Source organism: Halolactibacillus sp. JCM 19043 (genome assembly GCF_001310395.1).
In the GTDB taxonomy this organism is placed as follows: domain Bacteria; phylum Bacillota; class Bacilli; order Bacillales; family Amphibacillaceae; genus Halolactibacillus; species Halolactibacillus miurensis.
The window spans coordinates 1-57,078 of record NZ_BAXD01000020.1; the positions used below are offsets into that span (position 1 = coordinate 1).

The 57,078-nt window shown below is 39.3% G+C and carries 51 protein-coding genes, 2 tRNA genes, 7 pseudogenes and 1 riboswitch; of the genes and pseudogenes, 49 read left to right on the forward strand and 11 right to left on the reverse strand.

Annotated elements, in window-relative coordinates; translation table 11 throughout:
• Nucleotides 1-46: 46 nt before the first annotated feature.
• The 7 genes from JCM19043_RS10095 (at nucleotide 47) to tsaD (ending at nucleotide 3,977) form a co-directional block, all read left to right on the forward strand.
• Nucleotides 47-123, forward strand: a tRNA-Met gene (locus tag JCM19043_RS10095).
• Between the two features lie 5 nt (nucleotides 124-128).
• Nucleotides 129-205 (forward strand) — tRNA-Asp (locus JCM19043_RS10100).
• Between the two features lie 155 nt (nucleotides 206-360).
• Nucleotides 361-1,356, forward strand: a complete 996-nt coding sequence (thiL, locus tag JCM19043_RS10105) for a thiamine-phosphate kinase (protein WP_062322224.1) — start codon at nucleotides 361-363, stop codon at nucleotides 1,354-1,356.
• Nucleotides 1,357-1,365: 9 nt separating this feature from the next.
• Nucleotides 1,366-1,827, forward strand: a complete 462-nt coding sequence (gene tsaE, locus JCM19043_RS10110; RefSeq protein ID WP_062322226.1) for a tRNA (adenosine(37)-N6)-threonylcarbamoyltransferase complex ATPase subunit type 1 TsaE — start codon at nucleotides 1,366-1,368, stop codon at nucleotides 1,825-1,827.
• Nucleotides 1,824-2,516 (forward strand): tRNA (adenosine(37)-N6)-threonylcarbamoyltransferase complex dimerization subunit type 1 TsaB, encoded by a 693-nt coding sequence (gene tsaB, locus JCM19043_RS10115; protein ID WP_062322228.1) that lies wholly within the window; start codon nucleotides 1,824-1,826, stop codon nucleotides 2,514-2,516. Before tsaE ends, tsaB begins: the two co-directional genes overlap by 4 nt.
• Nucleotides 2,506-2,949 carry a ribosomal protein S18-alanine N-acetyltransferase gene (gene rimI, locus JCM19043_RS10120; protein ID WP_231631493.1) on the forward strand — a complete coding sequence of 148 codons (444 nt, stop codon included), beginning with the start codon at nucleotides 2,506-2,508 and terminating at the stop codon, nucleotides 2,947-2,949. Before tsaB ends, rimI begins: the two co-directional genes overlap by 11 nt.
• Nucleotides 2,946-3,977, forward strand: coding sequence for a tRNA (adenosine(37)-N6)-threonylcarbamoyltransferase complex transferase subunit TsaD (tsaD, locus tag JCM19043_RS10125; protein ID WP_062322229.1), 1,032 nt, complete (start codon nucleotides 2,946-2,948; stop codon nucleotides 3,975-3,977). The genes rimI and tsaD overlap by 4 nt, the downstream gene beginning before the upstream one ends.
• A 306-nt stretch (nucleotides 3,978-4,283) precedes the next feature.
• On the opposite strand, the gene JCM19043_RS10130 is transcribed toward tsaD, so the two are convergent.
• On the reverse strand, nucleotides 4,284-6,215 hold the full coding sequence (locus JCM19043_RS10130; protein ID WP_062322231.1) for an ABC-F family ATP-binding cassette domain-containing protein: 1,932 nt from the start codon (nucleotides 6,213-6,215) through the stop codon (nucleotides 4,284-4,286).
• 232 nt (nucleotides 6,216-6,447) lie between these two features.
• On the opposite strand from JCM19043_RS10130, the gene JCM19043_RS10135 reads away from it, so the two are divergent.
• A complete protein-coding gene (locus tag JCM19043_RS10135; RefSeq protein WP_062322233.1) occupies nucleotides 6,448-7,080 on the forward strand; it encodes a redox-sensing transcriptional repressor Rex in 633 nt (210 codons plus the stop codon).
• A 125-nt stretch (nucleotides 7,081-7,205) separates the two neighbouring features.
• Here the strand turns inward: JCM19043_RS10135 and JCM19043_RS10140 are convergent, their stop codons facing one another.
• Both JCM19043_RS10140 and JCM19043_RS10145 read right to left on the reverse strand, forming a co-directional pair.
• On the reverse strand, nucleotides 7,206-7,415 hold the full coding sequence (locus JCM19043_RS10140; RefSeq protein WP_062322235.1) for a DUF4305 domain-containing protein: 210 nt from the start codon (nucleotides 7,413-7,415) through the stop codon (nucleotides 7,206-7,208).
• 4 nt (nucleotides 7,416-7,419) lie between these two features.
• Nucleotides 7,420-8,139, reverse strand: a complete 720-nt coding sequence (locus JCM19043_RS10145; protein WP_062322237.1) for a CPBP family intramembrane glutamic endopeptidase — start codon at nucleotides 8,137-8,139, stop codon at nucleotides 7,420-7,422.
• 229 nt (nucleotides 8,140-8,368) lie between these two features.
• On the opposite strand from JCM19043_RS10145, the gene groES reads away from it, so the two are divergent.
• Both groES and groL read left to right on the forward strand, forming a co-directional pair.
• Nucleotides 8,369-8,653, forward strand: coding sequence for a co-chaperone GroES (gene groES / locus JCM19043_RS10150; protein ID WP_062322238.1), 285 nt, complete (start codon nucleotides 8,369-8,371; stop codon nucleotides 8,651-8,653).
• 63 nt (nucleotides 8,654-8,716) lie between these two features.
• Nucleotides 8,717-10,338: pseudogene (gene groL, locus JCM19043_RS10155) on the forward strand (chaperonin GroEL).
• Nucleotides 10,339-10,420: 82 nt separating this feature from the next.
• On the opposite strand, the gene JCM19043_RS10160 reads toward groL, so the two are convergent.
• From JCM19043_RS10160 to JCM19043_RS10175, 4 genes are all read right to left on the reverse strand, one after another.
• Complete coding sequence (locus tag JCM19043_RS10160) at nucleotides 10,421-11,116, reverse strand: class F sortase (protein WP_062322241.1); 696 nt, start codon at nucleotides 11,114-11,116, stop codon at nucleotides 10,421-10,423.
• Entirely contained in the window at nucleotides 11,100-11,894 is a 795-nt protein-coding gene (locus tag JCM19043_RS10165) for a DUF4397 domain-containing protein (protein ID WP_062322243.1), read from the reverse strand. Before JCM19043_RS10165 ends, JCM19043_RS10160 begins: the two co-directional genes overlap by 17 nt.
• A 266-nt stretch (nucleotides 11,895-12,160) precedes the next feature.
• Nucleotides 12,161-12,874, reverse strand: coding sequence for a hypothetical protein (locus JCM19043_RS10170; protein WP_062322245.1), 714 nt, complete (start codon nucleotides 12,872-12,874; stop codon nucleotides 12,161-12,163).
• Between the two features lie 67 nt (nucleotides 12,875-12,941).
• Nucleotides 12,942-13,241 (reverse strand): hypothetical protein, encoded by a 300-nt coding sequence (locus JCM19043_RS10175; protein WP_062322247.1) that lies wholly within the window; start codon nucleotides 13,239-13,241, stop codon nucleotides 12,942-12,944.
• A gap of 186 nt (nucleotides 13,242-13,427) precedes the next feature.
• Here JCM19043_RS10175 and JCM19043_RS10180 point away from each other — a divergent pair, with 186 nt between their 5' ends.
• The 4 genes and pseudogenes from JCM19043_RS10180 (at nucleotide 13,428) to JCM19043_RS10195 (ending at nucleotide 18,974) form a co-directional block, all read left to right on the forward strand.
• Nucleotides 13,428-14,783, forward strand: a complete 1,356-nt coding sequence (locus JCM19043_RS10180; RefSeq protein WP_369813840.1) for an amidase family protein — start codon at nucleotides 13,428-13,430, stop codon at nucleotides 14,781-14,783.
• 279 nt (nucleotides 14,784-15,062) lie between these two features.
• Complete coding sequence (locus JCM19043_RS10185) at nucleotides 15,063-16,727, forward strand: transcription antiterminator (RefSeq protein ID WP_062322249.1); 1,665 nt, start codon at nucleotides 15,063-15,065, stop codon at nucleotides 16,725-16,727.
• Nucleotides 16,685-16,969, forward strand: a complete 285-nt coding sequence (locus JCM19043_RS10190; RefSeq protein ID WP_197274794.1) for a PTS sugar transporter subunit IIA — start codon at nucleotides 16,685-16,687, stop codon at nucleotides 16,967-16,969. Before JCM19043_RS10185 ends, JCM19043_RS10190 begins: the two co-directional genes overlap by 43 nt.
• An 89-nt stretch (nucleotides 16,970-17,058) precedes the next feature.
• Nucleotides 17,059-18,974 (forward strand): annotated as a pseudogene (locus JCM19043_RS10195) (fructose-specific PTS transporter subunit EIIC).
• A gap of 64 nt (nucleotides 18,975-19,038) precedes the next feature.
• Here the strand turns inward: JCM19043_RS10195 and JCM19043_RS10200 are convergent.
• Nucleotides 19,039-19,605 (reverse strand): TVP38/TMEM64 family protein, encoded by a 567-nt coding sequence (locus JCM19043_RS10200; protein WP_062322253.1) that lies wholly within the window; start codon nucleotides 19,603-19,605, stop codon nucleotides 19,039-19,041.
• Nucleotides 19,606-19,830: 225 nt separating this feature from the next.
• Here JCM19043_RS10200 and JCM19043_RS10205 point away from each other — a divergent pair, with 225 nt between their 5' ends.
• The 19 genes and pseudogenes from JCM19043_RS10205 to JCM19043_RS10280 all read left to right on the forward strand — a co-directional run bounded on the left by JCM19043_RS10205 (nucleotide 19,831) and on the right by JCM19043_RS10280 (nucleotide 38,988).
• Nucleotides 19,831-20,514, forward strand: a complete 684-nt coding sequence (locus tag JCM19043_RS10205) for a uracil-DNA glycosylase (RefSeq protein ID WP_062322255.1) — start codon at nucleotides 19,831-19,833, stop codon at nucleotides 20,512-20,514.
• A 34-nt stretch (nucleotides 20,515-20,548) separates the two neighbouring features.
• Nucleotides 20,549-20,833 (forward strand): phasin family protein, encoded by a 285-nt coding sequence (locus JCM19043_RS10210; RefSeq protein WP_231631494.1) that lies wholly within the window; start codon nucleotides 20,549-20,551, stop codon nucleotides 20,831-20,833.
• A gap of 197 nt (nucleotides 20,834-21,030) precedes the next feature.
• A complete protein-coding gene (locus tag JCM19043_RS10215) occupies nucleotides 21,031-22,539 on the forward strand; it encodes an AarF/ABC1/UbiB kinase family protein (protein ID WP_231631495.1) in 1,509 nt (502 codons plus the stop codon).
• A 100-nt stretch (nucleotides 22,540-22,639) separates the two neighbouring features.
• A pseudogene (locus tag JCM19043_RS17660) lies at nucleotides 22,640-23,295 on the forward strand (FGGY family carbohydrate kinase); the annotation flags it as partial.
• 24 nt (nucleotides 23,296-23,319) lie between these two features.
• Nucleotides 23,320-24,030: an FGGY-family carbohydrate kinase gene (locus JCM19043_RS17665; protein WP_255349957.1), complete on the forward strand. Its 711-nt coding sequence runs from the start codon at nucleotides 23,320-23,322 to the stop codon at nucleotides 24,028-24,030.
• 48 nt (nucleotides 24,031-24,078) lie between these two features.
• Nucleotides 24,079-25,029, forward strand: a complete 951-nt coding sequence (locus JCM19043_RS10230; RefSeq protein ID WP_231631496.1) for an AEC family transporter — start codon at nucleotides 24,079-24,081, stop codon at nucleotides 25,027-25,029.
• 105 nt (nucleotides 25,030-25,134) lie between these two features.
• Nucleotides 25,135-26,330 (forward strand): annotated as a pseudogene (locus JCM19043_RS10235) (class I SAM-dependent methyltransferase).
• Nucleotides 26,331-26,534: 204 nt separating this feature from the next.
• Nucleotides 26,535-27,407 (forward strand): PD-(D/E)XK nuclease family transposase, encoded by an 873-nt coding sequence (locus tag JCM19043_RS10240; RefSeq protein ID WP_062322263.1) that lies wholly within the window; start codon nucleotides 26,535-26,537, stop codon nucleotides 27,405-27,407.
• A 321-nt stretch (nucleotides 27,408-27,728) separates the two neighbouring features.
• A complete protein-coding gene (iscB, locus tag JCM19043_RS17670) occupies nucleotides 27,729-28,559 on the forward strand; it encodes an RNA-guided endonuclease IscB (protein ID WP_231631497.1) in 831 nt (276 codons plus the stop codon).
• Nucleotides 28,560-28,572: 13 nt separating this feature from the next.
• A complete protein-coding gene (locus tag JCM19043_RS17675) occupies nucleotides 28,573-29,073 on the forward strand; it encodes a hypothetical protein (RefSeq protein WP_231631498.1) in 501 nt (166 codons plus the stop codon).
• A 100-nt stretch (nucleotides 29,074-29,173) separates the two neighbouring features.
• Nucleotides 29,174-29,806 (forward strand): acetate uptake transporter, encoded by a 633-nt coding sequence (locus JCM19043_RS10250; RefSeq protein WP_369813841.1) that lies wholly within the window; start codon nucleotides 29,174-29,176, stop codon nucleotides 29,804-29,806.
• Nucleotides 29,807-30,049: 243 nt separating this feature from the next.
• Complete coding sequence (locus tag JCM19043_RS10255) at nucleotides 30,050-30,700, forward strand: TetR/AcrR family transcriptional regulator (protein WP_062322267.1); 651 nt, start codon at nucleotides 30,050-30,052, stop codon at nucleotides 30,698-30,700.
• Entirely contained in the window at nucleotides 30,693-32,078 is a 1,386-nt protein-coding gene (locus JCM19043_RS16485) for an ABC transporter ATP-binding protein (protein ID WP_156321392.1), read from the forward strand. The genes JCM19043_RS10255 and JCM19043_RS16485 overlap by 8 nt, the downstream gene beginning before the upstream one ends.
• 26 nt (nucleotides 32,079-32,104) lie before the next feature.
• Nucleotides 32,105-32,347 (forward strand): hypothetical protein, encoded by a 243-nt coding sequence (locus JCM19043_RS16490; protein WP_156321393.1) that lies wholly within the window; start codon nucleotides 32,105-32,107, stop codon nucleotides 32,345-32,347.
• A complete protein-coding gene (locus JCM19043_RS16495; RefSeq protein ID WP_156321394.1) occupies nucleotides 32,329-33,051 on the forward strand; it encodes an ABC transporter permease in 723 nt (240 codons plus the stop codon). Before JCM19043_RS16490 ends, JCM19043_RS16495 begins: the two co-directional genes overlap by 19 nt.
• A gap of 924 nt (nucleotides 33,052-33,975) precedes the next feature.
• Nucleotides 33,976-34,902 (forward strand): hypothetical protein, encoded by a 927-nt coding sequence (locus tag JCM19043_RS10265; RefSeq protein WP_062322269.1) that lies wholly within the window; start codon nucleotides 33,976-33,978, stop codon nucleotides 34,900-34,902.
• A 996-nt stretch (nucleotides 34,903-35,898) separates the two neighbouring features.
• Nucleotides 35,899-37,235 (forward strand): annotated as a pseudogene (locus JCM19043_RS10270) (ABC transporter substrate-binding protein).
• Nucleotides 37,236-37,306: 71 nt separating this feature from the next.
• Complete coding sequence (locus JCM19043_RS10275) at nucleotides 37,307-38,167, forward strand: carbohydrate ABC transporter permease (protein ID WP_062322271.1); 861 nt, start codon at nucleotides 37,307-37,309, stop codon at nucleotides 38,165-38,167.
• Entirely contained in the window at nucleotides 38,167-38,988 is an 822-nt protein-coding gene (locus tag JCM19043_RS10280; RefSeq protein WP_062322273.1) for a carbohydrate ABC transporter permease, read from the forward strand. The genes JCM19043_RS10275 and JCM19043_RS10280 overlap by 1 nt, the downstream gene beginning before the upstream one ends.
• Nucleotides 38,989-39,059: 71 nt before the next feature.
• Here the strand turns inward: JCM19043_RS10280 and JCM19043_RS17685 are convergent, their stop codons facing one another.
• Together JCM19043_RS17685 and JCM19043_RS10285 are read right to left on the reverse strand one after the other, a co-directional pair.
• Nucleotides 39,060-39,236 (reverse strand): helix-turn-helix domain-containing protein, encoded by a 177-nt coding sequence (locus JCM19043_RS17685; protein ID WP_231631501.1) that lies wholly within the window; start codon nucleotides 39,234-39,236, stop codon nucleotides 39,060-39,062.
• 47 nt (nucleotides 39,237-39,283) lie between these two features.
• The gene (locus tag JCM19043_RS10285) at nucleotides 39,284-39,823 is read right to left on the reverse strand and encodes an AraC family ligand binding domain-containing protein (RefSeq protein ID WP_062322275.1); all 540 of its coding nucleotides are present in this window, start codon (nucleotides 39,821-39,823) and stop codon (nucleotides 39,284-39,286) included.
• Nucleotides 39,824-39,975: 152 nt separating this feature from the next.
• On the opposite strand from JCM19043_RS10285, the gene JCM19043_RS10290 reads away from it, so the two are divergent.
• The 7 genes and pseudogenes from JCM19043_RS10290 (at nucleotide 39,976) to JCM19043_RS10320 (ending at nucleotide 46,735) form a co-directional block, all read left to right on the forward strand.
• Nucleotides 39,976-41,007 (forward strand): Gfo/Idh/MocA family protein, encoded by a 1,032-nt coding sequence (locus JCM19043_RS10290; protein ID WP_062322277.1) that lies wholly within the window; start codon nucleotides 39,976-39,978, stop codon nucleotides 41,005-41,007.
• 54 nt (nucleotides 41,008-41,061) lie between these two features.
• The gene (locus JCM19043_RS10295) at nucleotides 41,062-41,784 is read left to right on the forward strand and encodes a ThuA domain-containing protein (RefSeq protein ID WP_062322279.1); all 723 of its coding nucleotides are present in this window, start codon (nucleotides 41,062-41,064) and stop codon (nucleotides 41,782-41,784) included.
• A 4-nt stretch (nucleotides 41,785-41,788) separates the two neighbouring features.
• Nucleotides 41,789-42,526, forward strand: a complete 738-nt coding sequence (locus tag JCM19043_RS10300; RefSeq protein WP_062322282.1) for a sugar phosphate isomerase/epimerase — start codon at nucleotides 41,789-41,791, stop codon at nucleotides 42,524-42,526.
• 2 nt (nucleotides 42,527-42,528) lie between these two features.
• A complete protein-coding gene (locus JCM19043_RS10305; protein ID WP_062322284.1) occupies nucleotides 42,529-43,557 on the forward strand; it encodes a Gfo/Idh/MocA family protein in 1,029 nt (342 codons plus the stop codon).
• Nucleotides 43,558-43,626: 69 nt separating this feature from the next.
• Nucleotides 43,627-44,594, forward strand: a pseudogene (locus JCM19043_RS10310) (sugar phosphate isomerase/epimerase family protein).
• A 193-nt stretch (nucleotides 44,595-44,787) separates the two neighbouring features.
• Nucleotides 44,788-45,264: a PH domain-containing protein gene (locus JCM19043_RS10315; protein ID WP_062322286.1), complete on the forward strand. Its 477-nt coding sequence runs from the start codon at nucleotides 44,788-44,790 to the stop codon at nucleotides 45,262-45,264.
• Nucleotides 45,257-46,735: a PH domain-containing protein gene (locus JCM19043_RS10320; protein WP_062322289.1), complete on the forward strand. Its 1,479-nt coding sequence runs from the start codon at nucleotides 45,257-45,259 to the stop codon at nucleotides 46,733-46,735. Before JCM19043_RS10315 ends, JCM19043_RS10320 begins: the two co-directional genes overlap by 8 nt.
• Nucleotides 46,736-46,806: 71 nt before the next feature.
• Here JCM19043_RS10320 and JCM19043_RS10325 read toward each other — a convergent pair whose 3' ends face one another.
• Entirely contained in the window at nucleotides 46,807-47,583 is a 777-nt protein-coding gene (locus JCM19043_RS10325) for a PAS domain-containing protein (RefSeq protein WP_062322291.1), read from the reverse strand.
• Between the two features lie 177 nt (nucleotides 47,584-47,760).
• Here JCM19043_RS10325 and JCM19043_RS10330 point away from each other — a divergent pair, with 177 nt between their 5' ends.
• The 9 genes and pseudogenes from JCM19043_RS10330 (at nucleotide 47,761) to JCM19043_RS10370 (ending at nucleotide 56,878) form a co-directional block, all read left to right on the forward strand.
• Complete coding sequence (locus tag JCM19043_RS10330) at nucleotides 47,761-49,125, forward strand: TrkH family potassium uptake protein (RefSeq protein ID WP_062322293.1); 1,365 nt, start codon at nucleotides 47,761-47,763, stop codon at nucleotides 49,123-49,125.
• A 319-nt stretch (nucleotides 49,126-49,444) separates the two neighbouring features.
• Nucleotides 49,445-50,395: a MoxR family ATPase gene (locus JCM19043_RS10335; protein ID WP_062322295.1), complete on the forward strand. Its 951-nt coding sequence runs from the start codon at nucleotides 49,445-49,447 to the stop codon at nucleotides 50,393-50,395.
• Nucleotides 50,392-51,558: a DUF58 domain-containing protein gene (locus JCM19043_RS10340; RefSeq protein WP_062322296.1), complete on the forward strand. Its 1,167-nt coding sequence runs from the start codon at nucleotides 50,392-50,394 to the stop codon at nucleotides 51,556-51,558. Before JCM19043_RS10335 ends, JCM19043_RS10340 begins: the two co-directional genes overlap by 4 nt.
• Nucleotides 51,548-52,483 carry a transglutaminaseTgpA domain-containing protein gene (locus JCM19043_RS10345; protein WP_062322298.1) on the forward strand — a complete coding sequence of 312 codons (936 nt, stop codon included), beginning with the start codon at nucleotides 51,548-51,550 and terminating at the stop codon, nucleotides 52,481-52,483. Before JCM19043_RS10340 ends, JCM19043_RS10345 begins: the two co-directional genes overlap by 11 nt.
• 2 nt (nucleotides 52,484-52,485) lie before the next feature.
• Nucleotides 52,486-53,076: a transglutaminase family protein gene (locus JCM19043_RS10350; RefSeq protein ID WP_062322300.1), complete on the forward strand. Its 591-nt coding sequence runs from the start codon at nucleotides 52,486-52,488 to the stop codon at nucleotides 53,074-53,076.
• A 2-nt stretch (nucleotides 53,077-53,078) separates the two neighbouring features.
• Nucleotides 53,079-53,516 (forward strand): hypothetical protein, encoded by a 438-nt coding sequence (locus JCM19043_RS10355; protein ID WP_062322302.1) that lies wholly within the window; start codon nucleotides 53,079-53,081, stop codon nucleotides 53,514-53,516.
• A 192-nt stretch (nucleotides 53,517-53,708) separates the two neighbouring features.
• Nucleotides 53,709-53,810: riboswitch (purine riboswitch) on the forward strand.
• A 90-nt stretch (nucleotides 53,811-53,900) separates the two neighbouring features.
• Nucleotides 53,901-55,418 (forward strand): annotated as a pseudogene (guaA, locus tag JCM19043_RS10360) (glutamine-hydrolyzing GMP synthase).
• Between the two features lie 175 nt (nucleotides 55,419-55,593).
• On the forward strand, nucleotides 55,594-56,370 hold the full coding sequence (locus JCM19043_RS10365) for a Fic family protein (RefSeq protein WP_062322304.1): 777 nt from the start codon (nucleotides 55,594-55,596) through the stop codon (nucleotides 56,368-56,370).
• A gap of 289 nt (nucleotides 56,371-56,659) precedes the next feature.
• A complete protein-coding gene (locus tag JCM19043_RS10370) occupies nucleotides 56,660-56,878 on the forward strand; it encodes a hypothetical protein (protein ID WP_062322306.1) in 219 nt (72 codons plus the stop codon).
• Nucleotides 56,879-57,078: the final 200 nt, after the last annotated feature.

Here is a 57,078-nt window from a genome sequence, read left to right on the forward strand (position 1 = left end):
TTGCCAAAAGGCAATTTATCGTTTATAATGAATACATTCATATCGTCGCGGGGTGGAGCAGTCTGGTAGCTCGTCGGGCTCATAACCCGAAGGTCATAGGTTCAAATCCTATCCCCGCAACCAAATATGGTCCGGTAGTTCAGTTGGTTAGAATGCCTGCCTGTCACGCAGGAGGTCGCGGGTTCGAGTCCCGTCCGGACCGCCATTTTTTTAAAAGGTAACTGTATCTTATTCAGTAATGAATAATGATATGGTTTTTTTAATGCCTTTTTTAAGGTGAATATAGGATAAATCTTCGATTTCTTTTGGAATATTTGCTATGATGGTTGTAGCAAATATGTAAATGAAGGACGGTCTACTATGAATGAATTTGAATTTATTGATTCAATTACACAAGGTTATTATCGACAGAGTAGCGTCATTAAAGGCATTGGTGATGATGCAGCTGTTCTCAGGCACCCTTACCATGATCTTGTGACGGCAGTTGATACAATGGTCGATGGGATTCATTTTTCAAAAGAAACAGTCCCCGCTTTTTATATTGGATACCGTACGTTAGCCGCAAACATCAGTGATATCGCCGCCATGGGAGCCGTACCGACGTCTTATATGATCTCTCTTGTTGTCCCAAAAGATTATTCAGATAATGAACTTCAAGCGATCTATCAAGGGATGGACCAATTAAGTCGCAAGTATCATATGGATTTGATCGGTGGAGACACCGTCACAGGCGATCAATTAGTCGTCTCAGTGACGATTCATGGGTTAGTAGAGAAAGATAAGGCTAGACTAAGAAGTCATGCGAGAGATGGGGATATTGTCTTTGTGACAGGCACATTAGGTGATAGCCGTTTCGGTCTTGGCCTATTGTTAGACGAATACAAAGATCAATCCTATCGTGATCGACTTGATAAGATTGATCGTGATTATTTTATTAACCGGCATCAACAACCAACACCTAGAGTAGATTTCGCAGAAGCTCTAAAGTCACTAAGGCGCGTAGCATTAAACGATGTCAGTGATGGGATTGCGAGTGAAGCACATGAAATTGCCAAATCTTCACAGATGACGCTTTTTATTGATGATGATCAAGTGCCTGTACATCAGGATATGTATAGTTTACCTGATGAGCTTATTCATGATTATAAGTATTCAGGTGGTGAAGACTTTGAACTATTGGGAACTGTTTCAGAACAAGACTTTCCTTTTGTCGTAGAGGCAGCACGTCGGCATCACTTACCGCTGCGTCAAATTGGCTATGTGAAAGATAGTGAACAAACAAATGGACAGGTGTATCTAAAAAAGCAAGGTACACTGAAGCGATTAAAAAAAACGGGTTATACCCATAAAAATTAGGTGAAATAAATGACAGAAAAAACATATCACGTATCTACACCAGAAGAAACAAAACGCTTAGGTGAAAAAATTGCTTTACTACTCAGACCAAATGATTGCCTGACTTTAAGTGGTGATTTAGGCGCTGGTAAAACAACATTTACGAAAGGTTTAGGAATGGGCCTTGGTGTCAAACGGACAATTAATAGCCCAACTTTCACCATTGTTAAAGAATATCAAGGTGAAAAACCACTGTATCATATCGATGCTTATCGTTTAGAAAATGAGGAAGAAGATATTGGTTTTGATGATTATTTTTACGGTGACGGTGTGACGGTTGTTGAATGGCCTCAGTACATTGCCTCATTTTTACCTGATGAACGACTTGATATCACTATTAAGAAAGTAGATGAGAGTGATGAGCGCATCATTACGCTAACATCGACGAGTGCCTATTTTGATTATGTTATAAAGGAGATCCCTCACATATGATTCTAGCTATGGATACATCGACTGATGTGTTGAGTGTGAGCTTACACAACGGTCAGGAGATTATTGAAGAATACAGTTCCAAAAATAAAAATAAGCATTCCACACGATTAATGCCAGCTATTGATCGTATTATGAAAGAAGCCAAAGTTACGCCACAAGATTTAACGAAAATTGTTGTCGGGATGGGTCCAGGTTCATATACCGGGGTAAGGATTGCCTTATCTACAGCTAAAACAATGGCCTGGACATTGAATATTCCTGTCGTTGGTGTATCAAGCTTACGAGCCCTTAGTTTACAAGCAGCGGGAGATGACTATGTGTGTAGCTTCCTCGATGCGAGACGCGGTCTTGTGTATGCGGGACTATACGATAAAGCCGGCAACGAGGTCTTACCTGAAGTGAACATCTTAATGGACGAGTGGCTTGAAAAATTAGCGGCACTCAACAAGCAGGTGACCTTTGTTAGCCCAGACTTAGATAAGTTTCAATCACTTATCGGGGAGCATTTAGGTGACCGGGCTCTATACAAACCTAATGGACATCATTTAATGCGCGCCGGATTATTAGCTGAAGTAGGTAAAGACTTCGGACCAACCGATCCTCATCTACTTGTGCCCAACTATTTACGTTTGGTTGAAGCAGAAGCGAAATGGTTAGAAAAACAAAAGGCAGATCAACATGACCGTTAATATGAGACTGATGCGGGTGGAAGATCTCGATGTTGTAGCTGAAATAGAAAAGGCGTCATTTCCGACACCCTGGTCACGAAATATCTACAGAGAAGAGCTAACAGAGAATAATTTTGCGCATTACTATGTCATTGAGAATGATCAGGGTGTTGTCGGCTTTATCGGAGCTTGGATTATTTTTGATGAAATTCAAGTGACAAATTTCGCCGTGTTACCGAGTGAAAGAAAAAAAGGCTATGGCCGTATGCTTTTTCAATATTTAATTAATAAAGCTTTACTAAAAGGTGGACGATTGATGTCCTTAGAAGTACGTAAAAGTAATCTAGCTGCACAAAAAATATATCAATCATTTGGACTAAAAAAAGCTGGCATTAGAAAACGGTATTATACCGATAATAATGAGGATGCCATTGTTATGTGGGTGGAATTATGAAAAAGACAGATCAAATCAATATTTTAGCAATCGAAACAAGTTGTGATGAGACAGCCGCGGCAATCATTCAGAATGGTCATACAATCTTGAGTGAAGTTGTTGCGACACAAATAGACAGTCATAAACGTTTCGGTGGTGTTGTTCCTGAGATTGCTTCAAGACATCATGTGGAACAGATGACACAAGTATTAGAAGAGACCTTAACAAAAGCGTCACTCACGATGGAGGAGATTGATGCTGTTGCAGTAACAGAGGGTCCAGGATTAGTAGGGGCGCTCTTAGTCGGTGTGGCAACCGCAAAAGCGTTAGCTTTCAGTCACCAGTTACCGCTCATCGGTGTCCATCATATCGCCGGGCATATTTATGCCAATCAACTCGTTGAATCCTTTAAATTTCCGCTACTATGTCTTGTTGTTTCAGGTGGTCATACGGAACTTATCCTAATGAAAGAACACGGGAAGTTTGAAGTGATTGGTGAAACAAGAGATGATGCGTGCGGAGAAGCATACGATAAAGTCGCCAGAGTACTCGATGTTCCGTATCCAGGTGGTCCGCATGTTGATAAACTCGCCAAACTTGGAAACGATACATTAAACCTACCGCGTATTTATTTAGAAGAAGATAGTTATGATTTTAGTTTTAGCGGTTTGAAATCTGCGGTTATTAACACAGTTCATAATGCAAAACAAAAAGGCATAGCCTTAAAGAAAGAAGATATCGCCTGTAGCTTCCAAGAAAGTGTTGTTGAAGTGCTGGTTGAAAAGACGTACCGCGCCAGTGTTGAATATGGCGTGAAACAGGTGGTTGTCGCGGGTGGTGTGGCCGCCAATAGTCGTTTGAGAGAGGCGCTTCGTGAGCGGTTTAATGACCCAGAGGTGACGTTATCGATTCCCCCGCTAGCTTTATGTACCGATAATGCGTCGATGATTGGGGCAGCTGCCTACAATGATTATCAAAAACAAGCGTTTCGTGGTTTAGATTTAAATGCGAATCCAGGATTAGATTTAGAACAATACGGAAAGAGATAAAAGAAAGTTACCCACAAGTTATTAGCGGAATGTGGGTAACTTTTTCAATAGGCGGTAGATCAATGATGAATACGCACACAAAAATGTGGATAAATATATGAAATCTTGTGGATAGTGTGCATAAGTCGGTTGATAACTATTATAGCAATCTTTTAACTGTGGATAAGAATCTGGATGATATTCCTATATACAAGTTGAATTACCCCCACCTAACATTCTAACGAATGTTTGAGGAAGGTGTCTTCTCGCTCTAAGACGATAAAAAATCATTTGCCTCACGTGACAAATGATTTTTTCTGCGTACGATTATGACTCCTCGTCCTGATGTAGGGTTTCCCATTCTTCCATCAGCGATTCAATCGTATCGTTTAATGTTCCGTTTTCTTCTGTTAAAATGAGTGAACGCTCATGGTCTTGAAAGACTTCGGGCTCACACAACAATGCTTCATTTTCCTCTATTTTAGCTTCATGGTCATGAATGAGCTGTTCGATTTCTTCGATACGGCGAATTTTCTTACGCTCTTGTTGCTTTTTTTGTTTTTCTTCTTCAAAACTCGTTTTTTCTTTTGCAATCGTTTTGGTATGATCTTTATTAGTAAGTGCGTTAATCTCGGCTATTTCTTGCTTTTTCTCAACATAGTAATCATAATCACCTAGATAGATGGTGGCCCCGTTTTTTGATTGTTCCACGACGGTCGTCGCTAGTTCATTAATAAAATAACGGTCGTGTGAAACAAAAATGATCGTCCCAGGGTAGTCGAGTAAAGCGGCTTCAAGAATCTCTTTACTATCTAAATCTAAGTGGTTCGTCGGTTCATCAAGAATTAATAGATTCGCTTGTTGCATCATTAATTTAGCCAGTGATAAGCGTGCTTTTTCTCCTCCACTTAACGCATGAACTGGTTTTAATACGTCATCACCACTAAATAAAAAATTACCAAGGATGGTCCGAATATCTTTTTCATTCATCATCGGGTAATCATCCCATAATTCATTTAAGACCGTTTTCCGTTGACTAAGTTCAGTTTGTTCCTGATCATAGTAGCCAATGTCTAGCTTTGCGCCGTACTGAATGTCTCCGCTAGAAGCGTTTAATTTCCCGATAAGGATTTTTAATAATGTCGTTTTCCCGACCCCATTAGGACCAACAAGTGCTAATCTGTCGCCGCGATTAATATTAAATGAAACAGCTTCAAAAATAGGGGTAGGATCATCAGGATAACAAAAACTAAGATTGTCTACTTTTAAAACATCATTCCCACTTCTGCGCTTTACGTCAAATGAGAAGTGCGCACTTTTCTCATCCCCTTGTGGTGAATCCATTTTGTCCATTTTCTCAAGTTGTTTACGTCTACTTTGAGCGCGCTTTGTTGTTGATGCTCTAGCGAGATTCTTCTGCACAAAGTCTTCCAATTTTTTGATTTCTGTTTGTTGTTTGTCAAATATTTTTAATTCTTGTTCATAGTCACGTGCTTTTTGGTCTAAGTAGTATGAATAATTCCCGTGATATTTTTTTGATTGTGTGCGAGACAGTTCATAGACCGTGTTAACGGTTTTATCTAAAAAGTAACGGTCGTGAGACACAATGACAATCGCCCCAGCATAATTATTCAGGAAGTTTTCAAGCCATGTTAATGTTTCAATATCCAAGTGGTTTGTTGGTTCATCTAATATTAAAATATCTGGTTTTTGTAGTAATAATTTGGCGAGAGCCAGTCGTGTCTTTTGACCACCACTCAGTGTATGAATCAGCGTGTCAAAGTCGGATTCATAAAAGTTCATGCCATGTAAAACACTGCGGATGTCTGATTGGTATTGGTAGCCTCCGTTATGTTTAAAATCGATTTGTCGCTGGTCATACTGATTTAGTAATTGTTGATACTTTGGTTGATCTTGGATAAAGGCTGGATCGCCCATTTTCTGTTCCATTTGTCGTAACGCGCGTTCTTCATTAATTAATCCTTCAAATACGGTTAGCATTTCATTATAAATGGTGTCTGTTGATTCAAGTCCGGTATGTTGCGATAAATAACCGAGCGAGACGTCTTTTGCCTGGTGAATCTCACCCTCATCGTATGATAATTCACCTGCCATGATCTTTAGTAACGTTGATTTCCCTGCACCGTTACGTCCAACAACCGCAATCCGGTCTTTCGTTTGGATTTCTAGTTTAATATTGTCTAGAATCGTATCAGCACCAAAACGCTTTACTAGTTGATTTATTTGCATTAATATCATTTATTTCACCTCATCTAAGCTAGTGTATCGCAACAGGCAGAGATGTTGCAAGCAAATTACTAGGGGTTTGTGATATAATTGTATATACTAGGTGTCGTATTCAGAAAACAGACAAGATAGTTTTTTTTTGGTACACTAAAGATAAAGATAAAAAAGATAACAACCATCGACGAGTGATCAATATATACTTACAGCGAATAGGGATAGATATTAGTAAAAGAGGAGAATGACAATGGCATCACAAAACAAAATTCCACAAGCAACCGCGAAACGGTTACCACTGTATTATCGATTTTTAAATAATTTACATTTACAAGGCAAATCACGCGTGTCTTCTAAAGAGTTAAGTGAAGCAGTCAAAGTTGATTCAGCGACGATTCGTCGTGACTTTTCATATTTTGGCGCATTAGGTAAAAAAGGTTACGGATATAATGTTGAATACTTACTTGGCTTCTTTAGAAAAACCCTTGATCAAGATGAGACGACAAAAGTTGCCTTGATTGGGGTAGGTAATTTAGGAACAGCTTTTCTGCATTACAACTTTACTAAAAATAATAATACGAAAATCGAAATGGCCTTTGATCTGGATCCGAATAAAATCGGCACAGAATCAGGCGGCGTACCGATTTATTCAATCGATGATATGGAAGACCATTTAGAAGATGTGCAAGCGGCTATTTTAACCGTGCCTGGTGCAGTCGCACAAAACATTGCTGAACGACTGGTCGCTGCTGGCATTACGGGTATTTTAAACTTTACACCGGCGCGTATCACCGTACCAGATGAGGTGCGTGTGCACCACATTGATTTATCGGTTGAGTTACAATCATTGATATACTTTATGAAACACTATCCTAACGCTTAATAGGTGATTAAAATGAATAGGCCTAGCCTATACTTTTATTTGATAACAGAAGATTAAAAAAGAACAACCCGATAAGGGCTGTTCTTTTTTTAAACATATTGAAGCAACATCAGACGTAAAAACGTCTATTTTTTTTGATCTTTTTTCTTGTTTTTGATCTTCACGTGTAGCTTAAATAATCGATAACTGGCACCTAAATCAAAGGTGGCGAGGACGGTCAAGAAAATCGTTAATGGATTTAAGACAGTATCTTCAATGGCCTCAAAGGCAAAATAGATGAATAATAAACCGATAAATAAATATAAATAAGCATGCATGAGTGGTGAAATACGCATGATGTTACCCCCCAAATATAATAATCTGTAGCTGTTCTAGTTGTTCCAATAGTTCTTGTAGCTCTGCTGGTTGGTAAGTAAATTGTATAAGGACGACAATACTATTCATAGCCACATGAGCAAAAATCGGAACGATAATACGTTTCGTTTGGACATATAGGAAACTAAACACAAGCCCCATAATAAAATAAACAAGCAAATGTGTAAAGTCCGCATGAACAAGCGCAAAAATTAAGGATGAAACGAAAGCGGCGATTAAAAAGTTCGTCCGTTTATTCATCTCACCAAAAATAATCTTTCTAAAGATCAATTCTTCAAGAATCGGACCAATCACACTAACGACAATAATAAAGACGGGAAAATTAAACGCAATCGCCATAATTTCTATCGTATTTTGGGATTGTTCCGTAATACCAAAGACAAGCTGTTGAATAATATTGGCGAAAGCTTGCCCTAAAAAGGCTAAGAAAACACCGGAAATTGACCAAATGATGGTTAGAGGTAGATCTGTTCTTTCTGGATGTCGAGGTAAGTGACGTTCGCGTTTCAGTAGTAATAACGAAACAAGTAGCGCCACAATAAAGCTAAATACTTGCCAATAAATCAATAGTTGTTGGGTGAAACTATCACTAAAATTTTGTAACTCAGCAAGTGCTAAAACAAAAAAAGCAGAAAACTGAGCAATAACATACGTAACGATAATGCCAATGTAACGTTTCGGCATAACTATTCACTCCTTCGTAAGACCAATATACGTATTCTACCATACTTTTGTGAGAACCTTAACTGATGTCATTTAAATCGAAAGACAAAAAATATTTTAAAAAAATTAATCAGAATACTTGAAAAAGAGACGCGAGTTCATTATTATAATAATTGTGTTAGCACTCTAAAACGTCGAGTGCTAAAAATAACTTAAATAACTTTTTTAATAAATGGAGGAGGATTTCTAAATGCTTAAACCATTAGGAGATCGTGTCATTATCGAACGTGTTGAAGAGGAAGAAAAAACAGCGAGTGGTATTATTGTACCTGAGTCAGCAAAAGAAAAACCACAACAAGGACGTGTGGTGGCGGTAGGTAAAGGTCGCGTAGCAGATAATGGCAGCGTGATCGTATTAGATGTGAAAGAAAATGATAAAGTGGTCTTCCAAAAGTATGCAGGAACTGAGCTAAAGCATGAAGGCAAAGACTATCTTATTTTACGTGAAGACGATATCTTAGCGATTATTGGCTAATAACCAATCTGAAAAGCAGAACATAAGAAACAGTTTAAGAAACATTTGAGGAGGAATTTTACGATGGCAAAAGAAATTAAATTTAGTGAAGACGCACGTCGCTCAATGATGCGTGGTGTTGATACATTAGCAAATGCAGTGAAAGTCACACTTGGACCTAAAGGGCGTAATGTTGTATTAGATAAAAAATTTGGTTCGCCCCTTATTACGAATGATGGCGTGACCATCGCAAAAGAAATTGAATTAGAAGATAAGTTTGAAAACATGGGTGCTCAACTTGTGCAAGAAGTGGCCTCACAAACAAATGATGTGGCCGGTGACGGTACTACAACCGCTACAGTACTTGCGCAATCAATGATTCAAGAAGGACTTAAAAACGTTGCTTCAGGTGCAAACCCAGTGGGTGTACGTCGCGGGATTGAAAAAGCGGTGAAAGTCGCGATTGAAGAATTAAAAGCAATCTCTAAGCCAATTGAAGGCAAAGATTCCATTGCCCAAGTCGCATCAATTTCAGCGGCTGATGAAGAAGTGGGTCAGTTAATCGCTGAAGCGATGGAACGCGTGGGTAACGATGGTGTCATTACGATTGAAGAATCAAAAGGCTTCTCAACGGAACTTGAAGTAGTCGAAGGGATGCAATTTGATCGTGGTTACCAATCACCTTACATGGTATCAGACCAAGATAAGATGGAAGCTGTCTTAGAAGATCCATATATCTTAGTGACGGATAAAAAAATTAATACGATTCAAGATGTGTTACCAGTGTTAGAACAAGTCGTTCAACAAGGTAAGCCACTCTTACTTATTTCTGAAGATGTTGAAGGCGAAGCACTTGCCACATTAGTCGTCAATAAATTACGCGGTACATTTAACGCCGTTGCCGTTAAAGCTCCAGGCTTTGGTGACCGTCGTAAAGCCATGCTTGAAGATATTGCGACACTTACTGGTGCTGAAGTCATTACAGAGGACTTAGGTCTTGATCTTAAGAGTGCAACAATCGAGCAATTAGGTCGTGCTTCTAAAGTCGTTGTCACTAAAGAAAACACAACCATCGTTGAAGGTGCAGGTAATCCAGAAGTGATTAGCTCACGCGTCCAACAAATTCGTGGTCAAATTGAAGAAACAACGTCTGAATTTGATCGTGAAAAACTTCAAGAACGCTTAGCGAAATTAGCTGGCGGTGTTGCTGTTGTTAAAGTTGGAGCGGCGACAGAAACAGAACTTAAAGAACGTAAATTACGCATCGAAGATGCTTTAAACTCAACACGTGCGGCAGTAGAAGAAGGTATTGTCGCTGGTGGTGGTACAGCCTTATGAACGTCTACAACAGTGTGAAAGCACTTGACTTAGTCGGTGATGAAGCAACTGGTGCAAGCATCGTTCTTCGTTCACTTGAAGCACCTGTACGTCAAATTGCGATCAATGCAGGTCTTGAAGGTTCTATCATCGTTGAGCGTCTAAAAGGCGAAGCGGTTGGTATGGGTTATAATGCGGCAACCGATGAATGGGTAAACATGATTGAAGCGGGTATTGTAGACCCAACGAAGGTTACACGTTCAGCGCTACAAAATGCAGCGTCAGTAGCGGCGATGTTCTTAACAACAGAAGCCGTTGTCGCAGAAATTCCTGAAGATAATGCGGGACCTGACATGAGTGGTATGGGCGGCATGCCAGGAATGATGTAATAAAGAGTATAAACAAACGCCAGATAACAGTGACAATGCTGTTATCTGGCGTTTTTTCTTTATGCTTAAAGTAAAGGTTGTATTATTTCTGACTCTCGGTTTCATTCATTTGTTCAGTAAAAACGACCAGACGTTCACTATGTGTTCCAACATTTCGATCAAATTCACCGATACACGTAATCAAGTTTAAGCGTTGTTTACTGGTGGGGCCAAAAACATCATCAAGTGCCGTTGTGTCATAAGGATAACGTTTTTTACCGACAACAGTAAATTGACGTGTTTCGCCAGTATCATCCGTGATGGTCACCGTATCACCTTGTTCTAGTTTGTCGAGGTCATAAAAAACACTTGGACCGTTACGATCACTGACATGACCAGCAATGACAGCTTGGCCTTGAGCGCCAGGTTTTGATCCATATTTATACCAGCCAACATTATCGACATTTTCAGGTACCCCCATTTGACCGTTTGCTGTTTCACCAACAAATTCAACGGACGCATCGACATTGATTTTTGGAATCGTCAGCTGAGTCGGGGTAAGGCCGATAGGTCCCGACTGAATCGGGTTCAGAGTGATTTTTCTCGGTTCACTAAAACCGTTAGACCGGTAAAGATGACTAGATTTAAAATAAGGCGTGAAGCTGTCATCTATGACAGCTTCACTCACTTTCATTAATGGATTCGTCCGTAATTGATAAGCATTGACCCCAATATGACCAAAACTAATGAGGGTGATGACACTTAAACTTATTACGATAATTTTATCGCTTAACCGCACGGCGTTTTGTCACAAATAATCCTAATGCCCCAAGAGATAATACACCTACAAGGAATGGCAATGTCATTGATTCAGTTGTTTCAAAACCAGTTTGTGGCATAGCTTCTGGTGCCATTTCGGCATCATCTACAACTAATACTACATCTAGTGAGCTAGGATCAGCTCCCACAGCATAAGCGTTATAAATTTTATTTGCTTCAAGTGTTGTACCTGACAAGTCAAGGACCTGGTCTGTTGTACCTGCGGCACGAATTTCTAAATCATACGTACCAGGGTCAAGTGTTAAGTAATCTGTAACGGCAAAGAACTCAGCGCCTTCAACAAGAGCATCGCCACCGATTAAACCGACATCAACCGCTGGACTACCAGGTGAAAGGTGACCGACACGAATGTTGGCTTTTCCTTCATCAACCGTTAAGTCATCCACAAACGCTTCTAAGCGGAAACCATCTTCAAGTAAACCAACAGCTGCGACAGTGTAACGCGTATTAGCTTCTACTGAAACTTCTTGTTCGTAGACAGCTTCTTCTGCACCAGTTGCATGAATAGCAATTTGGTACGTACCTTCTTCTAATTCAAGATAGCCGGTAATATCTTTAAAGCTGGCATTTTCGACAGCCACCTCACCGTTAACAAAAACATCAACAGCCGGTGCATCTGGTGAAGCGTGAAGGACACGAACCATCGCGTGATGTCCCTCCGCAAAAACAGGGAGTTGTAAAAGTGACAAGAGTAAGACGACAAGTGATAAAATAACCAAACCTTTCGTTTTCTTCATTTTTTTCCTCTCCTTTTTTGTTGTGTGGTGTAAACGATTGTGGTTTACATTACTCTTAATACCATCATATTTTGATTTCAAAACATTTTTAGCGTATATTATGTAAAGATGAGTGTATAGACATAGGTTTGAGGGAGTTTTATGGGTATTTTTCCAATCGAAAGTTATACAAAAAAACGTATATATAAATGTAATATATTTCAATGTAATGTGTATAAGATCAAAAAAACATTAGAAAAGGGAGCAATCGCTCCCTAATAGATGCACTAACAAGATGGACCACAGATGGTTGTGCAACGCGCTAACGTACCGAATTTAAACAGGACACAAATATCCACTGGGGAAGTAGATTGATTGAGTGTGAAGGTAAAGGTTTCTGATTCTCCTTGTTCTAGTTGATAGTTAAACTTTATACCGTTAAAACCCTCTGGATTGCCACATGTCAGTGGATTACCGTCTGGACAAAAATCGTTTTCTCTTACTTCTGTTTCAACTGGTGTAGATGAAATGACAGATAAACCGTTGGTATTTTCTTCACTGATACAAGGGACATAAAAACTGAAATGACTTAAACCAAATGGGGCGCTTACGTTAGTCACACGATATTCCCACGTGTTTAAAGTTGTTCCGAGCCATTCAATGATAAACCAGACCTCATTAGCATCCTCTGGATTTCTAACAATACCGATGGTTGTATCACACGTCGTTGGTGACGGTTGTTTTAAAAGATCCAGCAAGTCATCTAACTCGAATTCCAACAACATTTCTTTTTTGATAATCGTTTCTAGCATTTTTTTAACGGACTGGTTCATTTCTAGTAAAGGATCAATGGAGACGTTTTCTTCATCTCGTTCAACGAGTGTGATGGCTGTTTGTAATTTATCTGCCTCTGTTTCAATTAAATAAGCGAGAGAGGTTTCTGTTTGTGCAATGGACTCAAGCAGCTGCAGAATAACTGCTTGTTGTAATGGATTGGACACGAATATATCACCTCCTTTCTATATGATTAGTTTATGAGTGTATAATGATTTGGCGGCGGCTATTTACTTATTGATCATCAAATAAGCAAGGCGGTGAATCATTTTGCTTGTTTTTTGATTCGATTGTTAGAACGTGTTCTAACTTTCTTAGCAGTAGCCATTCCTTCATTAAGACCGTTTCAACAAGCTGTGTCGTTGTTTCTGTGAGTTGTGTCGTTTTCGAACAAGGCTTTATATGTTCTAGTTGCTTAGCTTGAGCGTTCAATAGACGACCGAGTGCTTTTTCTTCTTTTGCAATCGAGTTTAATAAATGTCGTTTTGTCTTCAATAATTTTGTGTCTCGATGACACTGTGCGTCTTTTTCCATATTATCTTCCTCCTTTCCCCTTTTCTATAGAATATGACAACAGACGTAAGTGGTGAGATGGCTTATTATCCTCGTCGTATACTCAATCAATGACTAACGTTCCTATTAAAAGTTCGTTATACTAGGAGTAAAGGTGATTTAAAACAAACGTTAAGATAAACACAAGTAGAAAAGAGGAGATAATGAATGGATTTTAAACACTATCAAGCGTATGATGCGACAGGATTGGCTCAATTAGTGAAACAAAAACAGGTCTCTGCTCAAGAATTACTACAAGTAAGTATGGAACGGATGAACGTCGTCAATCCGTTAGTGAATGCGGTAGTAAGAACAAGAGAAGCTAAGGCGTATGAAGAAATACCTCACTTAGATCAATCTGCGCCGTTATACGGTGTGCCGTTCTTAGCGAAGAATATTTCTCAAGCGATTAAAGGCGAGGTGCTTAGTTCAGGCTCGCGCTTGTTAGACAATAACAGGCAACAACGAGATAGTCATTACATAACAAAAATAAGACAAGCTGGTTTTCAGCTACTTGGACATACAAATACGCCGGAATTTGGTTTAAAGAATATTACCGAACCTAATTACTATGGTCCGACCCGAAATCCAATAAATCTCAATCATTCACCAGGAGGTTCAAGCGGTGGCGCAGCCAGTGCCATCCTCTCAGGAATAGTACCATTAGCCGGTGCGAGTGATGGCGGGGGGTCAATTCGTATTCCTGCCGGATTTACGGGACTGATCGGGTTAAAACCTACGAGAGGGCGGACACCGGTTGGTCCTGGTGCAGGCCGGCAGTGGCAAGGAGCATCGATTGATTTTGTGTTGAGTAAAACTGTGCGAGACACAGCGCGCATGCTGGACCACTTACAAGTGTATCAACCTGAAGCAGCCTTTAATGTCCCACTCTATCACGATCATTATCTCAGTTTAAAGGATCGCCCAATAAAGCATAAGCTCGCCATTGCCTACTCAACGACGTCACCTGTTGGCACACCGGTCACCAAAGAAGCAAAAGAAGCGGTTTTAGCCATGGTAGACCTCCTAACTGATTTGGGGCATGAGGTCGAAGAGACATTGCCCCCTATCAATGGGGTTGATTTAATGCATCATTATTACGTGATGAATGCAGGTGAAATGAATAAAGTGATCCAACAACTAGAACGTGGTTTACAAAAACAGATCACACAAGAAGATTTAGATCCGTTCACTTATGCGCTACATGAAACGGGTAAACTGATAACAGCGGCCGATTACAGTATCAGTCTCGATGGCTGGGATGAAGCAAGCCAAAAGATGCATCACTTCCATCACACGTATGATTTATATTTAACACCAACAAATGCTGATCAGGCACCAGAAATCGGCTCATTAGCTCCATCAAGCGCCATGTTAAGTCAAATTAAAAATGTGTCACACTTAAATAAAAACGCGCGCCTGTCACTTATTTATGATATGTTTTTACCGAGTTTAACTTATACCCCTTTTACGCAATTAGCTAATTTAACTGGCCAACCAGCATCAGTGTTCCTGTTGGCTTAAGTAGTCAGCAGTTACCATTAGGTTGTCAGTTTATGGCGCCAAAGGGGAGAGAAGATTTACTCATTCAATTAAGTTTCCAGTTAGAAGAATCGTCTATTTGGCGTACCCCGAGTGTGGTGTTGGATGTAACATAACCGTGTATAAAGATGATTTGATTGTCAATTTTGGTGTGGTTTAAAGAAAAAGCTTGCGAGAAATCGCTTGTACTCGCTAATATAGTCATTATAATCGTGATACTAAGATTAAAGACATGTTTGATCCGCAGAAAGGAGGGCTATAATGAACGAACGTCAACAACAATTGTTAGAATTATTACTCGCTTCACCCGACACCTATCTCCTCACCAAAACACTGGCAGAAAAAGTGCATTGTTCTGAGCGAACGATTAGAAATGATTTAACTGTATTGGAAGAGAAAAGTGAAAAAGAGCAGTGGTTTACTATATTAAGAGAACCCGGTAAAGGCATCAGTGCCACCGTTCATGACGAGAAGGAAAAAGCACATTATCTAAAAGCTAATAAGGAAATAGTAAATAGTCATAAGATTTCAATGGCAACGATTGGTTTTGATCTATTGATGACGCATGAACCAACACCGATGTCTCAATTAAGATCACGGTATTTTCTATCAACAACAGCGTTGAGATTGCTACTAGATGAACTTGTAGATTGGTTGCATCCGTTTGATATTGAGTTGTCAGCTAAGCCACGTGTCGGTATTTCTATTGTGGGGAGTGAGATCAATAAACGCCGGGCACTGGCGTCACTCTCTCATGAAGAAGGCGAGATGGGATTAATTGAAAAGGAAATGCGCCCTTACGAAGTGAATGCGCTTAAACATTTACTTGTAAGCTTTAGTGAAGAATATGCCTTTACTTTTACTGATGAGAGTCTGAGAAGGTTACTGGTACATATTCTGCTCATGGTCAAAAGAGTGAAGCTTAAACAGACACTCCATCTACCTAAAGAAGATGTGGTCACCATGCAAAATAGAGAGGTTTATACGATTATTCTGAAATTAAAACAAGCGATCGAATCTTTATTCTCTTTGTCACTAAAGGATGATGAAGTTGTTTATTTAGCTATGCATATTTTAGGGTCAAAACAAAATCAACCTTGGCATTTAAATAACTTTCTCCATTTAGAAGGTGAAAAACAAGCCGAACAATTAACGGACCTTTTAATTGAACAACTATCAGAAAAGACAATGATGGATTTTCATCATGATGTGCATTTAAAAGAAGGCTTACAAGTGCATATTTATGCAACGATTCATCGCTTACGTTACGATTTACCAGTGACAAATCCTTTAACGAAAGAAATTAAGCAATTATATCCATTCTTATTTGACTTATTGATTGAGATTGTCACAAAATTAGAACCAACCCTCGGTATTCTCGTTCCAGAAGCAGAAGTTGCCTATTTAACCCTTCATTTTCAGGCAGCGTTAGAGCGACTAGATAAAGATCATCCAAAAGAACACGCTGTCGTGATTGTTTGTCACATGGGGATCGGCGTCTCAGAAATTTTAAAGGTGCGTTTATCTCGTGCCTTTCCTACACTAGTGATTAAAGCAACCCTCCAACAACGGGAACTGAAAGCCTATATAAAAAAAGAAGCGGTTGATTTAATTGTGTCAACTGTGCCACTAGAAATTAAAGAACCACCAAGTGTTATTGTGTCGCCTCTTCTTAATGAAGATGATCAAGCCAATTTAAGAATGTGGGCAGATAAAGTTGAGCAACATCAAGCGGAAAAACATCTCTCATTAAAAACTTATATTCATCCAGGTTTTGTGTTTATTCATCCATCTTTTGAACACCCATATGAACTCATTGAGTATGTGACGAATCGTATGGTCCAAGCGGGTGTTGTCGAACAAGATACCCACATCAAGCATTGTTGCGTGAAAGAAAAGCGTCAACCGCTATTGGTGGTGGTATGAGTATTCCTCACGGTGACCCGAGTTTCGTCAAGCAATCAACGATTGCGCTAGTGACTTTAAAAGAACCGATGAACTGGGAAGGGGAATCCGTCTCGCTTGTGTTTGTTTTAGCCTTAAGGCAAGAAGATAAGGCGAAACACCGTGCGATCTATCAACAGCTGGGTCTTTTAACAGAACAACCGGCGAAACAAACCGTTATATTGCAGCAAGAAACAATCAAAGACGTGTTAAATAATTTATAATTGCCGGAAACCCGGCAATTATTTTTTAGTTTAGGACAAAATATCAGCGCTATACTATAGTTAGAACAAATCATAAGGAGGTTTTAATGATGAAGTTGGTAGCGATTACATCATGTCCAAACGGTATAGCTCACACGTATATGGCAGCGGAAAATTTAGAAAAAGCCGCCGCAAAACTTGGTGTGGAAATAAAAGTTGAAACACAGGGAGGCGTAGGGGTAGAAAACGCCCTAACAGAACAAGACATTAGAGAAGCAGACGGGGTGATTATTGCCGCAGACAAAGCAGTCGATAAAGCGCGCTTTGTTGGAAAGCGTTTAATTAACACGGGTGTACAAGACGGAATTAGAAAACCAGAAGAATTAATCGAGCGCTTTGAAAAAGATAATGTGAGTACGTATCGCGGAACAGGAAAAGAAGAACAAACGTCAAATAATAGTAAACAAAATCCGATTTACCGTCACTTAATGAACGGGGTCTCCTTTATGGTACCGTTTATCGTTGTTGGTGGTTTATTGATTGCCCTTGCGTTAACAATCGGCGGGGAACCAACGGAAGCAGGATTACAAATTCCTGAAGATTCGATTTGGAAGACAATCGAGCCATTGGTGGGGCCGCTTTTAGTTTTATGGTTCCAATCCTTGCCGGATATATTGCTTATAGTATAGCGGACAAGCCAGGTTTAGCACCAGGTATGATTGGTGGTTTCATTGCCGCAAATGGTAGTTTCTATAATTCAGAAGCAAGTGCTGGATTCTTAGGCGGGATCATTGCTGGTTTTATCGCGGGTTACGTTGCTTTATGGATTAAGAAAATTAAAGTACCGAAGATGGTTCAACCGATTATGCCCATTATTATTATTCCACTGGCGGCATCACTTATTGTTGCCCTTGTCTTTGTCTTACTTATTGGCGCGCCTGTGGCGCAAGTGTTTGAGTCACTCACAACATGGCTCAGTGGTATGCAAGGATCAAGTGAAATTATTCTCGCTCTTATTCTTGGTGCGATGATTTCTTTTGATATGGGTGGCCCGGTAAATAAGGTAGCCTTTATGTTTGGTTCAGCGATGATCGTGGAAGGAAACTATGAAATCATGGGGCCAATTGCGGCAGCGATTGCGATTCCACCGATTGGTATGGGTCTTGCGACCTTGATGTTTAAAGATAAATTCTTACCAGAACAACGTGAAACAGGAAAAGCCTCCATTACGATGGGGTTCTTCGGTATCACTGAAGGGGCGATTCCTTTCGCGGCACAAGATCCGCTGCGCGTCATTCCAAGTATTATGATTGGGTCAATGGCCGGTTCAGTGATTGCGATGATATCGAACGTAGGTAACCGTGTTGCTCACGGTGGACCGATTGTCGGTTTACTTGGAGCGGTGAGTAACGTTGTGATGTTCTTTGTTGCGATTGCGGTCGGTGCGATTGTTGTCGCGCTCATGATCAAAGTACTGAAAAAAGATGTTGAGCTCGCAACGGTTCCACCGGTACCAGAGACAGCGGTGGAAGATACACCAGTAAAAGAATCAGCAAAGACAACAGACATTACAAATCTAACAAATCTTACGACGAAACAATTAGTCAATGTAGATAGTAAACAATCAACACGTGATGATGTGATTGATGCGATGATTAAAGACTTAGTAAAAGATGGCGCAGTAACGGATCATGATGCATTTAAAGAGGCCATTATGGCTCGTGAAAGTGAATCCACAACAGGGATTGGGATGGAAGTTGCGATTCCTCACGGAAAATCAGATGTGGTCACTGAACCACGGATTGCTTTTTACATTAGTAAAGACGGTGTAGATTGGTCAAGTTTAGACGGCACATTATCAAAACTCATCTTTATGATTGCCGTACCTAAATCTCAAGCAGGTGACCAACACTTAAAAATCTTGCAATTATTGTCACGCAAGTTAATGGACGATTCATTTAGAGAGAATCTCATTAAAGCACAATCAAAAGATGAAGCCTATCGTTTATTAGAGGAAATTAAGTAAATACTAAAGAGAAATATAAGAAAGACTCAATACAAAAAGAAGGCACATGTGGCCTTCTTTTTTGTTACGTCGATGTCAACAGCTGTTTTATTTTTTGTCTCGTATCTTTTCTCGCAAGATAGGAGACGGTTAAGATCAATAAGACGAACATGGTCATGACTTTTGGAGAAAACTGGGCCACCGATTGGCCAATCACCGTATAAATCAACGCCATCGGAATAGCCGTATAGAGTGAGAGTTTATTATAATCACGCAAATCAGTTGCTTGTTCGTAAATCAGGAAACTCAAAAGATGATAATGAATGAACGGCACAAGTCTTAATAACATAACCTGTTGCTTGGTCATATGTCTATCTTCACCAAATAATTTTTGTTTCATTTGAATCAAACGTCTAGTAAACCACGGCATTTTTTGAGCTAAGTAATAAAATATAATACTCGAAAGCATCAGTCCCACAATCGATAAAATGGTGCCGTGTACAAAACCGAAGATAACACCACCGGTCATTAAAATTAGTATAACAGGGATAAAGAAAATAGGGCGCACGACATGAACAAAAATGAATAAAAAAGAAGCGATCAGCAAGTGTGAGTCTTTAATTGTCATAATCCACTGTTCTATCTGTTCCATATACTAACCACTCCCCTCTCGTGTGATTTTTTCAATATATTTAACCTTACTATTATAACAGATATGATGATGTTTTAAAAATAGACGAAATACAAGGGTTGTGTCAAATTGTTTATGAACGTATGGTTAGCTCTTCAAGCTTAGAAAAGAAATATAAATGGAAAAAACGGTATGATACAATAAGTCATAAACAATCAATAAGAATGAAAAGGAAGTGAAAGGCATATGTCACTAATAGAGTCAATCACAACTGACTGGCGCGATTTGTTGGTTACACGTCTGAATCAAAATCTATTAGCAGAGATAGACGATTATTTAGTCAATCAATCGAAAGAAACAATCATCTATCCACCAAAAGAGGTGATTTTTCAAGCGCTTAACTTCACAAGTTTTCAAGAAACAAAGGTGGTTATTTTAGGACAAGACCCTTATCATGGACCGAATCAATCACATGGACTTGCTTTTTCTGTCCAAGATGGTATTAAACTGCCGCCGTCGTTAAGAAATATTTTTAAAGAGTTATACGATGATACCGGTTGTCCGTTACCTGATTCAGGTAACTTAACGGCTTGGGCCAAACAAGGCGTGCTATTATTAAATACCGTTTTAACGGTGGAAGAAAAATCAGCTGGAAGTCATAAAAATATCGGTTGGGAACATGTAACCGACACCGTGATTGACCTTCTAAATGAGAAAGAGACTCCGGTAGTTTATATCTTATGGGGGAAACCAGCTCAAAGTAAAATCAAGCGCATTGATTCCCGTCATAAAATATTAACCGCTCCTCATCCGAGTCCTTTGTCAAGTTACCGTGGTTTTTTTGGTAGTAAGCCTTTTAGTCAAACAAATCAGTTCTTAAAAGCAAATGGTTTAACCCCTATTGATTGGTGTTTACTTTCAAGTGATTAGGGAAAATATGAACTAGACTAATAAGAAGGAGTGAGTGAAGTGGCAGATTTATTTAAAAAAAGGTTTGGCCGTTGGTTTAGGGTTAGCGCAAACAGGTGTGGAACAAGCAGAAAAGGTCATTCATCAACTCGTAGAAAAAGGCGATATGACAAAAGCAGAGGCAAAAGAATTTTTTGATAAGTATTACGAAAAAGGTGAAGATACCCAAAACAAGACACTGAATAAATTAAACATTGCCACAAAAGAAGATGTGAAGAAAATTGAAGCACGCTTAGCCGTGTTAGAACAACGGTTAAATGATTTTAGTCGTGAAGAATAACGGATAGAGAAAGGGTGATGACACATGATCGGAAAACATATACGACATCTTAATCGTTATAAAGATATTGTCATTGCCTTTTCACGAAACGGGCTCGGGTATGTCATTAAAGACTCGGGCTCAACGACTTACATATCTTACCTAAAAAATCCGCTTTAAAAGAAGAGAAAAAAGAAGATGACCGGAAAACGTTAGGCGTGCGCATTCGCCGGATTCTAGAGGAACTAGGGCCGACGTTTATTAAACTCGGGCAAGTGATGAGTACCCGTCCAGATCTGTTTCCGGAAGATGTGATTTTAGAGTTAGAGAAACTACAGTCACATGTGCCTCATTTTCCTTATAGCCAAGTCAAAGACATTATTGAGGAAGAGTTGGACCAAGATCTTCTTCAGGTCTTTGATGTGTTTGAAGAAGTCCCGCTGGCAGCCGCCTCTATTGGTCAAGTACACCGGGCTGTGCTTCAGTCTGGTGAAGAAGTAGCAGTAAAAGTGCAACGGCCAGAAATCTCAAAAAAAATCGATATTGATTTTGACATTTTGATGGAGATGGCGCAGCTTGCTGAAATGCGTTTAGATTGGGCTAAACGTTATCAATTAAAAGAGATTGTGGAAGAACTAAAAGAAACACTGAAGATGGAGCTTGATTATACAATTGAAGCCCATCATATGTCGCGAATTAAAGCTCAATTTAGACGAGACCCTGATATTTACATTCCAGATGCTTATCACTATTATACGACGAAGCGTGTACTTGTGATGGACTATGTCAGTGGTGAAAAATTAAAGGATGTCATCGCTCGTGATACAAATGATGCAGTCAAAAAACGGCTAGCCGAACAAATCGTGGATGCGACGTTTAAGCAAGTGTTAATCGATGGCTTCTTTCATGCCGATCCACATCCAGGTAATATTATGCGTCTAGAAGACGGCCGTTTAGTCTTACTGGACTTTGGTATGGTCGGACAACTATCACCGGAGATGAAACAATCTTTTTCTGAACTTGTTATTGCGATGACAAAGGAAGATACCAATCAAATGGTAGAAGTCTTGCTAGATATGGGGATGGCGCCAGATGATATTAATAAAAAGGCACTGACGAATGATGTCGACCGATTAATGATGAAATATTATCGTCAATCACTTAAAGAGATTCGTCTGGCTGATGCGATTCGTGAATTATTTCAGATTGCCTATAAACATCGTATTGAATTATCAAGTGACTTTACCTTACTCGGTAAAACATTATTAACCCTTGAAGGAACGATCGAGCAACTCGATCCTACGCTTAGTTTAGTTGAAATGGCTAAACCGTTCGGAGAAAAGCTATTACGGGACCGATTCCGACCGGAACGTATGAAAGACGGGATAGTCAATCAGTGGCTTGATTGGTACGGCCTATGGCGCGACTTACCTGATCAGTTAAAACAACTGCGGTCGATTGTGAAAAAAGGCAAAGTTCGTCTAGATATTTCGATGCCTGATATTGATTTAATCTTAAAAAAGTTGGATCGTGTGAGCAATCAGTTGTCATTTGCGATTATTTTACTGGCTTTTAGTATCATTATGGTCGGTTTAATTGTTGGAGCGGCTTTAACAGGAGAGACGACGATTCTCTGGCGTCTACCTGTGATTGAGATCGGGTCGTTTGTGGCTGTTGGTATGTTTCTTTGGCTTATCTATGCCATCTTTAAATCGGGACGTTTTTAACGCACATAACACCATGTGCGTTTTTTATTGGTTTAAGGTAGAATGGGTAAATATAATAAACGAGTGTATAAAAGCGAACGCATTGAAACGAGGGATGATAATGACAGTAACAATTGATGTAGGAACAACAGCCGTGAAAGTGCTGCAGTTTAATGACGCCCATTATGTGATCGATGAACAATCACAAACCTATCCAACGATGTACACAGATCATGGTCAAGCTGAACAAGATCCAGACACCATTATTGAAGCTGTTTTTGGTTGTTTACAAAAACTCAAGCTAACAAAAAGTGACACCATTATTCTGTCTGGGGCCATGCATAGTTTGATGGCTGTAAACCAAGATTTTCAACCTCAAACTAAGTTGATGATCTGGCTGATCAACGAGCAAGTACGGTGATAGATATCTTTAAAGAGACACCGAAGGCACAAACATTTTTTTCTAAAACTAAAACACCGATTCACCCAATGAGTCCATTCGCTAAGCTACTATGGCTGAAGGAAACTAAGGCAGGTCAAGCGTTAAAACAAACACTGACCAATGTCTTATGGATTGATATGAAAACATATCTTTGGTATCACCTTACCGGTTATCATGAACTTGATTTTTCTTTAGCCTCTTCGACAGGTCTATTTAATAGTGATACGCTAACTTATGATGATGAGATTTTAGCTTACGTTGATCTTAAAGTAGATCAATTGCCTGAGCTCGTCCCAGTCACTCATACGCGAATGGTGACTGAAAAAATACGAGCGGCGCTTGGGTTTTCTCATCGTGTCATGATTGGATCGAGTGATGGTGTGTTAGCGAATATTTCAGAAGGACTTAATACACAAGATGTGCATCTCACGATTGGTACGAGCGGTGCTATCCGGATGACTGTACCAAAGCCGTACGTTGATGAGAAGGGGCGTTTGTTTTGCTATTACCTTGACGATAAGCACTGGGTTATTGGTGGTGCTGTGAACAATGGCGGTAATGTTTTAAAATGGTTAGATGATTTATTGTTTGATGGAACAACAGCCGTTTATGCTTATATCGACACACTCGATTTTGAGATGTTTGATCCGTCATTAATCTTTATTCCCCATCTTAACGGTGAACGAGCGCCGTTTTGGGATACGGGACGGACCGGTCAATTAAATGGTTTAAAAATGAGTCACTCAAAAGCAGACATGGTGAAAGCGGTCGTCTACGGAATAATGTTTAATTTACGTCATGTATTTGATACGTTGAAGAACGTCACTGGAGACATTCATACCGTACATATATCAGGGGGATTTTTTAAAGTCCCACAATTTAAAGTGCTAATAAGCCAGGTACTCAATGTCTCCGTGATTGAGTCAACGACGCTAGAACAAACGAGTAGAGGCGCGTTAAGATTACTTGTTGATATAGAACAACAAGAGGATGCTCAAATAATCACGCAACAGCCGACTAAACAACAAGAGGATTATTATGCACGTTATCTTCAGGGTGTTTTAAAATAAGACTAAACTAAATACGGAACTTAACCATCTTATATAAACAGAAAAATGATGGCCACAAGAGAGGGGATGACAATCATCGAAGCGCTATTGATGATTTTAATCGATATTATTGCACCGATTTTTATTCTGATTGGACTAGGCTACTTAGTCCAATTGAAATTCAAATTAGATTTATCCACACTAGCAAAACTCAATATTTATTTACTTGCCCCAGGTTTTATTTTTAATCGACTGTATCATACAGAATTAAATCTTGAGCTATTTGGCACGGTGATTGGTTTTTTGATAGTTTTTGCTTTTATTGTGTTTATCATCAGTCAACTGTTGGCGAAAGTATTACATATGCCAAAAGAAAAGCAAACGATTTTTACAAACAGTGGGATGTTTATAAATTCAGGTAATTACGGCATACCTGTGAATGATTTAGTGTTCCAAGGTGACCCATTTGCGATGTCGATTCAAGTATTGATGTTGACGTTTCAAAACATCTTTTTGTTTTCCTATGGAATATTTTCGCTGAATAAAAATCAAAAGGGTAAACTGCGAGCTCTGTTAGGTTATTTTCGTATGCCTGTCTTGTACGCGCTACTAGCTGGCATTTTGTTTAATTATTTCAATATTGACTTGCCTAATGTGATTATTGTCCCAACCGATTATATTGCGAATGCGATGGTCGCTTTTGCTTTAACGACGTTAGGAGCACAAGTAGCTGTCATTAATGTAAAGTCGGCGATGATTGATGTGTATATGAGTTTGCTCTTAAGGTTATTGATTGGTCCAATGGTGGCTTATCTCATTATTCTCGTAACGGGTCTAGACGGTGTGATGGCACAAGCCTTGTTTATTGGCTCAGCGATGCCAACATCCGTAAACAGTGCCATTATTGCACAAGAGTATAGTCAATATAAAGATTATGCCTCACAAGTCGTTCTTGTCTCCACGTTATGTAGTTCAGTGACGGTTAGTGTGATTATTTACTTGTCGGGCTATCTATTTTAAAGTTAATGACTTATCAACTGTAGAAAAACATGTGTCAGGTAAAGAGCAATGAGCGCAAAGAACATGAAGTGACGATACTAACAATGAAAAGAAAGAGGTAAACTTATGACAGAGACAGTAGAAATAAAGATAGATCATCGATTGGTCAAACAATATTATGAAGGGTACCAACATATTCCGAAATCATTAAGTCCAGTATTAGAGGATCTTAAAACAGAAGGTGTCTATTTAGATTTAATGACACCGGAAGGTGTCTTTATTGCCAGAGGGTATCACGGTCATCAAAATAAAGGCTATGGTTGGGTCTTTACGCGAGACGCCTCTGTCTATTTAACGACAGATTGGTTAAGACAGTTATTTAGCGATGCGATTGGCAAACGTCAAAAACTGTTTCGTGATGAAGGAACAACGGCTTTTCGTCTCTTCAATGGAGAAGGTGATGGGCTTGGGGGATCAGCATTGATTTATACAATGATTGTGCGCTCGTTCAGTGGTATAGCTTGGGGATTTATGAACATCGTGCCAATATTTTAGACGCCTTAGAAGCGGCTTATCCCGTCAAAGCCATTTATCAAAAGAAACGCTTCCGTGAAGGGGGTAAATATATTGAGGCGGATGATTTCGTAAGAGGTGAACGTGTGGAGTTTCCGATTATGGTTAAAGAGAACGGGGTTTGGTTTAATGTGGATTTAAATGATGGACCAATGACCGGTATCTTTTTAGATCAACGCGAAGTAAGAGAGCGGATTAGAGAGCAGTACAGTCAAGGAAAGACGATGTTAAATGCCTTCTCTTATACGGGTGCTTTCTCTGTCTATGCGGCACTAGGAGGCGCAGATAAAACGACGAGTGTTGATTTAGCTAAGCGTAGCCTGCCGATGACGATTGCGCAGTTTAGTGCGAACGGTATTGACTTTGAAGCACAGGACATTCGGGTCATGGATGTCTTTAATTATTTTGATTATGCGTTAAAACACGCCCTCACCTATGACCTTGTTGTCCTTGACCCACCGAGCTTTGCCCGGTCGAAAAAGCGCGTCTTTAGTGTACAAAAAGATTATGTCGCGTTACTAGAACAAGCCCTCCAGTTAACAAAGAGTGGTGGCGTCATTGTCGCATCAACGAATTACAGTGGATTTGATATGAAAAAATTTAAGCAATTTATTAAACGTGCGTTTCATAATCAACAGGCGACTTATAAAATTTTAGAAACGTACTCACAGCCGGAAGATTTTCCGTATGATGAAACCTTTAAAGAAAGCCATTACTTAAAAGTGGTGTTTATACAAAAATTAAGTTAATATATCAAGCCGCTCTTCTAACATTATCTTTGCTAGAAGCGCGGCTTTTTAATTACGGCGGATCAAATGTATGAAAAGATACAGGAAAATGACTTAATTTTGAATAAAATGTTGAGTTTCACTGAAAATTGTGAATAAATACACAAATAAAGCGTTTACAAAGTCGGAGTTATGTGGTAATTTAAAGAAAAAGGAGTGAGAAATTTGTCGAGTTCACCACATTGTTCATCTATTACATTAGCTACTGTCGTTAACCATCTGTTTTGTCGATCGATCTCGCATTCACATCAACGTCTTAACTATTTTTTGAACAGCATTTTAGAAGAGACATTGAGTGGTCCTATTAGTGAGATTGTCTATATTCGTCAAAACCAAAGACCGGAAGACACGCATCATTTAGAGACACAGCTCCATGTCAAAGCAAGAACGACAAAACAAGAACATTTAGATATTTATCTTTATGTTAAACATGAAACATATAGTAACCAATTTCAGCTGTTTGAGCATCCAACGACATACGAACAATTTACTATTAACACACCTTTTCACCTCATCAAGAAAACCTACTTTATTAAGCTTGCCAATTTCAATTTACTTCAAGAGTGTCCTCACTATCATACTGTTTATCGTTATAAAGACTTTGAAGCACATACGACGCTAAAAGATGTAGAAGAAATGCATTATTTAGAGTTGCCAAAGTTTAATGACCCCCACCTTGATTCGCCACTACAACGTTGGATGGGCCTATTCAAACATATTCTGCATTCGATGGATATTGAGAGGCCTTTACCTGACCTATTGCAGGACGATGCACTTATTTATGAAAGTTACCAACTTATAACCCAAATGCCATTTAATGATACACAAGAGGTCCATGACCGTCCAAGTATAAACCAATCTGGGCATGACCAAAAGCTTTTAAAACTCGGCAAACAAACAGGTGCATGGGCGGAAAGAAGTAAGATTGCAACCAATATGATTAAAGAAGGATTTAAATATCAAATGATTATGAGTTTAACAAATGTGACTGAAAAGCAATTAGATCAATTAGCGGTAGATTTTTATCGTTATGATTAACATCCCAATTAATTTACCCAATCCTATCATGAGAATATCGGGTGATCAAAATAGTGCATCAAAGGTTTTAACCACATATGTCAATTACCCCCCACTTAAACGCTAACGCGTTTTGAAGTGGGGGCTTGTAAAAGCCCTAATTGTCTAGCCTAAGTCTTTCGAGGACTACGTTAGAAAAGTGAATACGGCTTTGTATGATTCCCTAGTACATTTTGTCGTTCAGGCGCTGTAACAACTCTGAGAGGTAGGAGTGGTCAACCTGTTGCACGAAGCTTTTCTAACATTGGCGAAGGGAAACTAACTCTAAAAGGAGGACGAATCTTGAGAGTATTCGTCAAATCAATGCGAGGGTCCAATTTGGACCCTTGTAAAAACCAAAAAGCAAGACAGTTACTCAAAGAAAAGAAAGCCAAAATTATAAGCTACAAACCTTTTACGATTCAAATGTTAATACCGACAGGAGAGACAACACATGAATCGCATGTCGGTATTGATTTAGGCGCTAAGTACACAGGTGTTGCGATTACGCAAGAAGATAGAGTCTTAGCAAAAGGCGACATTGAATGTCGCCAAAATGTAAAGGGACTACTTGAAACTAAAAAAATCTACCGAAGAAGCAGACGCTCTCGTAAAACACGTTATAGAAAATGTAAATTCAAACATAAAACAACGCGTGTTTTCTCGAACAAGAAAGGGAAATGGGTTAAGAAAAAACTTTCTTTTACAAGCCCTAGACCGAAGGGGTGGCTACCACCTAGTCTTGAAAGTCGTACACAAAACCTATTCTTTTGGATTGATACCTTTACTTCCCTTTTACCGAAGGTAAAAGTGCATATTGAAGTTGGGAAGTTTGATGTCCAAAAGATGAAAAATCCAGACATTCAAGGAAAAGCTTATCAAGAAGGGGATACCTTTGGGTATCATAATATCCGTTACTTTGTTTTTGCGCGTGACAACTACACCTGTCAAGTGTGCAAGAAAAAAGGGAACATTCTTAACATGCATCATATTATCTATCGAAGCCATGGTGGAAGCGATGCACCTTCAAACTTAATTAGCGTATGCACAGATTGTCACACAAGCGACAATCACAAAAGAGGACACATTCTTTGGCACTGGATGGAGAAAAGAAAAAAAAGTACCCACCTATAAAGAACCGCCATTCATGAATACCCTAAGAATACGCACGTTTCGTAGATATCCTGATGCTAGAATCATCTACGGTTCTGAAACAACGCCAAGAAGAAAAGAACTTCATCTAGAGAAGACACATTATAATGACGCGATTGCCATATCGGCCATCCAACAAATCAAACAAAATCCAAATTCTATGTTTTATATCAAACAATTCAGAAAGAAAAAACGTTCTTTACACGAAGCGACAGCTAGAAAAGGTCGAAAGAACAAGAACCTAACAAAAAAACGCAACAAAAAAAATACAAAAGAAATGAAAGGTATTCATTTGAATAACACTGTACGCATTTTTGGAAAAGTTGGCTTTGTTAGCGGATTTACCACCTCGGGTCTTTATATCAAAGACACCCACAATGTATATATCACAAAACCGGGAAAGACATACAAACAAGTCGGTTTCAAAGATGTGACAGTGAAAAATCATAACAACAATTGGCAATTCATCTCCCACCTAGCTCCTGACGGAGCTTGAGGAAGGAGACTTCTTGCTAAGTTCGTTAAATAACTATTGACTTCCCTTTGAAATCAGCGTAAAGTATCATCATATGTGAATTTTTAGGGGGATAACGATTTTGAACAAACAAGAAGTAAAAATTACAACGGCTGATCCGTCTGCCTTAGGTTTATTCGGTTTGGCGATGGTCACACTTGTCGCATCATCACAAAAGTTAGGTTTAACTGAAGGAGTATCAAACATTATTCCGTGGGCATTTTTCTTAGGTGGATTAGCGCAACTCTTTGCGGCGACACAAGATGCAAAACACAATAATATTTTCGGTACGACAGCTTTTGGCGCTTTCGGGTTATTTTGGTTTGGCGTTGGATTTACGTGGTTAATTGATATGGGGGCGTTTGGTGAAGCGTTGATGGCACAAAGTGATCCACGCCAACTCGGTGTTGCCTTTATTGGTTACCTGATCTTTAGTGTCTTCATGACCGTTGGTGCAATGGAAACACATAAAGTATTATTCTTTATTTTTGTCTTTATTGATTTCTTATTTATTGGTTTATCATTAAGTAGCTTTGGTATCTGGTACGAAGGCACACATATGCTTGCGGCCGTCAGTGAATTACTAATTGCTTTATTATCATTCTATGGCAGTGCCGCTGTTGTTTTAAATACACACTTTGGTCAAGTTGTTTTACCTGTCGGCCAACCTTTTGGCGTATTTAAAAAACCAGCAAAAGTAAAAAAAGTAGCGTAAGAGCAACAGTCAACGAATCTGTGTCGCCACGGTTCGTTTGACTGTTTATTTTTTTGTCTTCCTTTTCCGCACGTGGATTGAATAAGTAATAATAAGTAGAGGTATTAGGTTGTCATGGAATCATTGCGAGTAAGTGTCGACGAGACGAAAAGCATAATTTTTGACTTATGACACCGTGTCATATATACTTTAACAGTATTAAAGTGACACGGTGTCATTTTAATGTGATAAGGAGAGAACGTTATGCCCAAACAGACATTTTTTAATTTAGATGGTGATAAAAGAGAGACATTAATTGAAGCATTAAAGAAAGAATTTTCACGCGCGAATGTGCACGAGGCTTCAATTAGTAATATCGTCAAACATGCCGGTATTCCTCGGGGGAGCTTTTATCAATATTTCGAGGATAAAGAAGATGCTTTTTTGTATGTGTTAGAAAGCTACGGTAAAATTAATAAGGAGTGGTTAAAAGCCTATTTAAAAGAGACAAATGGTGATCTATTTGAGACGTCAGCGCTATTATTCAGACGTTTGTTGGAAAATTATTCAACAAAAGAGCACTATCAATTGTTTCGACATGCGTTTCTTAATATGAATCATAAAATTGAGCAAGCCTTTACGAGTGATAAGGTTAAAGAGGATATGAAAAGAAATATGGAAGAACTCGTTCAATATGTTGATTACTCAATCCTACTCGTTGATACAAGAGAGGAACTCTTCCATTTACTTAAAATAATTAAAGCGGTGACCTTCCATAACTTTATTGAAACGTTTGCCCATCAGATATCGATTGATGAAGCATGCCAACAATACCAACTGGAATTAACCATGCTTAAACGCGGGTTATTAAAAAATACAGACTTTATAACGAAGGGGAACGACAAAGATGAGTAAGTTAAAGTTAGTGGATATCGATAAAAGTTACCGTACTGGTGACCGGTATCTGCATGTTTTAGACAAAATATCGTTAGAATTTAGAGAGAGTGAATTTGTTTCTATTTTAGGACCCTCGGGTTCTGGTAAAACAACGTTACTTAACGTGATTGGTGGTCTGGATCATTATGATTCAGGTGACTTGATCATCAATAACCAATCAACCAAGCATTTTCATGATAAAGACTGGGATAGTTACCGCAACCGTTCCATTGGTTTCGTCTTCCAGACGTATAACTTGATTGGTCACCAATCCGTCTTGCAGAACGTAGAAATTGCGATGACACTCTCAGGTGTATCAGCAGATGAGCGGAAACAACGAGCGAAGAAAGCATTAGAAGAGGTCGGGCTAGAAGATCATATTAATAAAAAGCCTAATCAACTCTCAGGAGGACAAATGCAGCGGGTGGCGATTGCCCGTGCGCTTGTCAATAACCCTGATATTATTTTAGCGGATGAACCGACAGGGGCACTTGATTCAACCACAAGTACCCAAGTCATGGATATTTTACGAGAAGTGGCTAAAACGCGTCTCGTTATTATGGTGACCCATAATGAAGATATTGCCACAGAATATTCTACGCGAATTATTCGCTTTTTAGATGGTCATATTCAGTCAGATAGTGATCCATTAACGGATGATTTGACGGATGAACCAGTAATTATTAACAAAAAGAATAAAAAGACATCGATGTCAATGACAACAGCCTTGTCACTTTCTTTTAAAAACTTGTTAACGAAAAAAGGGCGGACGATTTTAACCGCTTTTGCGGGTAGTATTGGGATTATTGGTGTGGCGTTAGTACTTGCCCTCTCAAATGGTTTAACGGAAGAACTTGACGTTGTGCAAGGTGAGGCGTTAAGTAACTTCCCGATTATGATAGATACAAATGAACAACTAGCTGATTTAACACAAGCAGGTCCTCCGGGCACAATGGACGATTCCGATGGTTTAACGGCTTTTCCTGACTCCGATGAATTAGTCACATATGACCCGTCAGAAAGTATGCAACTGCATAAAAACGTTCTAACAGATGACTTCTTAGCTCATGTAGAGGCAATGGAAGACGAGTTCCCTGATGCGGTTGACAGTATCAGTTATCGCCAAGGTGTGGGGGTTAATCTACTTACTAGTGGTGATGATGGTATCACAAAATTTGATACTACAGCGCAACAAAGCCAGGGCTTTGGACCGCCAATGATAGGAAGTACGCATTGGCAAGAGATGCCGACGAACACGGATTTTGTGTTGGACGTGTATGACTTAATGGGTGAAGCTCACGCCTACCAGAAAATGAAAATGAAATATTACTGGTCATTGATGAATACAATCGTTTAAGTACGTCATTCTTTGATAAGTTAGGAATGGATCCTGAAGCGGATTATGCACTCACTGATTTTATTGGCCAAGATGTATTAAAAGTTATTCCAAATGATAGTTTTTATGTTGAAGAAGGCCCAATCTTTAGAGAGATTGCGCCAACCCGATATGAAGATGTCTATAATGAAGACGCAGGTAAAACATTAACGGTTACAGGTATTCTCCGGCTAAAAGAAGGAGAAGAATCAGGTATCTTTGATGAAGCTTTGTGTATACCCGTGCCTTAACAGATTATTTACTTGAACAAGCAAATGACTCTGAAATTGCTCAAGCTCAAGAAGAGAGCGACGTGAATGTTTTAACGAATCAAGCATTCCAAGATGATTATGCAAAAGAGACAGCCTTGATTTACTTAGGAGCGGTGTCACGTCCGGTAGGGATTGATATTTATCCGAAGAATTTTGAAGCCAAGGACGATATCAAGGCTTATTTAGACGATTACAATGAAGGCTTACCAGAAGAGGAACAAATCATTTATAATGATTTAGCAGAATTAATTGGTAATATTATGACCGATTTGATTAATACAGTCACTTACGTGCTTGTTGGTTTTGCGGCTATTTCTTTAGTTGTCTCAACGATTATGATTGGCATTATTACTTACGTATCTGTTATTGAAAGAACGAAAGAGATTGGTATTTTACGCAGTGTCGGTGCGCGTAAAAAAGATATCTCTCGTGTCTTTAATGCTGAAACACTAATTGTTGGCTTTATCTCTGGTTCACTCGGGGTGGGATTAAGTTATCTCTTGATTATCCCTATTAATCAACTGATTGAACAAGTGACGGATACAGCGAATGTTGCTTCACTTGCGCCAACAGCTGCAACAGTATTAATTGTAGGTAGTATGATTCTTACATTAGTTGCAGGTGTCATACCATCACGCATGGCAGCGAAGAAAGATCCTGTTGTTGCTCTTCGAACAGAATAATTAGGGCTTAATTGAATAAGACAAAAAGGGGAAAGAGCAAAATAGCTCTTTCCCCTTTATTAAATCGATATCCTCATTGCAAAAAAACTGATTGACCCAAGATCCGTCTCTTTTCGAAGATTCTGAGAAAAGAATTGGTCACTTAAAGCACGCAAACGCTCTGTTTCGTTTAGTTGCGCATAAAATAGTAATGTTAGAAAAACGCATGCATAATTGTAAGTAAGTGTTATAATCATAATTGACAATTATTTTAATTTAAATAACGTGTTATATACTTTTTATAAAATTTTGTAAGCGCTTAATTGATTCTGTGTACATCTAGATTATATTCACATGATAGATTTATCAGTCTAAAAAATAATAATGGAAGGTATTTCATTTTAAAAAATTGTTCTTGCTATACTTGTATTTTCCATCTTCTTTAGTAACCAGTACGCTGTTAGTGCTTCGCAATTAGGGTCGCTAGGTCATTGGTATTCTGCAACGAATCATACGATTGGTAGGTGGAGAACTGCACCATTAACTGGATACAGAGTTTTAGGGATACAAGATAGCCAAGATTTCACTACAAGTGCGCTTTTAAGTCATGTAAATCATGCTAGGAATCAGTGGGGAAGAGCTAATATTACAATCGGTACCACAACTAACATCAATAATGCCACACTTAAAATGTATGGTGGAAGTCTTCAAGGTTTACTGAGCCAATTCTCCGGCATATCGTCTGAACATACAGGCCTGGTCATTCGACTAATCAATATCGCAATGCGATTACCCGTGAGCTTGGACATGCTTTAGATGGTTTGGGCATTCCGGTTCATCAACAGACATCATGTCTCCGACAAATTCTACAAGAACCATTCTTACAAATAGGAATATCCAGCACTTAAGTCCGATTTATGCATATTAAAATAAGGAGGTTTAATCATGACATTTAAAAAAACGATCATGGTTCTTGCCACTGTAGGTCTGATAGCTTTTTTCATAATGGAAACCACAGATAAGACCGGAGGTGATGAATCAACAGTGCCTAGAGAGATGGAAACAGCAGAAAATGTGGCTGATTCTAGTCATTCCCCAGATGCTGCACAGTTTATAATGGAGTTTGAGACCATTGATGATTATGTCCTACATTCTGATGTGATTGTGACTGGTCGTGTGGTTGATGTTTCGTATATGGATAATGGATTTGACGAGGCTGTAGTGGAAGTTAAAGATCAACTCAGAGGACATTCAGATACGCATATTAATCTTTATACTGTTAATGGGATTCTGAGTGAGGGACAAGAACGTTTAATGTTTTTATCTCGAAATGTAAGCAACCTTTATCCGGCGCCACTCCACGCCTTAGTAGGTGAAGGACATTTCTTCATTACAGAAGATAATAAAGTGACGCACAATAATCCACAGTTAGAAAATGATTTACCCCTACCTGAACTAATAAAAGAAATCGCTCAATCGGAATTCATTGACGCGCCACATCCACTTCGTGAACGACCATCGGAAAATAGAACAAACAGTACAGTAAAGAATCCAACCATTGACTATTTAATGGCTCAATCAGATTTTGTTGTCTATTTACAAGTTGACAATATTTCGGAAAACCATAAATATTTTAACGTTTTAGATGCGAATATTCTAAACCAAATTAATTTGACTGATGATGTTACGTTTGAATTCGAAAAAAAGACAATACTGGAATTGCCCGCTTACGTTAAGGAGGGTGAGAATTACCTCGTCTTTTATCAACTGGTTGAAGGTCACTATGATATGACAACAAGAGAGGGCAGTGTCATCAGTGAACAAGAAGTAGCATTTGGTGAGGCAGCAAAAGAACTAAATATCAACAAATAAGAAAATATGCCAATAGGCGTGTTAATCAATGCAAATACATTGCCTAACACGCCTATTGGCTTACTTCACAAAAAAATACGAACAAAAATACCAATCTCAAGGGATTTTCCGACCTTTTTAATCAGATTTGAAAATAATTTTCTTGAATTATAAAGTCACATCATAAATTTTAAAAAAAGAGGTAAAAAAGGTTTATTGAAACTTAAAGCGGGAATAGATTAGTACAAGGCAAATGCATCTATTGTTATTTCTATGATGGCATACAGAATAGACATAACAGCTAAATGTGTAAAGAAACATTTAGAATGAGATGCGATCTGCACAGCCTTGGCGGAAAATTTGACCATACTGGCGTCAAAAGACTCGTCAGATTGTGATGACATATCATTAGGTGAAAAAGATTTACTAATGAGACATCGTAGACAAAAGAAGACTCATTTTCGTGAAAGTGCACGTGAAAACTGTCAAGGTAATGTTGCGGATTGAATCGCAAACATGTTCAACCCACAGAATAGGGTAAGACAGTTAAAAGAAGCCTTCAATTGTGACGGGTTAGTACGTCAGCAGTAAATGCTACACGCACCTCGACAATTGAATAGGAAACCAACAAATTTTCCGCAAACGTCTCCTAGCGTATAAAGGGAGACACAAAAGAGAAGCACGCTCATTAATTTGAGCGTGTTTTTCTTTTGGGGAAATTCTAGCGGATGAAACGAGTTAAATTCAATGGGGCTGTAAGTGTATCGTCATGACAACAAGAGCTATATAAAAATGCTGTCGTAAAAACTTATAAAGAAAACGTTTACATAACAAAAGTGTGGTGTTATAATATGGTTAACGTTAATGCAATCGCTTGCATTTAAAGCGCATAGAATATTTCTTTAGTGAAAAAGTATCGCTGTGCAAATTTGCGCAGGTAATATTTTGAGAGGGATATTTTTTTACATATCTGTGCAAGCGGTTTCTTGGCGAACAATATAAGAGGAGTGTGTTCACATGAAAGGAAATTGGAAACTGTTATTGGTTGGTTTGGTGGCATTTATGTTGGTATTAACAGCATGCGCATCAGACACGGTTGATGAAGGTAATGGGGGAAATGAAACAGGCACTGGTTCAGGATCTGATTCAGGTGATGATTCAACCGATAAAGTCAATGTTGATATCTTTCAGTTCAAAGTAGAATTCAAAGATCAATTTGAAGAATTAGTGCAATTGTACATGAACGAAAATGAAGATGTGAATTTAAGTGTCCAAACAGTCGGTGGTGGGAATGATTACGCGGCCTCACTTAAGGCACAAATGGCATCAGGTAATGAGCCTGTCATCTTTAACATTGGTGGCCCGACAGAGTTAGATGAATATCGTGAGTACTTAACGGATTTATCTGATACTGAGGCAGCTTCCCTTGCTTTAGATGGCACACTAAATGGCGTAGAGGAAGATGGTGCTGTTTACGGTTTACCATTTGCACAAGAAGGTTATGGTCTTATTTATAATAAAGAAATCTTTGATGCTGTGGGTATTGATGCGTCAACACTCACAACATTTGATGCATTAGAAGCCGCATTTAAACAAATTGATGAACAAAAAGACGAATTAGGTTTAGAAGCAGTTGTCGCTTTACCTGCTTCAGAGCTATGGGTCATGGGTAACCACTTACCTAACAATTATATTGCTCCGGAATTTAACAATGATATTTTAACGGCATTTGAAGCAGAGTCAATCTCATTTGAATATGCAGATCAAATGAAACGTATGTTAGATCTACAAAATGAGTACTCTGTTCAACCGGTACTTAGTTTAGATTACTCTATGCAAGTTGAGCAATTATTCTCAACCGGTAAAGTTGCGGTGATTCAACAAGGTAACTGGATTTATCCAACGGTTGAACAAATGGATGAAGATTTCGCGAAAATGGTATTGGTATGATGGCGATGCCATTTGAAGGGGATTATGAAGGTCACTTACCTGTAGGTGTGCCACAATACTGGGTTGTGAATCAAAATGCTTCGGATGAAGAAATCCAAGCCGCAAAAGCTTTCCTTGACTGGATGTATACATCTGACACAGGTAAAGACTTTGTATTAGATGAATTTAAATTTATTCCAGCATACGATGGTTATGATGCCAGTCGTATTGCTGATCCATTATCACAAGATGTTTACAGCTATTCAGTGGATGGGAAAACGATTGGTTGGACATTTATGGCGACACCTGTAGGTTGGAATGAAGATGTATTAGCAACAGAATTCCAAAAATATTTAGCAGGTGACACAACGTTTGATGAAGCGTTAGAAGTCGCGAAAGAAAGCTGGGCAAGCTCTAGACAATAATGATATGGCTAAGCGACTGACATATTGAAAAAATATGCCAGTCGCTTAGGTTTAAAAGGGAGGATCAGCTCATGACAAATAAAAATATATCGTTTTGGCTCTTTATATTGCCGGCATTATTTGCACTATCTGTCGTTGTTTTTTATCCATTCTTGTATGGCTTTTATTATACATTCACCGATTGGAACGGCTTAACAGCGACGACATTTTTAGGGTTTGAAAATTATATCAAGGTGTTTCAAGATGAAAGTTTCACCGATGCAATTTGGTTTACAATTAAATTTGCCATTGTGTCGATTATTTTAGTGAATATTATTGGTCTAGGTCTCGCCGTACTCGTGACGCAAAAGATGAAAATTAATAATGGTCTTCGGACAATTTTCTTTATGCCGAACTTAATCGGTGGCTTGATTTTAGGTTTCATTTGGCAGTTTATTTTTAAAAGTGGTTTTGATGCGGTTGGTCGATTACTGGACCTGGAGTTTTTACAAGGTTGGCTTGCCACCACAGAGACTGGTTTTTGGGGTCTTGTGATTTTAAATGTTTGGCAATATGCCGGCTACATAATGATTATCTATATTTCGTATTTACAAAGTGTGCCTGAGGAATTATTAGAAGCAGCTGAAATTGATGGGGCCAGTGTTTTCCAACGGTTCTGGCGCATTAAGTTTCCACTTGTGGCACCAGCATTTACAGTCAGTCTCTTTTTAACACTGTCGAATGCCTTTAAATTATATGACCAAAACCTAGCCCTTACGAACGGTGGACCTTATGGTTCCACTGAAATGTTGGCGATGGAAATATATCAAACAGCTTTTTCGCGTTATGAAATGGCCTTTGCGCAATCAAAAGCGGTGATTTTCTTTATTTTAGTCGCGGCCGTTGCGGTAACACAAGTGTACTGGAATAAAAAACGGGAGGTTGACATGTAATGCATCAGAAAAAGAAACGTTATAAAATGTGGCTCACAATCATCGGTCTCACGATTGCGCTTATATGGCTCTCACCGTTTTATCTCATGATTGTGAATGCTTTTAAGACAAAGTTTGACATCTTTAATAATGTGCTTGCTTTACCTGAGGCTTTCACACTCGATAACTTTAAACAGGCTTATATTGATTTAGATTTTCTTAATGCGCTAACCAACTCATTAATCGTCTCCGTATCCAGCATTCTGATTATCATCATCTTTTCATCGATGGCAGCTTACGCCCTTTCAAGAAATAAAAGCAGACTTAGTGGCGGGATCTTCTTGATTTTTGTCGCGGCGATGTTGATTCCGTTTCAATCGGTGATGATTCCGTTAATCTCTATTTTCGGTAAGGTTAACATGCTGAATACATCAGGTTTAATCTTTATGTATCTTGGCTTTGGTTCGAGTTTATCTATTTTCCTCTACCACGGAGCAGTGAAAGGGATTCCGGTATCGCTTGATGAAGCAGCGATGATTGATGGCGCCTCACGTTGGACAATCTTCTGGAAAATTATTTTCCCGATGCTTAAGCCAATTACGATGACCGTGATGATTTTAAACGTCATTTGGATTTGGAATGATTATCTCTTGCCGTCGCTTGTCTTAAGTCAAGCTTACGCAACGATCCCACTACGCATGTTCTTCTTCTTCGGACAATATACGAAGCAGTGGCATCTAGCGCTGGCTGGTTTAACGCTTGCGATTATTCCGGTCATTCTTATTTACTTCTTTGCCCAAAAACATATCATTAAAGGTGTGGCAGATGGAGCGGTGAAGTAAAGGAATGTGATGAAGAAAAGATAAAAAGATAAAAAGACATGGAGCGGGCTTAACCTTACTCCATGTCTTTTTTAATGGCTTTTCCGGTATTTACTCGGTGATAGTTGATATTCCCTGGTGAAAAGGCGATGAAAGTAAGGATAGTTTCCGAAGCCACACGTAAAAGCAATTTGCTCGAGGGTCATATTCGTATATTTCATTTGATTGATGGCCGCTTCTAATTTGATGTGTTGAGCGTACTGGATCATCGTCTTATCCGTATGGTCTTTAAATAAATGACTGGCACGGGATACGCTTAAATCGACTGCGACGCGACATCTTCAAGTGTCAGCGGTTCAAGCGCATGTTCTTCTATATAACGCATCATCCGTGTCACAATAAATGGCCGCTGAATCGAGTGACGCGCCTTTATTTCTTGTTCAATCATCAACATGATGCTTTTAAATAGATGCGTGTTCAAGTCGTGATTTTGTTCATGACTCGGACGTAAATTTTCCGTTGATAATAAGCGCCACAATGTGACAATCGTATCGGTTGATGATAGCGCAGCAAAATCCGGTCGGTCAAGCTTTTCCCACCAACGCTGTAACCAATCCCCCGTAACAAGCAAATGATAATCCCCGCTTAATTGATTCGGTTCAATCGTGAGTTCATAGTGCGTGTTGGGCGGGACGAAGATGATGGATCCTTGTTCTAGTTGGTACGTATTCTTACGAATCGTTGTTTCACCTTTTCCTTCAGTTTGGACGCGAATTAAAAAGTGATCAAAACCGTCACGACGCAAGTCGTGGTAACCATCTGTGTGTGATGAGTAACTACAGTGATCAATGTGCATAAAAAGATTCCTCCATTTGTAGCAAGATAGGATATGAATTCATCATATCATCTATATGAAAAAAGAGAAAGAGACGGTAAGATAAAGTTAATCAAATAAAACGTAAGTGAAATCAGATAATGAAAACGTTTAATAAAAAGGAGCGAATACTAATGAAAACATTAAAAGTAGGTATCATTGGATGCGGGAACATTTTCCCGATGCACGCAGCGAGTGTCATGGAAAGAGACGATGCAGAACTTGTCGCGGTGTGTGACGTGAAAAAAGACCGTGCGGATGAAAAAGCGAAGCAATTAAATACAAAAGCATATGATGATTACGAAGAAATGATGGATGCTGAACAGCTTGACGTTGTGCATATTTGCTTGCCGCACTATTTACACGCACCAGCAACATTAGCTGCGACAAAAAGAAAGATTCATGTGATGACAGAAAAGCCGATGGCGATCAATTATGAAGATGCCAAAGCCATGATCGACGGTGCAAAGGAAAACGGCGTCACGCTCGGTGTTATTTTCCAAAATCGTTACAACCCAGGTTCACAATTAATCAAGAATATGTTGACTTCAGGTGAATTAGGTGCCGTGAAGTCTGGTAAATTACAAGTCACATGGGACCGATCGGATGCATACTATCAAAACAGTGATTGGAAAGGAACATGGGATAAAGAAGGCGGCGGTGTCATTATTGACCAAGCGATTCATACAATGGATTTAATGCGCTGGTTCGTTGATAGTGAATTAAAGTATGTTGATGCCTCAATCAGTAACCGTGCGCATGAAATCATTGAGGTGGAAGATGCGGCTGAAGGCGTTATCGCTTATAAAAATGGTGTTGTAACAGCCTTCCATGCGATTAATTACTATACGTATGACGCCCCCGTTGAAATTGAATTGCACTGTGAAAAAGGTGTGGCGAAGATGGTTGCGGATAAAGCAACGGTAACTTTACATGATGGACGTACTTTTATTGCGGATCATAACCCCCTTGAAACATTCACGTATGATTCTGGTGTGAAAGGGTATTGGGGTGTCAGTCACGTAAAACAGATCAATAATTATTATGATGTGCTCCAAGGAAAAGCCAAAGAATTATACATCCCAGCTGAAGAAGCATTGAAGACGCAACAAATGATCAATGCGGTGTATCAATCAGGAAAAGAAAGACAACGTGTAAATTTCTAAAAACAGTCATTTGTATCATATAACATGAGAAAAGATAAAAGGGAGGCTATTAGGATGAAAGTCTTAGTTTGGAATGAAAATAGACACGAACAAAAAAATCCAAAAGTCAGTGAGATTTACCCGGAAGGTATTCACGGGGCAATTAAAAGCTTTTTGACAGAGGCAGGTCACGAGGTCACAACGGCCACATTGGATGAAGAAAACCATGGGTTATCCGATCATTTATTAAATCAAACGGATGTATTAATTTGGTGGGGACACCTTGCTCACGATGAAGTAAAGGATGAGTGGGTAGAAAAGATTCAACAACGTGTATTAGATGGCATGGGCTTATTAGTCCTTCACTCAGGTCACTTCTCCAAAATCTTTAAAAAGCTTATGGGAACCAGTTGTGATTTAAAATGGCGTGAAGCGGATGATAAAGAACGTCTATGGGTGATTGATCCGACTCACCCAATCGTTTCTGGGTTAGGGAGTTATATTGAGCTTGAAAAAGAAGAAATGTACGGGGAGCATTTTGATATTCCAGCCCCCGATGAATTAGTCTTTGTGAGTTGGTTTGAAGGCGGGGAAGTCTTTAGAAGCGGGGCGACATATAAACGTGGACGTGGGAAAGTCTTTTATTTTAGACCAGGTCATGAGACGTATCCGACGTACCATAATAAAGAGATCCAAACCGTCATTAAAAATGCCGTTCAATGGTTGAACGTAACGGACACAAATCAGCCGACATATGGTAACAGCGAGCCACTAGAATCTATTTCAAAGAAGGGATGAGGATATGATACCAGTAGCAATCCAACTCTTCACTTTACGTGAAGCGTGTGAACGAGATATGAAACAGACATTAGAACGAGTGAAAGCCATCGGCTTTCAAGGCGTCGAACTTGCCGGTTATGGTAATTTAACGGTAGAGGAAGTAAAAGAAACGCTTGATGACTTAGATTTAGAAGTCGCGGGGAGCCACGTCCCGCTAACAGACTTGATTAATCATTTAGATAAAGTCATTGACGAACAAAAATTATTAGGGAATACCCGCGTGGTTTGTCCGTTTATCTTACCAGAAGACCGAACCCATGAATTTTATCAAGATTTACCATCAGTCTTACAGTCGATTCAACTGGAACTTCAATCACATGGCATGGACTTACTGTATCATCACCATGATTTTGAGTTAGAACCTTATAATGACGGTGAGAACGTTCTCGAATACTTACTAAGAACAGTCAATGGGCTAAAACTAGAGTTAGATGTCTATTGGATTCAAAAAGCGAATGAAGATCCGATTGAGTGGATCAACAAATATAAAGACCAACTCGAATTGGTTCATTTAAAAGATATGACCAAAGATGAACGAGCAACCTTTGCACCGTTAGGTACCGGTCGGACAGACTTATCTACTATCTTAACGACAGCAACACCTGATTTTTGGATTGTTGAACAAGATCAAACCGAAGGCGATCCATTTGAAGCCATTCAAACAAGTATGACGTTTTTAAAATATGAAGGAGTGATTTGAATATGAGTAAATTAAAAGTAGCAGTCATTGGTTGTGGGAGTATTAGTAAACATCGTCACCTTCCAGAGTATCATCAGAATGACGAAGTCGAAATTGTGGCATTATGTGATATCGTTGCCTCACGTGCAGAGGCGGTAAAGGAAGTATACGGCGGTACAGTTTATACCGATTATAAGGAACTATTAAAGAATGAAACAATTGATCTTGTCAGTGTGTGTTTACCAAATGCCCTGCATGCACCAGTCTCGATTGCGGCGCTTGAAAGTGGCGCTCATGTGTTATGTGAAAAACCGATGGCAACAACGAAAGAAGAAGCAGAAGCGATGATTGAAGCAAGTGAGAAGAGCGGTAAAACATTAATGATTGCTCACAATCAACGGTTTGTTCGCTCGCATAAAAAGGCAAAAGAACTGATCGCAGAAGGAGCGATTGGAAAAGTATATAGCTTCCGTACGACGTTTGGGCATGGTGGTCCAGAAGGTTGGAGTGTTGACGGTAAAGATTCATGGTTCTTTAGAAAAGAAGACGCGGTAATTGGTGCGATGGGAGATTTAGGCGTCCATAAAGCTGACCTTATTCGCTATATTCTAGGTGAAGAGTTTACCGATGTATCAGCGATGGTTGAAACGAATGCGAAAGATAATATTACGGTAGATGATAACGCTGTGTGTCTCTTAAAGAGTACTTCAGGAGTGATTGGCACATTAACAGCGAGTTGGGCATATAAAGTGAACGAAAGTAATGCCACTGTTATTTACGGGGAAAAAGGTGTGTTACGTCTTGAAGATGATCCAAATTATAGCTTGATTGCCACGTATACGGATGGCAGTAAAGTTAACTATGAAATTGGAAAAATCCAATCGAATGAAGAAGGTCAACAAACAGCTACAGGTGTCGTTAGTCACTTTGTTGAATCGGTGAGAACGAATACAAAACCTTTAATCGATGGTGTGGAAGGTAAGAAGTCATTAGACATCATTCTAGCGGCGATGGAATCAAGTCAAACAGGTCGAACGATTAAATTAAACTAAATAATCAGATCGTGTTTGATTAGAATCGGTGCGATGCGTATGAAAAGTGAATGAAAAGGAGCGAATAGAATGAAATTAGGTGTCTTTACCGTATTATTTGCGGATAAAAATCTCGAAGAGATGTTAGATTATGTGAAAAATGCTGGGTTAGATGCGGTTGAAATTGGTACAGGTGGCTATCCAGGTGATGCGCACTTAAAACTCGATGCGTTACTAAATAGTGAAGCAGAAAGACAAGCCTTTTTAGAAAAGGTAACATCACGTGGTTTAACGATCAGTGCCCTTAGTTGCCACGGGAACCCGTCTCACCAGACGCGGCTTTTAGAAAAGACTCGCATGAAACGTTAGTCAAAACAATTAAACTTGCGGGGTTATTAAACATTCCGGTCGTCAATACGTTCTCTGGTACGCCGGGGGATTCGGAAGATGGTAAGTATCCAAACTGGCCAGTAACACCGTGGCCAGAAGAATACAGTACCGTACTCAAGTGGCAATGGGAAGAAAAACTTGTCCCATACTGGAAAGAAATTAACACAATTGCCGAAGAAAACAATGTCAAAATTGGTTTAGAACTGCATGCTGGTTTCTTAGTCCATACGCCACATACGATGCTAAAATTACGTGAACAAACAGGTAACGCGATTGGAGCAAACCTTGATCCAAGTCACTTGTGGTGGCAAGGGATTGATCCCGTGGCAGCAATTAAGATTCTTGGAAAAGCCAATGCGATTCATCACTTCCACGCAAAAGATACGTATATTGACCAAGAACATGTGAATATGTACGGTTTAACTGATATGCAGCCGTATAGCGAAGTACAATCACGTGCTTGGACATTCCGCTCAGTAGGCTATGGTCACTCGGTAAAAGTATGGAGTGATATTATTAGCGCCTTACGTACGTATGGCTATGATCATGTGGTAAGTATTGAACATGAGGATCCCATTATGTCGATTGATGAAGGGTTTATGCGTGCGGTTGAGAACTTAAAATCTGTGTTGATTTATGACCAACCAGCCGATATGTGGTGGGCATAATCCATCAAGACTCAGATGAGCTAAAAATGATAGGGAGAAAGCAACCGAGACGTCGGTTGCTTTTTTTACATAGGTTAAAAAGCAGAATCAAAAAATAAGAATAGGTTGCATGGTGCCTGAATTATAGTAATATGGTGATGGGAATCCATTGTATATTTGTAAGGATAAACACCAACAAGGAGTGATAGAGATTATGAGACAACCACCAAAATATCAGCTAGCGAAAGAGGCCATCACCGTATGGCGTATTGCGGGCATGATCATGTTTATGATACTGATGATTATTGCAGCATCAATAACTTATCTTGTATTTAGATTTGACTGGCCGCGGTTTATTGTTGGCATAGCTGCAAGTGTGCCCTTAATTGAGCTAATACTTCATGTTATTATTATACCGAAAATTCGCTTTAAACGGTTTCGCTATGAGATTTTAGAAGATGAGATTTATATTCAGCGTGGACTCATCATTGTGACGCGGACGCTTGTGCCTATGACTCGCATTCAACATGTCGATACAAAACAAGGACCGATCTTGAAAAAATATAACTTGATGACGGTCACGATATCAACGGCCGCAACGACACATGAGATTCCGGCTTTACCGAGTGAAGAAGCGGATCGGTTGAGAAATGACATTGCCGTGCGTGCAAGGGTGATAGAAGATGAATGAACAACATAAGCTGCATCCGTTGGCGATATTGTTATTTTTTCTTAAGTTAATGAAAGACAGTGTTTGGTTGGTGATTTCTGGTGTTATTTTCATAGGCTCATCTGATATTAATACGTTGTTGCCGGAACGGTTTCATACTTCCTCTGTTATCTTTGTCCTGATATTTATCTTAGTGATCATACTAGTATTTGCCGGGATAAGTTGGTTTAAGTGGCACCGGTTCCGTTACATGATTCATCCGGATGCGTTACAAATCACCCAAGGTATTATTGTGCGTCATGACCGAACCATTAAAACAAAAAATATCCATTCAATGCATGTGAATCAACATATTTTTCATCAAGTATTCAATCTCGCCAACTTAAAAATAGAAACAGCCGGTAGTGATGTCAATGTTGACGGGGAATTAAAAGCGATTGATCTTGAACTTGCGAGGCGATTAAAGTATCAATTCACGAATGATTTACCACTGGGCAATGTCACTGACTTTACACCGTCACATCTAATGGAGGGCGATAAAAAAGATGATTGGCATAGTAGTATTTACCGCTTACTTGCCGCGGGTGTGACAACGGGGAGAATCGGGACCTTATTAGCCATTGCGGCTGTTATCCCCCCTGAATTAAGCAACTATCTCCCAGAAGATATCTATCAAGCGTCAGAATCATGGGTGTTAAAGCAATCGATGGTTGTTTGGATTGTGCTTGTATCGGTATATATTACGATGATGATTGCTGTTGGTGTCATCAGTTTTCTATTAAAGTATGGTCAGTTTTCTTTGCACCGTGAAGGTGATTATCTAGTCGTCAAACATGGCCTGATTGAGAAAAAAGAGACGCAATTACATATTAACCGGATCCAAGCCATCACGTTTAAACAAAACCTGTTCCGGATGCCCTTTGGTTGGTCTGGCTGTTATGTTGATTTTGCGGGCGGTGAATTTGACGCTAAATCTGAAGGGAGATTATTGTTGTATCCACTGCTTAGGCGTCGTGAAGTGAATACATTTTTAAAACAATGTGTACCTGAATATGACATGAAAGATGTTAAGCTCGAAAGAACGGATGCCATCAGTTATTTTTACCGAATGGTCCGCTTTTCACTGCTTATACTCATTCCAAGCATCATTGGCTTCTTTTTTTATGTGCGTTGGTGGTTGATTTTAGCTGTGGTTAGTCTATTAATAGGTCGAGGAGTCTTCTATTATCTTGAATATCGATTAAAAGGTTATGCCATACGTGAGGGTGTATTAAGACTAGATTATCTTCATCGGTTTAGTCGCTCTCAGACATTGGTCAAAAGAAAACACATGTTAGAGTTAAATCGTATCGAGACACCTGCAATGAAGAAGCTACAGGTCTGCCACCTAAAGTTTGCCGTTATGAATAACTTCATCGGACAACACTTTAAGTTTAGTTGGATAAGTGTGTTACAAATGAAGATAATCACGGAATGGTTTACTAAGAAATAATAGGTTACTTAAGGACGAATAATAATGAGCGAGTAGATGTAATATCTATTCGCTCATTACTGTTTCACGTATTAAATTTTTAAAGATTTAATCGCGTCTTTTACTGTAAGATAAGTTGTCAACCCTTTAAGGTGGTCACCAAAATCAAGTGTTTTAATGGCTAGTTCCGGGCGGATACCAGTTAAGACAAGTTGTGTCCCGACGAGTTTTGTAAGATCGTGAAGTTTCAGCAATGAGGCAGCAACATAGGTATCTACTTCAAATAAGCCAGACAAGTCAAGAATGAGGTAATCATTCTTGGATGTGGTTAAGTAACTTGAGATGGTATTGGTCAGTTGTTCTAACCGAGATTGGGTAATCGTGCCGATTAACGGTAAGACAGAAATTTCACGCGTAATCGGGACAATCGGTGTCGATAAGTGTTCCATTTCGTCTAAGGCGGCTTGTAACAGGCGTTCTTTTTCTTTTAGTTCAGTCACATCTTTTTGGATACCGATAAAGTAAAGTTTCTCTTCGCCTTGTTCTTCTACCCACATTGGATCAATCGTCAGTTCATTCCAGAACCCTTGATCCGATTTCGTATAGTTGTAGATTTGTACCGTAATAGATTCGCGGTTTTGTATGGCCTCTCTAACTGCCTGGGTGGTTCTTTCACTCGTCTCGCTTCCTTGAAGGAACTTGCAGTTTCTCCCGATAGTTTCCTCAGCGCTATAGCCGGTGAGCTGGGTGAAGCCTTCATTGACAAAAATAATGGGATGATTATCTAAAGATGGGTCTGTAATAACGAGACCGACATGTGTATGATTGAGTGCTGCTTGAAATAGATGAATATTTTCTTCGTTAATCATAAGTTAAAAAACCTCCTGTTACCAAAAATTATGTCATGAAACTATGAAGAAATCAATGGAAATATTAATGTTACTGTAATCAGACGGAATAATAGAAAAACTTTTTTTCACTAACGATTCTTATGCGATTGTGTTAGACTATAATTGATTTGCAAAAATGCTTTAGGAGGTCAGACGATGGCCCTTTTTAAAATACCGTTAAAGACCTTTAAACAACTATCGACGGTGCAGTTAATCGTTTTATACTATTTATCAGCAATTCTTATATCAACAGCCATCTTACTGTTTCCTCCATTTTTAATGCCGGGAGTTAATGTAAGTTTACTTGATACGCTTTTTACTTCAATTAGTGCCATTAGTGTGACCGGTTTATCTGTCGTTTCCGTAAGTGAGACGTATAATACGATTGGTTATTTTGCCTTTGCGTTTATCTTACAGTTTGGCGGGATCGGCATTATGACTTTAGGTACGACGATTTATATTTTACTCGGTAAAAAAATTGGTATTAGAGAACGCCAACTCATTTCAGTTGATCAAAACCGTTCAACCTTATCAGGGCTTGTCCAGTTAATGTTAACTATTTTAAGAACCGTGATAATTATTGAAGTGATTGGAACCATTTTACTCAGTTTACGCTATTTAGCTTACTTCGATACGTGGCAAGAAGCATGGGTACAAGGGTTCTTTGCGGCAGTTAGTGCAACGACGAACGCAGGGTTTGATATTACCGGTAACTCTCTCATTCCATTTGCGGGTGATTATTATGTTCAAATTATTAATATGGTGTTACTCGTTCTTGGTGCGATTGGTTTTCCAGTACTCATCGAACTACAACAATGGGCATTAAGAGGGAAAGAACGTCGGAAGGTGTTTCGATTTTCAACATTCACTAAACTAACAACCACAACGTTTTTCTTATTGGTGATCTTCGGTGCTGGTATGATTTACTTGATTGAGCGGACGCACTTCTTTCAAGATGTCTCAGGGGTTGACGCGTTCTTTTACAGCCTGTTTCAGTCGATTACGACGCGTAACGGTGGACTCAGTACGATGGATGTGAGTGAGTTTCAATCACCGACGTGGATGGTGTTATCGTTACTTATGTTTATAGGCGCCTCACCTAGTAGCGTTGGCGGTGGTGTCAGAACAACCACTTTTGCGATTATGTTACTGTCGATTTTTCATTATGCCAAAGGTCATACTAATATCAAAGTGTTTAAACGTGAAATTTCAAGACAAGATGTCTTAAGAAGTTTTATCGTTATAACAACTGCTTTTATGCTGTGTATGATGGCCATCTTTGTGATGTCGATCACTGAGCCGTTTTCTAATACGGCTATTGCGTTTGAGGTATTCTCTGCTTTTGGTACAACGGGTCTTAGCCTAGGCATTACCAGTGAGTTATCGATGATTGGTAAAATCGTCATTATGATTATGATGTTTGTTGGCCGAATCGGGATTTTCTCCTTCCTCTTTATCATTCGCGGGAAGCCGACAAAAGATATGTATAAGTATCCAGAGGCAAAAATGATTATTGGCTAGTGGGTTCAAGTGAAAAATAGATGAATAAGCATGAGCAAAAAATAGAAATAGGCGGTGGTTCAATCCATCGTCTATTTCTATTTTTTGCGTGATGCGAGCGTTTAAATCTCCAAGAATAACCGTATACTGAAGAACGTATGAATCACTTTCACAGCACTGGGTAGATTTTTCTTCAAATTCAGTTGAAAAACTTCCAATAACTGCTGTCTTTCTGTAATATAGAGGGAGATAGTAGCGATAATCACTCTATCGCAAATGACTATGTGCAGGCTATTTTTATATAAATATTTACTCATTAACTATAGATGGAGGAATCTCGATGACGACATACCATGAACAACTAACCAAATGTATCGATCAAATAGAAACGGTGATTGTAGGGAAACGTGACATGATTATGATGAGCCTTACGAGTCTTTTAAGTGGCGGACATTTACTTATTGAAGATGTACCAGGTGTTGGTAAAACGATGCTTGTGAGAGCACTGGCGAAAACACTCGGATGTGATTTTTCAAGAATTCAGTTTACCCCTGACTTACTACCGAGTGATGTGTTAGGTGTGTCTATATATCAGCCGAAAACAGGCGCGTTTACCTACATGAAAGGACCTGTCATGAGTCATATTGTTCTTGCCGATGAGATCAACCGTACGAGTCCTAAAACACAAGCGGCCTTACTTGAAGCAATGGAAGAGCATAGTGTGACGATTGATGGTACAACGATGTCAATTGATGAACCATTCTTTGTTATGGCTACACAAAATCCGGTAGAATATGAAGGCACTTATCCTTTACCAGAAGCACAACTAGACCGGTTCTTAATGAAGGTCAATATGGGATACCCGACATTTGAGGAAGAATTGTTATTGTTGTCGATGAATGAAACAAACCAACCGCTTAACCAATTGGTTGCTATTCTTTCGCAAGAAGATGTGTTGAATATTAGAAAAGAAGTAGAAAAAGTTCATGTGTCCGACATCGTTAAACGTTATATTTTAGAATTAGTAAGAGCGACACGAAAAGCCAATCAAGTCGCCCTTGGTGTGAGCCCAAGGGGAGGCATTAATTTATTAAAAGCGACGAAAGCATATGCTTATTTAATGGGACGTGACTATGTGACACCAGATGATGTGATGACACTGGTGCCCGCGGTCTTTTGTCACCGGATGTTGTTAACGGATGAAGCGATGTATCAACAACTTACCGTTGAACACGTCATTACAGAGATCATGAGTCAAGTTGATATTCCGGTTGAGGATGACCGGGTATGAGGCGACGCTGTTATATCTTTAAGACCGTCCAACTGTTGTTGATTGGTTTTCTGTTTTATAGCTATGCGATGTTTCAAGGTGGGGCGGTGAGCTATACGTTATTTTATGCGGTGTGTGGTATATTAGTGTATCTTTTTATTATGATGCTGTACCCCATCAACCAGATAAGAGCGACGTTAACCGTTGATGACGATGAATTAGAAGCAGGCGAGAGTGCTGTTGTTACGGTCAAATTAAAACGACCATTGCCACTCCCCCTGATGTTTTTAACTGTTGAACTTTCGTTGCCACACTCGTTAAACACAACGTTTACCGGCGTAAAGGCTTTTCTTGATGAGACGTGGCCAACGCGGACAGAGAAACCAACGCGAACAGTTCTAGTCAGTTTCAAGCGTGAAACAAAGCTGACCTTTACGTTACATCAACTTCCTAGAGGAAAGCATATCCTAGAAGGGGTCAATGTCACCGTTGAAGATATGTTTCTATTCACAAAGAAAGCAACCCAGATCGAGGTTAATCAAGCGATCTATAGCTACCCTATCCTTATCCCTGCTGAGAAAAGTAGCATGAACTGGGCATTTCAAGCGGTAACGAAGAAATTGCACCCTTATCATAAACGGCGTGAAGATATGGCTGGGGTAAGAGAATATGTGAGTGGCGATAAAATCAGTCAAATTGATTGGAAAAAAAGTTCAAAACAAGACACGCTTTTCACTAAACAATTTGATCCTAAACCAGAAGAAAAAGTGATGTTTTTTTTAGATCCTCACGCTAATCTTCGTGATGATGAATGGGCGGTTGCGATCTTGTATAGTTTTATGCGCTTATTTGATATCCATAAGCGATCTTTTTACGTCAATTTAGCATCGTTTCATGAACGGTCATTTGATCAATCACTACCCGCCAAGCAAAAACTACAAAAGCTTGCACAACTAGATGTCTCTCATTATGATGCATCGCACGTTGTTTTAAAAAAAGGGGTGACCCCTGTTGTTATCTCAAGTCGTGAGTCAAACAATTTACCAGAAGCTTTGGTGTATCAACTAAAAAAGCAAAACGGTCTACTGATATTAACGTCAACAACTGAACAGCCCCCGTCAGGAATAATCTCTTACCATCTTACACCAGACATGGTGTTTGGAGGTGATCGACATGAGACCTAATAATAGCCGCCTTTGGGATAGTATATTTGGGGGTATGGTGTATGTCACCGGATTCCTAATGTATTTATTATGGTTGCACCCACTCATCTCACTTGAGGTCGTTGCTTTTGGTGAGGTCCTTGTCTTATTTAGTGCGGTTATTTTTTTATTAAGTTTGTTGAGGTTACCCACATGGCTGTCGCTTTTCTTTAAAGTAGTTGCCGCTTTATTTGTTCTGGACTATTTATATGTAGCAAAGGCAATTTTTACAAAAGAATGGTTTGAAGAGATTTATCACGTACTTCAAGTTAATCTCGATGCTTTAATCTCGAGAGATTTTGATGCTGTGACGCCGCTGGGTGAGATGCTTCTCGTCTTGCTTTTAATTATGACAATCAGCTATCTTATGGATTACTGGTTAGTGAAACGGCAGCGCGTCTTTGTTTTTACTGCGCTCACATTGATCTATTTAACAGTCATGGATACGTTTACGCCCTATCAGTTACAACCAATGATCTTGATTACGATTGTTCTTGTAGTGAGTATACTTGTGTTGAACAGTCATAGAAAGAAAATGGTACAAGAGCGTCTAACTTTTACTGGCGGACACTTTTTCCTCCGGCTTCTCTTTCCACTGGTTTTAATGTTTGCTTTATTTATCGCTCTATCTGATGACTTGCCAGTAAAAGAACCAAGTTGGCCTGATCCTGTACCGTTTCTAACAAAGGGCTTTTCAGATGGTGAGACGAATCGACGGATCGGTTACGGTGAAGATGATTCTGTGTTAGGTGGTAGTCTTGCAGACAATGATGCGCTTGTATTTACCGCATCGATTGAAGAGCCTAATTACTGGCGTGTAGACGCGAAGGAAGTCTATACCGGTACGGGGTGGGAAAGAGCTGAAGAGCTACTTACCTGCCGTATCGTAACGAACAAAGTGCATTAGGTATGCAAATGGCCGAGGTGTATTATAACGAAGGAACAAATTTCAATCGCATCGCTTATCCTTACAACTTAGCAGGATTAACATACGACGACCGAGAGTATTTATACGATCAGCGTATCGGTTTATTTGACGCCATTGACACTACTAATAATCAACGGGTTAATATATTTTATGAACCGCCAGTTTATGAACAAGTCATTCTTGATCAGCTAGAGATGCCTTACTGGGAGATAGATCCAGTGTACATTCAATTACCAAATGCTGTGCCTGATCGCGTTCATCAGCTAGCGGATGAGATTAAGGGAGAAGAAACAAATCCTTACCGCATTGCTCAGCGGATGGAACGTTATTTTAAACAGAGTGGTTTCCTCTATCAAACAACGGAAGTAGAACCACCAGAACCTGGAGAAGACTATGTCGATCAATTCTTATTTGAAAGTCGCGTCGGTTATTGTGATAATTTCTCAACGTCCATGGTCGTGATGTTACGATCTGTCGGTATTCCTGCCCGATGGGTAAAGGGGTTTAATACGGGGACAGAAAATAGTGAAGGTTATTATGAAGTGAGACAAAATAATGCCCATAGCTGGTAGAAGTGTACTTTGAAGATATTGGCTGGATGCCGTTTGAGCCGACGGTTGGTTTTAGTTCACCACGTCAAGTCATGGTTGATGAATCAGAAACGACAGAAGATGATCAACCACTGGATAGTGAGCAAGACCTTGAAGAAGAGACAGACACACCTGAAACAGAACAGGAGCCTGAACAAAGTGATGAGGAAGTCGCAGTAGAAGAAACGACTCAAAACAAGGCAAATACTGCCGTCGATTGGCGCATGGTAGTCATTGTCTTTGGTATATTAAGTAGTGTAGGGGTGATATGCCTGGCTGTTTTTTGGCGCCGGGTACTCCTGTTTATGATGACGAAACATTACTTACCAATCACAACCGAAAAAGACGTCATGATGGCGATGAAACGTTTGTTTTGGTTATTGAGATTAAGTAACGTCCGCGTTTTAGTGGTGAGACATTAACCCTGTATGGTCAAAGGCTTGATCGACGCTATGAAACAAACAAATTTAGTGAGTTATTTCATGTATATGAAGACTTTCTTTACGGGGCATTAACGGATCAAGGAACGATTCAAGCTATCGAAAAATTCTATCTATTCGTCTTAAAGTCAATTCTATCTTGACCGACTATAAGAGCACTGATAGAATAGAAACATTATTAATGCCGTTAACCTCTGTATATCCTCGATAATATGGTTCGAGAGTTTCTACCGGGAGTCCTTAAAACTCCTGACTATAGAGGCAGGATAAGTGTTGCTATTATTCTGCCTCTGTCTTTATAGACAGAGGTTATTTTTTACAGACAAACAATAAGGGGAGCGTGACGATTTGGAATTAAACAATGAAATGATTCTTGTATTAGACTATGGTAGTCAGTATAATCAATTGATTACTCGCCGTATTCGTGAGTTTGGCGTGTATAGTGAACTTCACTCACACCGTCTGACAACAGAAGAAATTAAAGCGATGAACGAAAGGGATTATTCTTTCAGGTGGCCCACACAGTGTTTATGATGACAATAGCTTTCAGTTAAACCCGGATATCTTTGATTTAGGTATTCCAGTTATGGGCATCTGTTATGGTATGCAGTTAATTACGAAACATTTTGGTGGTCAAGTCGAACGTTCAACACACCGTGAATATGGTAAGGCAGATATTACGGTCAATGAAGGGGCTAAACTGTTCCTTGGTACACCAGATACGCAAACGGTTTGGATGAGCCACAGTGATAAAGTTGTCGCGGCACCAGCAGGTTTTACTGTTGAGGCAGAAAACCCATCAACACCGATTGCGGCGATGCGTCATGAATCAAAAGAGATCTACGGCGTTCAGTTCCATCCAGAAGTAAGAAATTCTATCTATGGTAATGATTTATTAAGAAACTTTGTCTTCAATATTAGTGATTGTCAAGGTAACTGGACGATGGCGAACTTTGTTGAACAAGAAATTGAAAAGATTAGAGAAACAGTCGGCGACAAGAAAGTATTATGTGCCTTAGTGGTGGCGTTGATTCATCTGTTGTTGCTGCGCTGATTCATAAAGCGATTGGCGATCAACTGACGTGTATTTTTGTCGATCACGGTCTCCTGCGTAAAGATGAAGGCGACATGGTCATGGAGACATTCCGTGATGGGTTCCATATGAACATTATCCGCATTGATGCAAAAGAACGTTTCTTATCAAAATTAAAAGGCATCAGTGACCCAGAACAAAAACGTAAAATTATCGGTAATGAGTTTATTTATGTCTTTGATGATGAAGCAGAACGTTTAAAAGATATGGATTACTTAGCGCAAGGGACACTGTATACGGATATTGTTGAATCTGGTACAGAAACCGCACAAACGATTAAATCACACCACAACGTAGGTGGATTACCTGAAGATATGCAGTTTGAACTCATTGAACCATTAAGTACGCTCTTTAAAGATGAAGTACGCGAATTAGGTCTTGAACTTGGTGTACCAGAAGCGGTTGTCTGGCGTCAACCATTCCCAGGACCAGGTCTTGGTATTCGTGTCTTAGGTGAAATTACAGAAGAAAAATTAGAAATCGTCCGTGAATCTGATGCAATTTTACGTGACGAAATTAAATTAGCTGGTCTTGACCGTGATATTTGGCAATACTTCACTGTCTTACCCGATATCCGTAGTGTGGGTGTCATGGGTGACCAACGTACGTATGATTACACAATTGGTATCCGTGCGGTAACCTCTATTGATGGGATGACTTCAGATTGGGCCCGGATTCCGTGGGATGTATTAGAGAAGATTTCAACACGTATCGTGAATGAAGTTGATCACATTAACCGCGTCGTGTATGACATTACGTCTAAGCCACCTGCGACGATTGAGTGGGAATAAATCGCAATTAATTTTAGAATGATAAATATAAAAACTAGAACATATCCGGGGTGCCCCCTCGTGTGTTCTAGATTTTTTGTTTTGTGAGGATAAGAGATAAGGTATGAATACATTATGATTTCAATGATTATAAGGTATAATAGTGGGAGAGACAAATCATCGAAGGAGTGGAATGATGGATCTAATTAATCACATGAAATACGAGCGAATGGGTAAAGTGCGGGGCGTTTACTGGTTATTTCAAATCAATATGGCGTTTAACTCAAACAAAATAGAAGGTAGTCAGTTGAGCGAAGAACAAACGCAGCACTTATTTGATGAAGAAAAGATCTATTCGGAAAATGGTGAAAGTATTTCTTTAGATGATATTAATGAAACGATGAATCACTTTACGGCGTTTGATTATATACTAGACCATGCACATGAAGATATAGATAAGGATATGATTAAGCACCTGCACTATATATTAAAAAGTCATACATCTGATGAGAAAAATCCCTTAACGCCAGTAGGTGATTTTAAGACAAATAAAAATGTTATTGGCGCATTTAACCAAATTAACACAACAGATCCAAAGGATGTAGAGAGTGAAATAGAAGGCTTATTAAAGTGTTATCATGAACGAGAACGTATCGGTTTAGAAGACGTTGTTGATTTTCATGTGAGGTTTGAACAGATCCATCCTTTTGCTGATGGTAATGGACGGGTAGGGCGATTGATCGTATTTAAGGAATGTTTGAAAAACAATATAATGCCCTCTATTATTCTTGATCAACATAGGGATTTTTATATCACGGGATTAAAGGAATATGATAAAGGATTAAAAGAACGTTTGATAGACACATTTGGGGCAGGACAAGACTATTGTGAACAGCTATTAAAGAACTTAGGGTTTGACGATCAAGTTAGTAGCACCGTGGAACATATTAAGAATAATGAACATGAAAGTTAATGATTCAGTGATCATAAGTCGGGCTCATATTCATTTCTCATATCAATGTATAGAAATCCATTACTTCAAAAAATGTCAATGGTAGGAGGGATAAACGTATGGTAAATATACAAGATTTATTAACTAAAGCCACGGCCTTAAAAGATAAATTAGATGCCATTAGACCTTACCGGGATCCGTTGCGGAAAATCTTAGACAAGACTGCCATATTAAAAATACGTATCATTCTAATGCGATTGAAGGTAATACATTAACGCTTTATGAAACAAAAACCGTATTAGAAGATGGTGTGACGATTGCTGGGAATAGTTTTCGTGAACATGCCGAAGCAAATAACCATAGAGAGGCACTGGAGTGCTTAGGTGCGTTAGTTAATGAAGATACTCCTATGAATCAACGAACAATTAAAGATATACATGCCATTGTTTTGCAGGGAATTGACCCTTCAATTGCCGGAAAATATCGAACCATTGAACTACCCCCACCTAACATTCTAACGAATGTTTGAGAAAGGGGATTCCATAAGGACACCCTAAAGGCGACCTATGCTCATTCAACTAAGCATAGGTTTTTCTACTCTCCAACCGCTGCAAACCTATTTTCTCAACATCTGTTAAAGCATGTTGGGGAAATAGTGTGTCCCAGGAACACAACTTGCTTTGGTCGAATCGTTCTGTCTGGTAGAACGCATGGGTTCTAACAAAAGAT

What these genes read in the sequence shown, in the direction of transcription:
- thiL (WP_062322224.1), top strand. Translation starts at nt 361, where the DNA reads ATGAATGAATTTGAATTTATTGATTCAATTACACAAGGTTATTATCGA.
- tsaE (WP_062322226.1), top strand. Translation starts at nt 1,366, where the DNA reads ATGACAGAAAAAACATATCACGTATCTACACCAGAAGAAACAAAACGC.
- tsaB (WP_062322228.1), top strand. Translation starts at nt 1,824, where the DNA reads ATGATTCTAGCTATGGATACATCGACTGATGTGTTGAGTGTGAGCTTA.
- rimI (WP_231631493.1), top strand. Translation starts at nt 2,506, where the DNA reads ATGACCGTTAATATGAGACTGATGCGGGTGGAAGATCTCGATGTTGTA.
- tsaD (WP_062322229.1), top strand. Translation starts at nt 2,946, where the DNA reads ATGAAAAAGACAGATCAAATCAATATTTTAGCAATCGAAACAAGTTGT.
- JCM19043_RS10130 (WP_062322231.1), bottom strand. Translation starts at nt 6,215, where the DNA reads ATGATATTAATGCAAATAAATCAACTAGTAAAGCGTTTTGGTGCTGAT.
- JCM19043_RS10135 (WP_062322233.1), top strand. Translation starts at nt 6,448, where the DNA reads ATGGCATCACAAAACAAAATTCCACAAGCAACCGCGAAACGGTTACCA.
- JCM19043_RS10140 (WP_062322235.1), bottom strand. Translation starts at nt 7,415, where the DNA reads ATGCGTATTTCACCACTCATGCATGCTTATTTATATTTATTTATCGGT.
- JCM19043_RS10145 (WP_062322237.1), bottom strand. Translation starts at nt 8,139, where the DNA reads ATGCCGAAACGTTACATTGGCATTATCGTTACGTATGTTATTGCTCAG.
- groES (WP_062322238.1), top strand. Translation starts at nt 8,369, where the DNA reads ATGCTTAAACCATTAGGAGATCGTGTCATTATCGAACGTGTTGAAGAG.
- JCM19043_RS10165 (WP_062322243.1), bottom strand. Translation starts at nt 11,894, where the DNA reads ATGAAGAAAACGAAAGGTTTGGTTATTTTATCACTTGTCGTCTTACTC.
- JCM19043_RS10175 (WP_062322247.1), bottom strand. Translation starts at nt 13,241, where the DNA reads ATGGAAAAAGACGCACAGTGTCATCGAGACACAAAATTATTGAAGACA.
- JCM19043_RS10180 (WP_369813840.1), top strand. Translation starts at nt 13,428, where the DNA reads ATGGATTTTAAACACTATCAAGCGTATGATGCGACAGGATTGGCTCAA.
- JCM19043_RS10185 (WP_062322249.1), top strand. Translation starts at nt 15,063, where the DNA reads ATGAACGAACGTCAACAACAATTGTTAGAATTATTACTCGCTTCACCC.
- JCM19043_RS10200 (WP_062322253.1), bottom strand. Translation starts at nt 19,605, where the DNA reads ATGGAACAGATAGAACAGTGGATTATGACAATTAAAGACTCACACTTG.
- JCM19043_RS10205 (WP_062322255.1), top strand. Translation starts at nt 19,831, where the DNA reads ATGTCACTAATAGAGTCAATCACAACTGACTGGCGCGATTTGTTGGTT.
- JCM19043_RS17665 (WP_255349957.1), top strand. Translation starts at nt 23,320, where the DNA reads ATGATTGGATCGAGTGATGGTGTGTTAGCGAATATTTCAGAAGGACTT.
- JCM19043_RS10230 (WP_231631496.1), top strand. Translation starts at nt 24,079, where the DNA reads ATGGCCACAAGAGAGGGGATGACAATCATCGAAGCGCTATTGATGATT.
- JCM19043_RS17675 (WP_231631498.1), top strand. Translation starts at nt 28,573, where the DNA reads ATGAATACCCTAAGAATACGCACGTTTCGTAGATATCCTGATGCTAGA.
- JCM19043_RS10255 (WP_062322267.1), top strand. Translation starts at nt 30,050, where the DNA reads ATGCCCAAACAGACATTTTTTAATTTAGATGGTGATAAAAGAGAGACA.
- JCM19043_RS16485 (WP_156321392.1), top strand. Translation starts at nt 30,693, where the DNA reads ATGAGTAAGTTAAAGTTAGTGGATATCGATAAAAGTTACCGTACTGGT.
- JCM19043_RS16490 (WP_156321393.1), top strand. Translation starts at nt 32,105, where the DNA reads ATGGATCCTGAAGCGGATTATGCACTCACTGATTTTATTGGCCAAGAT.
- JCM19043_RS10265 (WP_062322269.1), top strand. Translation starts at nt 33,976, where the DNA reads ATGACATTTAAAAAAACGATCATGGTTCTTGCCACTGTAGGTCTGATA.
- JCM19043_RS10275 (WP_062322271.1), top strand. Translation starts at nt 37,307, where the DNA reads ATGACAAATAAAAATATATCGTTTTGGCTCTTTATATTGCCGGCATTA.
- JCM19043_RS10280 (WP_062322273.1), top strand. Translation starts at nt 38,167, where the DNA reads ATGCATCAGAAAAAGAAACGTTATAAAATGTGGCTCACAATCATCGGT.
- JCM19043_RS17685 (WP_231631501.1), bottom strand. Translation starts at nt 39,236, where the DNA reads ATGATCCAGTACGCTCAACACATCAAATTAGAAGCGGCCATCAATCAA.
- JCM19043_RS10285 (WP_062322275.1), bottom strand. Translation starts at nt 39,823, where the DNA reads ATGCACATTGATCACTGTAGTTACTCATCACACACAGATGGTTACCAC.
- JCM19043_RS10290 (WP_062322277.1), top strand. Translation starts at nt 39,976, where the DNA reads ATGAAAACATTAAAAGTAGGTATCATTGGATGCGGGAACATTTTCCCG.
- JCM19043_RS10295 (WP_062322279.1), top strand. Translation starts at nt 41,062, where the DNA reads ATGAAAGTCTTAGTTTGGAATGAAAATAGACACGAACAAAAAAATCCA.
- JCM19043_RS10300 (WP_062322282.1), top strand. Translation starts at nt 41,789, where the DNA reads ATGATACCAGTAGCAATCCAACTCTTCACTTTACGTGAAGCGTGTGAA.
- JCM19043_RS10305 (WP_062322284.1), top strand. Translation starts at nt 42,529, where the DNA reads ATGAGTAAATTAAAAGTAGCAGTCATTGGTTGTGGGAGTATTAGTAAA.
- JCM19043_RS10315 (WP_062322286.1), top strand. Translation starts at nt 44,788, where the DNA reads ATGAGACAACCACCAAAATATCAGCTAGCGAAAGAGGCCATCACCGTA.
- JCM19043_RS10320 (WP_062322289.1), top strand. Translation starts at nt 45,257, where the DNA reads ATGAATGAACAACATAAGCTGCATCCGTTGGCGATATTGTTATTTTTT.
- JCM19043_RS10325 (WP_062322291.1), bottom strand. Translation starts at nt 47,583, where the DNA reads ATGATTAACGAAGAAAATATTCATCTATTTCAAGCAGCACTCAATCAT.
- JCM19043_RS10330 (WP_062322293.1), top strand. Translation starts at nt 47,761, where the DNA reads ATGGCCCTTTTTAAAATACCGTTAAAGACCTTTAAACAACTATCGACG.
- JCM19043_RS10335 (WP_062322295.1), top strand. Translation starts at nt 49,445, where the DNA reads ATGACGACATACCATGAACAACTAACCAAATGTATCGATCAAATAGAA.
- JCM19043_RS10340 (WP_062322296.1), top strand. Translation starts at nt 50,392, where the DNA reads ATGAGGCGACGCTGTTATATCTTTAAGACCGTCCAACTGTTGTTGATT.
- JCM19043_RS10345 (WP_062322298.1), top strand. Translation starts at nt 51,548, where the DNA reads ATGAGACCTAATAATAGCCGCCTTTGGGATAGTATATTTGGGGGTATG.
- JCM19043_RS10350 (WP_062322300.1), top strand. Translation starts at nt 52,486, where the DNA reads ATGCAAATGGCCGAGGTGTATTATAACGAAGGAACAAATTTCAATCGC.
- JCM19043_RS10365 (WP_062322304.1), top strand. Translation starts at nt 55,594, where the DNA reads ATGGATCTAATTAATCACATGAAATACGAGCGAATGGGTAAAGTGCGG.